At 55.6% G+C, this 57,671-nt stretch carries 45 protein-coding genes and 1 tRNA gene (1 of these 46 cut by a window edge); 31 read left to right on the forward strand and 15 right to left on the reverse strand.

The window, feature by feature from the left end; all coding sequences use genetic code 11:
• From BM205_RS24280 to BM205_RS11565, 3 genes are all read left to right on the forward strand, one after another.
• The coding region (locus BM205_RS24280; RefSeq protein ID WP_175511244.1) for a YadA family autotransporter adhesin at positions 1-1,385 on the forward strand (1,385 nt) is incomplete at its 5' end.
• A 76-nt stretch (positions 1,386-1,461) separates the two neighbouring features.
• Positions 1,462-1,893, forward strand: a complete 432-nt coding sequence (locus BM205_RS11560) for an outer membrane protein assembly factor BamE (RefSeq protein ID WP_092414647.1) — start codon at positions 1,462-1,464, stop codon at positions 1,891-1,893.
• 203 nt (positions 1,894-2,096) lie between these two features.
• The gene (locus BM205_RS11565) at positions 2,097-2,573 is read left to right on the forward strand and encodes a DUF4019 domain-containing protein (protein ID WP_175511245.1); all 477 of its coding nucleotides are present in this window, start codon (positions 2,097-2,099) and stop codon (positions 2,571-2,573) included.
• A 491-nt stretch (positions 2,574-3,064) separates the two neighbouring features.
• Here the strand turns inward: BM205_RS11565 and BM205_RS11570 are convergent, their stop codons facing one another.
• Both BM205_RS11570 and BM205_RS11575 read right to left on the reverse strand, forming a co-directional pair.
• A complete protein-coding gene (locus BM205_RS11570) occupies positions 3,065-3,523 on the reverse strand; it encodes a DUF2147 domain-containing protein (RefSeq protein ID WP_092414649.1) in 459 nt (152 codons plus the stop codon).
• Positions 3,524-3,799: 276 nt separating this feature from the next.
• Positions 3,800-4,804 (reverse strand): AraC family transcriptional regulator, encoded by a 1,005-nt coding sequence (locus BM205_RS11575; RefSeq protein ID WP_092414650.1) that lies wholly within the window; start codon positions 4,802-4,804, stop codon positions 3,800-3,802.
• Positions 4,805-4,949: 145 nt separating this feature from the next.
• Between BM205_RS11575 and BM205_RS11580 the strand changes: the two genes are divergently transcribed.
• The 11 genes from BM205_RS11580 to BM205_RS11630 all read left to right on the forward strand — a co-directional run bounded on the left by BM205_RS11580 (position 4,950) and on the right by BM205_RS11630 (position 16,122).
• The gene (locus BM205_RS11580) at positions 4,950-6,509 is read left to right on the forward strand and encodes a long-chain-fatty-acid--CoA ligase (protein ID WP_092414651.1); all 1,560 of its coding nucleotides are present in this window, start codon (positions 4,950-4,952) and stop codon (positions 6,507-6,509) included.
• Between the two features lie 86 nt (positions 6,510-6,595).
• Positions 6,596-7,783 (forward strand): lipid-transfer protein, encoded by a 1,188-nt coding sequence (locus BM205_RS11585; protein ID WP_092414652.1) that lies wholly within the window; start codon positions 6,596-6,598, stop codon positions 7,781-7,783.
• 11 nt (positions 7,784-7,794) lie between these two features.
• The gene (locus tag BM205_RS11590; protein WP_092414653.1) at positions 7,795-8,256 is read left to right on the forward strand and encodes a MaoC family dehydratase N-terminal domain-containing protein; all 462 of its coding nucleotides are present in this window, start codon (positions 7,795-7,797) and stop codon (positions 8,254-8,256) included.
• Entirely contained in the window at positions 8,253-8,672 is a 420-nt protein-coding gene (locus BM205_RS11595) for a MaoC family dehydratase (RefSeq protein ID WP_092414654.1), read from the forward strand. The genes BM205_RS11590 and BM205_RS11595 overlap by 4 nt, the downstream gene beginning before the upstream one ends.
• A 45-nt stretch (positions 8,673-8,717) precedes the next feature.
• Complete coding sequence (locus BM205_RS11600; protein ID WP_092414655.1) at positions 8,718-9,551, forward strand: SDR family NAD(P)-dependent oxidoreductase; 834 nt, start codon at positions 8,718-8,720, stop codon at positions 9,549-9,551.
• Positions 9,552-9,590: 39 nt separating this feature from the next.
• Positions 9,591-10,709, forward strand: a complete 1,119-nt coding sequence (locus BM205_RS11605) for an acyl-CoA dehydrogenase family protein (RefSeq protein WP_092414656.1) — start codon at positions 9,591-9,593, stop codon at positions 10,707-10,709.
• A gap of 7 nt (positions 10,710-10,716) precedes the next feature.
• Complete coding sequence (locus BM205_RS11610; protein ID WP_092414657.1) at positions 10,717-10,914, forward strand: hypothetical protein; 198 nt, start codon at positions 10,717-10,719, stop codon at positions 10,912-10,914.
• Positions 10,915-10,985: 71 nt separating this feature from the next.
• Positions 10,986-12,116, forward strand: coding sequence for a CaiB/BaiF CoA transferase family protein (locus BM205_RS11615; protein ID WP_092414658.1), 1,131 nt, complete (start codon positions 10,986-10,988; stop codon positions 12,114-12,116).
• Positions 12,117-12,187: 71 nt separating this feature from the next.
• Positions 12,188-12,922, forward strand: a complete 735-nt coding sequence (locus BM205_RS11620; protein ID WP_092414659.1) for an OmpW/AlkL family protein — start codon at positions 12,188-12,190, stop codon at positions 12,920-12,922.
• Between the two features lie 90 nt (positions 12,923-13,012).
• Positions 13,013-14,608, forward strand: a complete 1,596-nt coding sequence (locus BM205_RS11625; RefSeq protein ID WP_092414660.1) for a GMC family oxidoreductase — start codon at positions 13,013-13,015, stop codon at positions 14,606-14,608.
• A gap of 71 nt (positions 14,609-14,679) precedes the next feature.
• Positions 14,680-16,122: an aldehyde dehydrogenase family protein gene (locus BM205_RS11630; RefSeq protein ID WP_092414661.1), complete on the forward strand. Its 1,443-nt coding sequence runs from the start codon at positions 14,680-14,682 to the stop codon at positions 16,120-16,122.
• A gap of 72 nt (positions 16,123-16,194) precedes the next feature.
• On the opposite strand, the gene BM205_RS11635 is transcribed toward BM205_RS11630, so the two are convergent.
• Complete coding sequence (locus BM205_RS11635; RefSeq protein ID WP_092414662.1) at positions 16,195-18,894, reverse strand: winged helix-turn-helix domain-containing protein; 2,700 nt, start codon at positions 18,892-18,894, stop codon at positions 16,195-16,197.
• A gap of 281 nt (positions 18,895-19,175) precedes the next feature.
• Here BM205_RS11635 and BM205_RS11640 point away from each other — a divergent pair, with 281 nt between their 5' ends.
• Positions 19,176-20,282, forward strand: a complete 1,107-nt coding sequence (locus BM205_RS11640; protein WP_092414663.1) for an acyl-CoA dehydrogenase family protein — start codon at positions 19,176-19,178, stop codon at positions 20,280-20,282.
• A gap of 5 nt (positions 20,283-20,287) precedes the next feature.
• Here BM205_RS11640 and BM205_RS11645 read toward each other — a convergent pair whose 3' ends face one another.
• Complete coding sequence (locus BM205_RS11645) at positions 20,288-20,908, reverse strand: chalcone isomerase family protein (protein ID WP_092414664.1); 621 nt, start codon at positions 20,906-20,908, stop codon at positions 20,288-20,290.
• A gap of 191 nt (positions 20,909-21,099) precedes the next feature.
• On the opposite strand from BM205_RS11645, the gene BM205_RS11650 reads away from it, so the two are divergent.
• Positions 21,100-21,819: a helix-turn-helix transcriptional regulator gene (locus BM205_RS11650; protein WP_092414665.1), complete on the forward strand. Its 720-nt coding sequence runs from the start codon at positions 21,100-21,102 to the stop codon at positions 21,817-21,819.
• A 69-nt stretch (positions 21,820-21,888) separates the two neighbouring features.
• A complete protein-coding gene (locus tag BM205_RS11655) occupies positions 21,889-22,629 on the forward strand; it encodes an OmpW/AlkL family protein (protein ID WP_371326480.1) in 741 nt (246 codons plus the stop codon).
• A gap of 113 nt (positions 22,630-22,742) precedes the next feature.
• On the opposite strand, the gene BM205_RS11660 is transcribed toward BM205_RS11655, so the two are convergent.
• A complete protein-coding gene (locus tag BM205_RS11660) occupies positions 22,743-23,330 on the reverse strand; it encodes a DUF2889 domain-containing protein (protein ID WP_217646039.1) in 588 nt (195 codons plus the stop codon).
• Between the two features lie 254 nt (positions 23,331-23,584).
• Here BM205_RS11660 and BM205_RS11665 point away from each other — a divergent pair, with 254 nt between their 5' ends.
• The 7 genes from BM205_RS11665 to BM205_RS11690 all read left to right on the forward strand — a co-directional run bounded on the left by BM205_RS11665 (position 23,585) and on the right by BM205_RS11690 (position 35,447).
• Entirely contained in the window at positions 23,585-24,724 is a 1,140-nt protein-coding gene (locus tag BM205_RS11665; protein WP_092414666.1) for an acyl-CoA dehydrogenase family protein, read from the forward strand.
• Positions 24,725-24,764: 40 nt separating this feature from the next.
• Complete coding sequence (locus BM205_RS11670) at positions 24,765-27,791, forward strand: SDR family NAD(P)-dependent oxidoreductase (protein ID WP_092414667.1); 3,027 nt, start codon at positions 24,765-24,767, stop codon at positions 27,789-27,791.
• A 65-nt stretch (positions 27,792-27,856) separates the two neighbouring features.
• A complete protein-coding gene (locus tag BM205_RS11675) occupies positions 27,857-29,038 on the forward strand; it encodes a lipid-transfer protein (RefSeq protein ID WP_092414668.1) in 1,182 nt (393 codons plus the stop codon).
• Between the two features lie 63 nt (positions 29,039-29,101).
• Positions 29,102-32,578 carry a pyruvate carboxylase gene (locus BM205_RS11680; protein ID WP_092414669.1) on the forward strand — a complete coding sequence of 1,159 codons (3,477 nt, stop codon included), beginning with the start codon at positions 29,102-29,104 and terminating at the stop codon, positions 32,576-32,578.
• A 240-nt stretch (positions 32,579-32,818) separates the two neighbouring features.
• The gene (locus BM205_RS24285) at positions 32,819-32,965 is read left to right on the forward strand and encodes a hypothetical protein (protein WP_175511246.1); all 147 of its coding nucleotides are present in this window, start codon (positions 32,819-32,821) and stop codon (positions 32,963-32,965) included.
• Between the two features lie 99 nt (positions 32,966-33,064).
• Positions 33,065-34,654, forward strand: a complete 1,590-nt coding sequence (locus BM205_RS11685; RefSeq protein ID WP_092414670.1) for an alpha/beta hydrolase family protein — start codon at positions 33,065-33,067, stop codon at positions 34,652-34,654.
• A 115-nt stretch (positions 34,655-34,769) separates the two neighbouring features.
• Positions 34,770-35,447: a nitroreductase gene (locus BM205_RS11690; RefSeq protein WP_092414671.1), complete on the forward strand. Its 678-nt coding sequence runs from the start codon at positions 34,770-34,772 to the stop codon at positions 35,445-35,447.
• Between the two features lie 241 nt (positions 35,448-35,688).
• Here BM205_RS11690 and BM205_RS11700 read toward each other — a convergent pair.
• From BM205_RS11700 to trxA, 6 genes are all read right to left on the reverse strand, one after another.
• Positions 35,689-35,775, reverse strand: a tRNA-Leu gene (locus BM205_RS11700).
• A 123-nt stretch (positions 35,776-35,898) separates the two neighbouring features.
• Positions 35,899-37,617 (reverse strand): ArnT family glycosyltransferase, encoded by a 1,719-nt coding sequence (locus BM205_RS11705; RefSeq protein WP_092414672.1) that lies wholly within the window; start codon positions 37,615-37,617, stop codon positions 35,899-35,901.
• Positions 37,618-37,852: 235 nt separating this feature from the next.
• A complete protein-coding gene (locus tag BM205_RS11710) occupies positions 37,853-38,122 on the reverse strand; it encodes a type B 50S ribosomal protein L31 (RefSeq protein ID WP_061532390.1) in 270 nt (89 codons plus the stop codon).
• 244 nt (positions 38,123-38,366) lie between these two features.
• Entirely contained in the window at positions 38,367-39,653 is a 1,287-nt protein-coding gene (locus BM205_RS11715; protein WP_092414673.1) for an MFS transporter, read from the reverse strand.
• Between the two features lie 279 nt (positions 39,654-39,932).
• The gene (gene rho, locus BM205_RS11720; RefSeq protein WP_014004861.1) at positions 39,933-41,195 is read right to left on the reverse strand and encodes a transcription termination factor Rho; all 1,263 of its coding nucleotides are present in this window, start codon (positions 41,193-41,195) and stop codon (positions 39,933-39,935) included.
• A gap of 105 nt (positions 41,196-41,300) precedes the next feature.
• A complete protein-coding gene (trxA, locus tag BM205_RS11725; RefSeq protein ID WP_092414674.1) occupies positions 41,301-41,627 on the reverse strand; it encodes a thioredoxin TrxA in 327 nt (108 codons plus the stop codon).
• A 325-nt stretch (positions 41,628-41,952) separates the two neighbouring features.
• Here trxA and BM205_RS11730 point away from each other — a divergent pair, with 325 nt between their 5' ends.
• Both BM205_RS11730 and BM205_RS11735 read left to right on the forward strand, forming a co-directional pair.
• Positions 41,953-44,688, forward strand: coding sequence for a PD-(D/E)XK nuclease family protein (locus BM205_RS11730; protein WP_092414675.1), 2,736 nt, complete (start codon positions 41,953-41,955; stop codon positions 44,686-44,688).
• Positions 44,685-47,993 (forward strand): UvrD-helicase domain-containing protein, encoded by a 3,309-nt coding sequence (locus BM205_RS11735; protein ID WP_092414676.1) that lies wholly within the window; start codon positions 44,685-44,687, stop codon positions 47,991-47,993. Before BM205_RS11730 ends, BM205_RS11735 begins: the two co-directional genes overlap by 4 nt.
• 86 nt (positions 47,994-48,079) lie before the next feature.
• Here BM205_RS11735 and BM205_RS11740 read toward each other — a convergent pair whose 3' ends face one another.
• The 4 genes from BM205_RS11740 to BM205_RS11755 all read right to left on the reverse strand — a co-directional run bounded on the left by BM205_RS11740 (position 48,080) and on the right by BM205_RS11755 (position 51,417).
• On the reverse strand, positions 48,080-48,823 hold the full coding sequence (locus tag BM205_RS11740; protein ID WP_092414677.1) for an amino acid ABC transporter permease: 744 nt from the start codon (positions 48,821-48,823) through the stop codon (positions 48,080-48,082).
• Between the two features lie 174 nt (positions 48,824-48,997).
• Positions 48,998-49,792 (reverse strand): basic amino acid ABC transporter substrate-binding protein, encoded by a 795-nt coding sequence (locus BM205_RS11745; protein ID WP_092414678.1) that lies wholly within the window; start codon positions 49,790-49,792, stop codon positions 48,998-49,000.
• 38 nt (positions 49,793-49,830) lie between these two features.
• Complete coding sequence (locus BM205_RS11750; protein WP_092414679.1) at positions 49,831-50,622, reverse strand: basic amino acid ABC transporter substrate-binding protein; 792 nt, start codon at positions 50,620-50,622, stop codon at positions 49,831-49,833.
• A gap of 15 nt (positions 50,623-50,637) precedes the next feature.
• Positions 50,638-51,417, reverse strand: coding sequence for a basic amino acid ABC transporter substrate-binding protein (locus BM205_RS11755; protein WP_092414680.1), 780 nt, complete (start codon positions 51,415-51,417; stop codon positions 50,638-50,640).
• Between the two features lie 393 nt (positions 51,418-51,810).
• On the opposite strand from BM205_RS11755, the gene BM205_RS11760 reads away from it, so the two are divergent.
• The 5 genes from BM205_RS11760 to BM205_RS11780 form a co-directional block, all read left to right on the forward strand.
• Entirely contained in the window at positions 51,811-52,581 is a 771-nt protein-coding gene (locus BM205_RS11760) for an enoyl-CoA hydratase/isomerase family protein (protein ID WP_092414681.1), read from the forward strand.
• Between the two features lie 76 nt (positions 52,582-52,657).
• Positions 52,658-53,719: an ABC transporter substrate-binding protein gene (locus BM205_RS11765; RefSeq protein WP_092414682.1), complete on the forward strand. Its 1,062-nt coding sequence runs from the start codon at positions 52,658-52,660 to the stop codon at positions 53,717-53,719.
• A 12-nt stretch (positions 53,720-53,731) separates the two neighbouring features.
• Positions 53,732-54,796, forward strand: coding sequence for an ABC transporter ATP-binding protein (locus BM205_RS11770; RefSeq protein WP_092414683.1), 1,065 nt, complete (start codon positions 53,732-53,734; stop codon positions 54,794-54,796).
• Between the two features lie 14 nt (positions 54,797-54,810).
• The gene (locus BM205_RS11775) at positions 54,811-56,535 is read left to right on the forward strand and encodes an ABC transporter permease subunit (RefSeq protein WP_092414684.1); all 1,725 of its coding nucleotides are present in this window, start codon (positions 54,811-54,813) and stop codon (positions 56,533-56,535) included.
• Between the two features lie 59 nt (positions 56,536-56,594).
• Positions 56,595-57,671, forward strand: partial view of an AMP-binding protein gene (locus BM205_RS11780; protein WP_092414706.1) — the 5' portion only. Its footprint extends 465 nt past the window's final position; the window shows 1,077 of its 1,542 coding nt (coding positions 1-1,077); the start codon lies at positions 56,595-56,597; its stop codon lies off the right edge, out of view.

Genomic DNA, 57,671 nt, shown 5'->3' on the forward strand with positions numbered 1-57,671 from the left:
GCGGCGGCATCAAGTATTTCCACGCCAATTCCATATTGCCGGACTCGCAGGCAACCGGTACCGATAGTGTGGCGATTGGACCGAATGCCGTATCCACTAATGCCAACAGCGTGGCGCTCGGGGCAAATTCGACAACGTCGGTTGGCGCACAAACGAGTTACGCAGCTTATGGACTCACCGCATTGCAGAATTCGGCGGGAGAGGTATCGGTCGGCTCTGCCGGCAATGCGCGCAAAATTACCAATGTTGCTGCGGGTAGCGCCGGCACTGATGCGGTGAATGTCGGTCAGTTGCAGGCGGTGGATAGCAAATTGAACAATGTCGCTGCTGATGCTTTGTCTTGGGATCCTACGGCAAACGGTGGCGCTGGAGCTTTTAATGCGAAGCATAACGGTGCCGGTCCAAATAAAATCACCAGTGTCGCGGCCGGTGATGTAAATGCCACCAGCACCGACGCCGTCAATGGCAGCCAGTTGTTTTCCCTGGTCGGAAATGCCAGCACCTCCTACACCACCACTAACGGCACCGGTGTCAGATATGCGCGTACTAACGACACAGGCCTGACGCCTGACGATGCATACGCACAGGGCGCGGGATCGACTGCATTGGGATATCAGGCTACTGCCTCTGCTGTCAATTCCTTAGCACTCGGTAACGGCGCCAAAGCGAATTTTTCCAATAGCATCGCATTAGGTGCGGGATCGGTCGACATAGTAGGGGCGCTTAATAATTACGTTGCTTATGGACTAGCTTCACCGTCTTCGTCATCGGGGGAGCTCAATATCGGTAATCGGCAGATTACCGGATTGGCGCCCGGGAAGAACGATACGGATGCAGTAAACGTCGAACAGCTTAAGGCTGCTTTGGCGAATAATAACTCCGGCAGCAGTGGTGGCGGTGGCAGTGGCAACGGTGGCGGTACGTCTACCGGGAAAAATCCCGTCACTTACGACGATGCCGGCAAGACCAGCATAACGGCCAATCCCGGCGGTGCTCCGGCGCAATTGCATAACGTCGCTAATGGTGTCGCGAATAATGACGCCGTCAACGTCGGTCAGTTAAACACAGGTATCAGTAGTGCGGTATCGCAAGCGAACAGCTACACCGATGGCAAACTGCAAAATATGCAAGGCAATATTGACAAAAACCAGCATGACGCCGATGGCGGTACAGCTGCAGCAATGGCAGTTGCGGGCTTGCCCCAACCATCAGCGCCTGGTAAGAGCATGGTTTCTCTGGCGGGTAGTACCTATCAAGGGCAGAGTGGCATGGCCTTGGGCATCTCGACAATTTCTGAAGGCGGAAGTTGGATCTACAAGGTTGCTGCGACGTCAAGCACCCGTGGTAAATCGGGCGCCGTAGTAGGAGCCGGTTTCCAGTGGTAACGAAAAAGATCATGACTTGTGTCATTGATCGGATGGGGTATGAATCGTAATCAACGTATATCCAGAGGGATAAAATATGAAGCAGCAATTGGCGGGACCGCGGAGCGTGTGGGGGCTGGCGTTCGGGGGATTATTGCTAGTAATCGCCAACGGTGTGTCGGCACAGGGAAAACCTGAAGAGTTTCCTGATAAAAGCAAGGCCACTCTCAAAGACGGTACTTTTGTGTCGATTGAAAATTTGCGCAATGTCGGCATTGGCTTAACCAAAGATCAGATGTACGCATTGTTAGGGCCGCCACATTTTCACGAAGGCGTTTTTGGTATCAAGACGTGGAATTACGTCTTCAATTTCCGCCAGGGCGATGCCGTTGTAACCTGCCAGTATCAAGTGCAATATGATGAAAAAAAATTGGTCCGCGGTACTTACTGGAATAAATCAGGTTGTGCCGATTTTCTAAAAGAAAAAATAGCGGCGGTACCTGTACCCGAAAAATTGGCGTTGCCGTGATTGCATGTTTGCAACCCAATCGACGTGTGGCCTTGAATGTCGGTGGTGAGCGGGGTTAGGGGGAAATATCGGTCAGAGCGCTTTGCGATTGAATGCGTAGAATCCCTGATTGATGTTCTGTGATTTTCTGGCTAACTTCCGTATTCATTGCCGGTAGGAGTCAGCCGAATAAGCACGCAATGTTTTATCTATTTAGAGAAATCATGCCATTATCATTTAGGAATTTTAAGTATGTTGGTGTGTTTGCCATTGGCCTGATGTTAAGCAGCAGCTATGCTCTTGCTCAAACATCAGCAACTTCATTGGATGCGGCGGTGAGAGCAGCGACGCAATGGGCGACATTGGCAGATCCAAGTCAAGCCGTTCGTATGTGGACCTCGAGCGAATCTGTTATGAAAAAAAGTATTAGCAAAGAGGACTGGGCTAAATACTTGAATTCTGTGCAGAGTCAACTAGGAAGCATCAATACTCGCGAATGGGTGCAAATTGCGCGCCTGACGAACCCAATAAATTTCCCGCCTGGAGAATACGTCAACATCGCATTTTTTTCCCATTTTTCTAAAGCGTCGGCGGTGGAAAAAATTTCGCTGGTACAAACTCCAGCCGGCTGGGTCCCCGTGGGCTACGTTGTCACAAAAGTTGAATTGCCTCCCGCCCCTGCGGCCGTACCTGGGAAATAAGGTAGGGCTGTTCTTGAGGCATTCGAAATTCGGGATATTAAATAAATACTTATGGGACCTGCGGACTAACAGCTCGTCGCTCTACCTAATTGAGCTATCGTGGAATTGGGAAATAATTTTTTTGCGGAAAAAATACCAGATTGCGGAAACAATGAAAAAAGGCCCTCAAGTCTGAGAGCCTTATATTCATTGGTGCCGAGAGCCGAAATCGAACCGGCACGCTGTCTCCAGCGGGGGATTTTGAGTCCCGGGTAATATTCTTTAAAATCATGTACATAGCTTTGAAATCGTTCCGCAATTTGTAAACTTCAGTAGTCTGCAAAGTCAATGTTTGCGAGATCCCCATATTTTTTGCGGAACGAATTTTTGTCATTTTGTGGGCCCCACGAGCTTGCCACGTCGGTGCCGGACATAGTGCGAAGTTATGACCAGCGATGGATGGCCTGGCTGGCTTTGGGCCGCTCCCATGCCGCTGTTTTCTACTTTACCTATTATTCTTCGCGCAACCAGGTTTGTGAACGACCAAGCAAGGGTATTCCGATATAGCCGCGCACGTTCAGTTTCTTGCCATTGTCGATGAGAGTCATCTTACCTTTGTAGGTATTGCCGCTATCCGGATCGAACAGCCGGCCGTCAACGTATTCGTTGCTGTTTCCTTCGTGCTTCATCCCGGTCATCACCGTCATGCCAAGGATGGGTTGGTCTTTCAGTGCGCCTTCGCATTTACCGCATTTGGGATGTTGATCTTCACCAGGCTCGCGCAGCAGCTTTTCGACCTTACCCAGAAATTCGCCGTTCGATTCGGTGACGCGCATTAGCGATCTTGGTTTACCGCTGTGATCGTCGATGGTTTTCCAAAGGCCGATCGGTGAGCTGACGGTGTCCTGAGCAGAACCTCCAAAAGCTAACAACGCGCTGCTTGCAATTGCCGCCATCAAAATTTTTTTCATGACTTGTCTCCTGTATTTATTGCGCCAACTGCATTGTTGCAAGCAGGCGTGATTTTATGAATCGGGCTTTCCCGTTGTCATGCATAGTCAAGTGAGGAAGTACGAAGCGATACTAAGAGATCAGCCACTCTTGCAATATGGCTGAATATCTCAAATTCATTGCAAAAAGCGTCAACCCGTTGTGCGTTGCCGCAACTGCAAGGCAAGCCGCAAGAACAGCTGACGGAATAAGCGCCGTCGCGCTTTCAATTAAGAAGAAAGTGGTTTGAAAGCGAACTACCGGCGCTGCCGATAGGTTCCAGGTGCACTACCGGTCCAGGTCTTGAATGCGCGTTGAAATACAGCCTGATCGGAAAATCCGAGTTCCGCAGCGAGCGTCGCCAGTTGTACCGTTGATGTATTCAGGCGCATGATGGCCAAGTCCCGCCGCAGCTGATCCTTGACCATCTGGAAGGAGCTGCCTTCGTCGGCCAGATGCCGTTGCAGTGTGCTGACCGACATGTGCAAGGCGTCGGCCGTCGCCGGCAAGTCGGGCCACTGTGGCCGAATCTTCTGCAGGTAAGTCCGTATCCGTTCGCTTGTTGCATCGTCATTGCGTTGCGGTATCACTACATTGCGTGGTGACTGCAACAGGAAGTCGCGTAGCGCCGCCTCGTCACGGCGCATTGCCGTCAGCAAGTTTGCAGTAGGGAACCACATAGCCGATTGCGGCTGGTCGAAGCGGACTCTTCCAACGAACAGCTTGTAATATTCGTTCGCTTGCGGCGGACTGGGGTAGGCAAAATCGAAACCGAATGGCCGGATCCGGCCTCCATGCAGCCATACCACCAGGCGAGAAATTATCCGCAACAGCAACTCATGCACGAAGATCCGATCTGGATAATATGCCGTCGGCACGATAATGCGCAGTCCCGTCAACTGGTCTTCCCGAACGACGTCGAATTGCACGTCGTCCTGCAGCAACTGAAATCCAGAACATAGCCGGCGTATCGCCGTCTCTACCGTTGTCGCGCCCAGTGTGCTGCGCATCACGAATGCAAGGCTGCCATGTCGTAGCGGTCGTGAAAAAAATCCCAGCCCTTCGTCATCGTGTTGTTTCATTAATACTTCAAATAAGGCTACATACTGTTCTGCTGTGACACGTCCTTCTGGTTCGTCGAGCAGCGCCAGCGGAATACCTGCCTGCAGCAGGCATTCTTCGGACGATGCGCCGCCGGCGCAGATGCCGGAGAGCATGCCGCGCACAAACGCTACCGAGATTGTTACCGGGGGATTTAGCATGAAGTCAGTTGTATCTTAATAACTTGAGGTATTTTGCAATACAAACTATGTGAAGCGCAATAGCGTTGCCACAAGGACGGTCCTATGATTTGTTCATATAAGAACAGCGCCACATTTGGAGCGCCATTTAATTCAGGAGACAGACATGTACATCACCCAGGGATTGCATCGTGCGCTGCAGCAAAAGCCGGATGCGATAGCTGTCCGCTATGCCGGCAATGAGCGCAGCTACAAAGAATTCGTCGAACGCGTAGCCAGGCTGGCCGGCGCGCTGCAAGCGTTAGGCATGGCGCCTGGCGATCGCGTGGCGATGCTGGCGCTTAATTCCGACCTCTATCTGGAATATCAGTTTGGCGTGCCATGGGGGGGCGGTGCGCTGAATCCTTGCAATATCCGCTGGAGCGCGGCGGAGATCATCTATTCCTTGCAGGATTCCGAATCGTCCATCTTGATTGTTGACGATGCCTTCAAAGCAATGGCCGGGCAGATCGTCAAAGACGCAAAAAGTGTGAAGCACGTAATTTATGCGGGACAAGGCGAAGTTCCGACTGGCATGCTGCGCTACGAAGCCTTGCTTAGCGCTAGCGAGCCGATCGAGGATGTATGTCGCCGCGGCGACGATCTTGCCGGTATATTTTATACAGGCGGGACCACCGGCTTCCCCAAAGGCGTGATGCTCAGCCATCGCAACCTGTGCACATCCGCCATGATAGGCATGGCCGAAGGTCTGGCGCAGGTCGGCCGCACCTACCTGCACGCAGCGCCGATGTTTCACCTGGCCGATTTTGGCATATCACTGATGCACTGGGCCTGCGGCAATACGCATGCCGTCATACCGATGTTTACGCCCGAAGCCGTACTCGCCAGCATTAGCCGCGACCGCGTGACCGACGCGCTGCTGGTGCCTACCATGATCCAGATGCTGGTGGACCATCCGGCGATGAAGAATGCCGCCGATCTAAGCAGCCTGAAACGCATCAGCTATGGTGCTTCGGCGATTTCGGAAGCGGTTCTCGACCGTGCCATGCTGGTGCTGCCGGGAGTCGACTTTGTCCAGGCTTACGGCATGACCGAGTTATCGCCAATCGCCACAATCAACCATGCCTGGCATCACACGGTAGAAGGCCGCAAGGAAGGCAAGTTGCGCTCGGCCGGCCGGGCATCGTTTGGCACGGAAGTGAAGATAGTCGATGCCGACGGCGTCGAAGTACCGCGCGGCACGGTCGGTGAAGTGGCCGTCCGCGGCGGCAATGTCATGCTGGGCTACTGGAAAAGCCCTGAGCAAACCGCTGAAGTCATCGTTAATGGCTGGATGCATACCGGCGACGGCGCATATATGGACGAGGATGGCTTCATCTTCGTCGTCGATCGCCTGAAGGACATGATCATCAGCGGTGGCGAAAACATTTTCTCTGCCGAGGTCGAGAATGCGATCGCCCAGCATAGTGCGGTGGTGGCCTGTGCGGTGATCGGTATCCCCGACCCGGCATGGGGCGAGACCGTGCATGCGGTTATCACGATCAAGCCGGGAAGTACGATAACGACTGAAGACGTTATCGCCCACTGCAAATCGCTGATTGCCGGCTACAAATGCCCGCGTAGCGTCGCGTTCGTGGATGCGCTACCGCTGTCGGGGGCGGGCAAGATACTCAAGACCAAGCTGCGGGAACCGTTCTGGGAAGGCCGGAGCCGTAAGGTCGGCTAAGAAAACAATTCTGTGTAGAAAAATTTTACGACGGGGCGGTGTGATGCCGACTCCCCGGTGTGATGTTTCGTTTAAAGGAAAATATTATGACACAACAAATTCTAGTGGCCGGCGTCGGCATGGTCCCGTTCATGAAGCCTGGCGCCAGCGGTTCGTATATTGACATGGGTGCACAAGCCATCCGCCTGGCCTTGGCGGACGCAGGCATTCCATATGAGAAAGTGCAGCAAGCCTACGCCGGCTACGTCTACGGCGATTCCACTTGCGGTCAGCGAGTACTTTATGAAGTCGGCATGACGGGTATTCCTGTCATCAACGTCAATAACAATTGTTCCACCGGATCTACTGCTTTGTTCCTGGCGCGGCAAGCTATTGCCAGCGGTGTGGCCGATTGCGTGCTAGCGGTTGGCTTCGAGCAAATGCAACCTGGTGCACTTGTCGCACACTGGACTGACCGGCCCAATACTTTCGCCAGTTTCGACGCCATGACTGACGAATTATCTCCAGAGAGCAAAGACTTACCGCTGGCGCTGCGCTACTTCGGCGGCGCAGGTCACGAGCATATGAAGAAATACGGCACCCGGCTGGAAACCTTTGCCAAGATCCGGGCCAAGGCCAGCCGCCATGCGGCGAATAACCCATTGGCGCTGCTGCGGAAAATACTGACCGAAGACGACGTCATGCAGGCTCCTGCTCTGTGGCCTGGCGTCCTGACACGCCTGATGGCCTGCCCGCCGACTTGTGGTGGCGCAGCAGCTCTGCTGGTTTCAAAATCCTTCGCCGACAAGCACGGCTTGTCACCCAAGGTGCAGATCCTGGCGCAGGCAATGACGACCGACTATGCGAGTACCTTTGAGAGTAAGTCGATGATTGATCTGGTGGGTTTCCAGATGACGGCTGCTGCAGTCAAAAAGGTTTATGAGGATGCAGGGGTCGGACCCGACGAAGTAGATGTCTGCGAGCTGCATGACTGCTTTGCCCAGAATGAATTACTCACCTACGAAGGCCTGGGTTTCTGCGCGGTAGGTGAGGCGGAACGCTTTGTCGAAAACGGTGACAACACCTACGGCGGCAAAGTCGTCACTAACCCATCCGGTGGCTTGCTGTCGAAGGGGCATCCGCTGGGCGCAACCGGGCTGGCGCAATGTTATGAGTTGACGCGTCAGTTGCGCGGTACCGCTGAAGCAACCCAGGTGCAGGGCGCGAAGATCGCGCTGCAACACAATCTGGGCCTGGGCGGGGCTGCCGTCGTGACCATGTACGGTCAGGTTTAAGGAAGAATGAGATGTTAGATAAAGCACACATCGGCAAAACCTTCGGGCGCCTCACCACCGAGGTGGAAAAGGGACGCCTGCGCTTCTTTGCCAAGGCGATTGGCGAGACCAACCCGGTGTACACCGACGAGGCCGCCGCGCAACGGGCGGACTACCGTTCGTTACCTGTGCCGCCGACTTACTTTGTCTGCCTGCAAATGCTCGACGATCCTGATCCAACGTCCTGGATCAGCGATATTGGCGTCAATTTGCAGCATATCTTGCATGGCGAACAAAGCTTCGAGTATCTGGAAATGGCATTCGCCGGGGACAGCCTGACCTTCGAATCCACCATCACGGACATTTACGATAAAAAGGGCGGCGCCCTCGAATTTGTTGTATCGCAGACCACGGTGGTCAACCAGTTCAACAAGCTCGTGGCCAGATTGAAATCTTCCTTGGTCGTGCGCAATCCAGGAGGCAGCAGCAAATGAATAATCCAAAATTCAAGGATGTGGAAGTAGGCACCCAATTGCCAGAGCTGGCATTGCGCCCCTTGTCGCGCACGACGTTGGCTTTGTATGCCGGCGGCTCGGGCGACCATGTGCCGCTGCACATTGACACCGACTATGCGCGCAAGGCGGGCATGCCGGATGTATTCGGCCACGGCATGCTGACGGCTGCCTGGCTTGGCCGTATGCTGACCGGCTGGGTCAGTCAGGACCGCGTTCGCAAGCTGGATGTGCGCTTTGTCGGTATCACGCATCTGTACAACCAGGTGTCTTGCACCGGCCAGGTGGTTGAAAAACTGGAGCAAAACGGCGAGCAGTGCGTACGGGTCGCCATTCAGGCGACCAACCAATACGGCGACAAGAAAGTGGTCGGCGAAGCACTGGTCGCGCTGGCCTGAGACTTCCGCAACATACCTATTCAATCAAAAATACAGAGGCAGATAATGAGCAAGAAATTAGAAGGAAAAGTCGCACTGGTTACGGGTTCCGGCCGAGGGATTGGGCGAGCAGTGGCGTTAAAACTGGCTGGCGAAGGCGCGCGTGTAGTGGTGAACGATCTGGATAAAGACGTCGCCTACTCAGTAGTTGAAGAAATCAAAAAAGCTGGTGGTGAAGCCGCGGCCTGCGAAGGTAGCGTCACTGCGCCGGACTTTGCCGAACGCTTCATCAAGACCGCAGTGGATAATTACAAAGGCATTGACATCATCGTCAACAACGCCGGCTACACCTGGGACAACGTGATCCAGAAGATGACCGACGAGCAGTGGTACGCCATGATGGACGTCCACCTGACGGCGCCGTTTCGCATTCTGCGCGCCGCCCAGCCGGTGATCCGGGCACTGAGCAAGGCTGAGCAGGAAGCGGGTAAGGAAGTGTTTCGCAAGGTTGTCAATATTTCTTCAGTGGCGGGCACCGGCGGCAACGCTGGACAGGTGGGCTACTCGTCGGCCAAAGCTGGCATCACAGGCATGACCAAGACGCTATCGAAGGAGTGGGGTCGCCTCAAGGTCAACGTCAACTGTGTCGCCTACGGCTTCGTCACGACGCGTCTGACTGAGGCCACGGCGGGCGGTAACGCGACGGTGAATATCGAGGGTCGCGACATCAAGGTCGGCGTCAGCCCTGAAGTGCTGGCGATGGCGAAAGCAGGGATTCCGCTGGGGCGTCCCGGCACAACGGAAGAAGCTGCCGGAGCAGTGTACTTGTTCTGTATTCCGGAATCGGACTACGTATCGGGCCAGGTACTGATTTGCGGTGGCGGCCTGAACGGTCTATAAGGAGTAGGCAACGTGCTTAAACCATACAAGCCTGCCTGGATGACTGAGGATCTGGTGCAGTTTAACGACTCAGTCCGGCGTTTTTCCAAGGAATATCTTGAGCCCAACGACATCAAGTGGCGTCAGGAAAAGATGGCTTCCCGCGATGCATGGCGCAAGGCTGGCGAGTTGGGCATCATCTTGCCTGACGTCCCGGACACTTACGGCGGCTCGGGTGGAACACCAGCCCATGCTGCCGTGGTGTTCTGGGAGTTGGGGTATAGCGGTAACTCCGGACTGGCGCTCGGCCTGAACCATATCGTCGGCCACTATATTCTCAACTGCGGCACCGAAGAGCAGAAACAGCGCTGGCTGCCTGGCATCGCCTCCGGCGAGATCGTCGCCGCGATTGCGATGACCGAGCCTGGCACCGGCTCCGACCTGCAAGCGGTGCGTACGCGCGCCGAGCGGCGTGGCGACAGCTATGTCATCAATGGCGCCAAGACCTTCATTACCAACGGTCAGTTGTGCGACGTGGTGATTGTGGTTGCCAAGACCGATCCGGCGCTGGGCGCCAAAGGCATCTCGCTGATCATCGTCGATACCAATACGCCCGGTTTCCAACGTGGCAAGGTACTCGAAAAGCTCGGCATGGAAGGCCAGGATACGTCCGAAATGTTTTTCGATGACTGTACTGTACCGGCAGACTGCCTACTTGGCGGGCATGAAGGGCGCGGCTTCTATCAATTGATGGAACAACTGCCTTTTGAGCGTGCCCAGTTGGCGATCCAGGCATCGGGGGCAATGACACGCGCGCTCGACCTGACGGTCGACTATGTGAAGGAGCGGCACGCGTTTGGCAAGCCGCTCATCGATTTCCAGAATACCCGCTTTGTGCTGGCCGATGTCAAGGCGACAGTGACCGCTACGCGCGCCTTCACCGACATGGTCGTGCAACAGTGGATCGACGGCACGCTCGACCCGGTCACTGCCTCGATGGCTAAATTCTGGTGCACCGAGCGCCAGTGTGAAGTGATCGACCGTTGTCTGCAGTTGTTCGGCGGTTACGGCTACATGAAGGAATACCCGATCGCCAGGCTGTATGCCGATGCGCGGGTACAACGGATTTATGGCGGTGCCAATGAAATCCAACGCGAGCTGGTTGGCCGTCAGTTATGAGGGAAAGATGACAAACAGAATCAACAATATCGGCGCACTGCTGATGACACAGCGGGCAGGTGACGAGACACCAGCGGTGCTGCCACAGCACTCGCTGCTTCGGGCTGGCGTTTCAGGTCGATCGGCAGCATATCCTGCCGACGACGGCAAGGGCTGTGAAACGGACGATTTGTACAAAGACGTGGCTATCCTCGGCTACAACTGATAACCCTTGGGGCAGTCAACAAGAAGCGCAGCGGTGCCGTCTGCTATGCAGGCATCAAAGGAGAAACAGATATGGCAGGACCACTCAGTGGCTTCAAGGTCGTCGAGATAGCGGGTATCGGCCCCGGCCCATTCTGCGCGATGATGCTGGCCGACATGGGGGCAGAGGTGATCTGCATCGACCGTAAGACACCTGGCGCTTTGGGCGGTGGCGGCAGCATCATTGATCGGGGACGCCGCACCGTCGTGCTCGATCTCAAGAATCCCGCCTCGGCTGACGTAGTGCTGCGCTTGATCGATGGGGCAGATGCCTTGATCGAAGGTATGCGGCCCGGCGTCATGGAACGTCTGGGCCTGGGTCCGGAACCCTGCCTGCAACGCAATCCGCGTCTGGTCTATGGCCGCATGACAGGCTGGGGCCAGACCGGGCCGTTAGCCAACGCAGCCGGACATGACCTCAATTACATTGCGATTACCGGTGCGCTGAATGCGATGGGACATGCTGACCGGCCGCCCACACCACCATTGCATTTGGTGGGCGACATGGGTGGTGGCGCCATGATGCTGGCCTTCGGTATCGTCAGCGCATTGCTGGAGACCAGCCGTTCCGGACAGGGGCAGGTGGTGGATGCCGCTATTTGCGACGGCGTGTCCACTTTGTCCAGCATGTACCACGCGATGCTCGGCAGCGGTCAATGGCGACTTCAACGCGCGTCCAACCTGCTGGATGGCGGTGCGCATTTCTACGGCTGCTACAGCTGCGCTGACGATAAATTCATATCGATCGGCTCGATTGAACCGCAGTTCTACGCTTTACTGTTGCAGCTGTGCTGTATCGATGACCCGGATTTCAAGGCGCAATGGGATGGTGCCGCCTGGCCTGCTTTGCGAACCAAGCTGGCAGAGTTGTTCAAAACCCGCAGTAGAGACCAGTGGTGCGGGTTACTCGAAGGAACCGATGTGTGCTTCGCACCGGTGTTGGATTTTGCCGAAGCCCCGCAGCATCCGCACAATCAGGCGCGCGGCAGCTTTGTTGAAACGGACGGCATTACGCATCCGGCGCCGGCGCCGCGCTTCAGCCGCACGCCTGGTGTGGCTGGTTCCATTCCCAAAGTCGGACAACATACGCTGGAAGTTCTTACTGAGCTCGGGTTCTCGGCGCAGGAAGTCGCGGCGCTGCGTGAGAGGGGCGTCATTGTTTAGATTTGCAAGGTGATAACAGGTTAGTGAGCATAAAAATTGGGTTTAAAACTAAAAATACTAAGGGAGACAAAATGCAACTGATGAGCAAGCGCTTAGGTGCGACGGCGGTAGGATTGGCGATGTTGGGCGCAGCCGGCATGGCACAGGCGCAAACCGCCGGCAGCAATGTGATCAGCCTGGGCTGGTTGCATGCCACGCCGCATAACGAATCGACACCGCTGACCGCCACCAGCATCAACGGCATGCCGGTCAACATAGTGCAACCCGGCAGCGGCTTTGCGGCGTTGAGTGCGACTACCGTTGGCCTGACCTTCGCGCATTATTTCACCGACAATATTTCGGCGGAATTTATTGGCGGCTTTCCGACCAAACTCAAATTCGTAGGAACGGGCACGCTACAGCAAGCCGGCGTCATCGGCGAGGCCATGCCATTGTCTCCGACTGTCTTCGTGCGCTATCATTTTTACGATGCGCAATCCAAGTTTCGTCCCTATGTTGGTCTGGGCGTCAATTACACCAAGTTCACCCAAGGTAAAATCACCAACTCGGATTTCGTCCACGGTCTTCTGGGGCCGGGTTCAACAGCCACTGTCAGTGCGAGCAGTTCATGGAACCCGGCATTCGTGGTCGGTGCAAGTTATGCGATTGATGAGCACTGGTCGTATGGCGTGTCGGTTTCATACGTCCCGATCAAAACCAATGCAACACTAACGGGAACCACTGCCGGCGGCACGGTCATTGTCAGCCATGCGTCGGACAAGCTGCGGCCAGTAGCGACATTCCTGAACATCGGCTATCGCTTCTAATTACCAGGCGGCGCAGGCTTGCTGCAAGCCTGCGCCTTACCGACTCATGAGCGGTCCGTTAGGTGATGTTAAAAAAAGAAAAGGTACAACATGCAGCAGGCTTATGATTATGTGATCGTCGGTGGCGGCTCAAGCGGTTGTGTTTTGGCTGGGCGTCTGAGCGAAGATCCGAATGTGTCAGTTGCCTTGCTGGAGGCCGGCGGCAGCGGCGACAACTGGGTCGTCAATACGCCCGCAGCTATCGTATTGATGATACCCCGGAAGCTTAACAACTGGGCCTTTGAAACCGTGCCTCAGCCCGGACTCGACGGTCGCAAAGGGTATCAGCCGCGCGGCAAGGCGCTGGGAGGTTCATCTGCCATCAATGGCATGGTCTATATCCGAGGTCATCACAGCGACTACGATCACTGGGCTGCATTAGGAAATCATGGATGGTCTTTCAAGGACGTGCTGCCCTATTTCAAGAAGGCAGAGAATAATCACGAATTCATGGATGAATGGCATGGCCAGGGCGGGCCGCTCCACGTCAGCAAACTACGTACCGACAATCCGTTCCAGCAACATTATCTGCGTGCAGCCGAGCAGGTGGGCTATCCCGTTAGTCCGGATTTCAACGGTGCTCAACAGGAGGGTGTCGGCTTCTACCAGGTCACGCAACATAACGGTGAACGCTGTAGTTCCTTTCATGCCTATGTGCTGCCGCATCTTGATACGCGCCCCAATCTGACTGTGGAATCCGGCGCTTTTACGCAGCGCATTCTGTTTGAAGGCAAGCGCGCCGTCGGCATCGAGTACAAACAGGACGGCCAGCTTCGAACCATACGAGCGCGGCGAGAGCTGATTCTCTGCGCCGGTGTGTTCCAGTCCCCGCAATTGCTCATGCTCTCCGGTGTGGGCGATGCTGCAGAACTGCAGAAGCTGGGTATTCCCTTGATACACCATCTGCCGGGTGTCGGGAAGAACCTGCAAGATCACCTGGATTTCACTTTGAGCTACAAGGCCAAAGACATCAACCTGCTGGGGCTTTCAGTCAAGGGCGGGGTACATCTTGTGAAAGAGATCATGCGTTACCGCCGTGAGCGCCGCGGCATGATCTCATCCAATTTTATCGAAGGTGGGGGTTTCCTGAAAACCCGGCCGGAACTCGCGGCAGCTGACATCCAGTTGCATTTCGTGATTGGGCGGGTCGAAGATCATGCGCGCACGCTGCACGTGGGTCATGGCATGTCTTGTCATGTCTGCTTGCTGCGCCCGAAGAGCATCGGCACCGTCAGCTTGCGTGACGCGAATGCTCAAACGCCGCCGGTCATTGATCCGAAATTCTTTGAACACCCGGAAGATCTGGAAAACATGGTGAACGCCTACAAGATGACCGAGCGTCTGATGATGGCACCGGCCCTTGCGCAGTTCATGACAGATGACCCCGTTGCAGCCCAGCTCAAGAGCGACGATGAGATACGTGCCATTCTACGTGCCCGCGCCGACACCGTGTATCACGCGGTCGGCACATGCAAGATGGGTATTGACGAGATGGCCGTGGTGGATTCCGGTCTGAAAGTGCATGGACTGTTGGGACTGCGCGTGGTGGATGCCTCCATCATGCCCACGATCATTGGTGGCAACACCAATGCGACATCCATCATGATTGCAGAAAAGGCCGCGGATATGATGCGGCTGGAACAGTAAGTACCTCATTGCATCGCCGGTAGCCGATGAATTTGGCTACCGGACATAAACGCTATCTTCAGAGGCAAACCATGAATACGATGATGACCCGGATCGATACGGATTTTGAGCTGGCCAAGAACGAGATTCAGCGAATATTCGATGCACAGGGCGTTACGGCTTTGCGTCTACGGCAATCGAGCAAGGGCGAACGTGTAGCAAAAATAAAAAAACTGAAAGCGACATTGCTGACGTATCGCGAAGCCGTGATTGCGGCTGGCTTCGCTGATTTCGGCAAGCCCGCCATCGAAGTTGAGATGAGCGAGATTTTGTCGTTGATCGCCGAGGCTAACGACGCCATCCGCAAGCTGGGGCGTTGGATGAGACCGAAGAAAGTCTGGCCATCGCGCATGATGATCGGCACTTCCGGTTATACGCAGTACGAACCCAAGGGACGGGTGCTGATCGTGGCGCCGTGGAATTATCCGGTGAATCTGAGTCTGGGACCGCTGATTTCAGCATTGGCGGCAGGTAATGCGGTGATCATCAAGCCGTCGGAAATGACGCCGCATGCATCCGCCGTGATCGGCCAGATCATCCGCTCGGTGTTTGCCGAGGACGAAGTTGCGCTGATCGATGGCGACGCGCCGGTTGCCCAGGCATTGCTAGAACTGCCTTTCGATCACATTTTCTTTACCGGTTCGCCAGCTGTCGGAAAAATTGTCATGGCTGCAGCGGCCAAACATCTGACCAGCGTTACGCTGGAACTCGGCGGAAAATCACCTACTATCGTAGACGAAACCGCTGATCTACGAGCCGCGGCACAAAATATCCTGTGGGCCAAGTTCCTTAACAATGGCCAGACCTGCATCGCGCCTGATCACATCTATGTCCACTCCAGCGTCAAGGACGTTTTTCTCGAGCACTGCGTGACGGTGCTGGAGAACGCCTATGGCGAAGGGGCGCAGCAAGTTGACAGTCCGTGTCTGGCGCGAATAGTCAATCAGCGTCACACCGCTCGCGTCAAAAGCCTGTTGGACGACGCCACCGCGCGCGGTGCGCGGGTGGTGACCGGTGGCGCGGTCGATGAAGCCCGGCGCTACATCGCGCCAACGCTGTTGGATGGTGTTCCGGACGAAGCCAAAATCATGCACGAAGAAATCTTCGGGCCGCTGCTACCGATTATCAGCTATGAGCAGTTAGATACTGTGATCGCCCGCATCAACACAGAACACAAGCCTTTGGCCCTGTACGTCTGGAGCCGCAAGCAGGCAAATATCAACAAGGTAATGCAGCAGACCACATCGGGAGGAGCTTGCATCAACCATTGCCTGGTGCAGGCCTTGCACGGCAATTTGCCCTTCGGTGGAGTCAACAACTCAGGGATAGGCAGCAGTCACGGCCACTATGGTTTTCTAGCGTTTTCGCATGAGAGGGCGGTGGTGCGCACCCGCTTCATGCTCGCAAAAATATTCTTTCCACCCTATACGAAACTGACGCGACGGTTGATCGCTTTGTGCACCAGAATTGCCTGACTGCCGATATTGACGCTACCGTCCTGGAGCATGCAGTTTCCTGAAATTTTGCACCACGATGGGATGGGCGCGCTAGGTAATATGTCCTTGCTTGCGCGCCCATGTCATCGCGTCATAGCGGCTCGATACGTCCAGTTTTACGAAGATGTTCTTCATATTCCATTTCACCGTTTCAAGCGAGATGTTGAGTGTCAGGGCGATCCGTTTGTTCGACATGGATTGCGCAATCAGACCCAGAATCTCAAGTTCACGCGGTGTCAATGACACCAGGGCGTTATTAGCGCTGGCAGTGCCCGAAGCGGTACCGCTCTGTTGCGGATGGCTGGCGTCGGTGAATCGCGCCAGGATGTTTTTCAAATACAGTGCTGTAGGTTCATCGAGTTCTACTTCCGTTGCAAGGCGCGTCAATTTTTCGCCGACAATCTTGCCTTCATCGACAAAGGTGCGGACCAGGCCGAAGCGACAGCCGGCTTGCAGTGCCAGAGTCAGGCATTGATTTGCTTCCTCATGCCGCTTTTGGTGGTCGAGCGTAATGGCGGCAAGCAGGTTTGCCAGCACCGATAACCTGCCGCGGCCGGACCGCTCGCCATATTGACGTACTACCGACAATGCAGCCAGAGCATCTTCCGGCTGGTAATTGACCTGAGACAGGCGCGCACGCGCCAATGCCGCGATGACAGAGATTTCCGCCAGAAAACCTTCCGAATCCCGATGTGTGGCGCCGAGTTCGTTCAATTTTTCTACCAATTCCGCTGCGCGCGCCCGGTCACCTTTGCCGAGCAGGATGCTGACCTGCTCGGCGAGCATGTAGGTTACGGCACGATCCAGGCCGAGACTGCGGAAATGGAGAGTCTGCCGCTCGAGGAATGTCACGGCCGCATCGGGGGATTCCTGCAATAAATCCAAGCGCGCACGGCACAACGTGGCGCGTATCATCACTTCCGGTGATGACGACTGGAGAATGCCGGTACGGTTGGCCAAGGCTTCACGCGCATCGTCTATCCGGTCAAGTTCGTAATAGGCATCGGCGAGAGTTACTTCTGTCAGGTTCGCACATACTGACTGGCGGCCGTATGCTGCTACAGCACGGGCCAGGATATCTGATCCGGTGCGCACGACTTCTTTGACCTTGCCTTCTATTAACAGAGATAATATTTGCGAGCTCTCGGCTACGAGCGCCATATCGATGTTGCGATTCTCCGTTGCGATTGGATTGCCGTCGAAGATGCGGCGGACATCGGCGTGCCGGCCTGCTGCAACGTAGGATGTGGAAAGAACCGCAAGGAATACGTAGCGGAGAAACGGATTCTCCAATGGGGTATTCTGGATGGGTTCGAGTAGATCAATGACATGCTTGGTGTCGTCACGCTGCAGTGCAACTGCAGCGTTCACCAGCGCGACCCAGGAAGTGACGCCAGGATTTTTTGCGGTGTCGGTATGTTGGAGTTGCTGAATCCATTTTTCAGCCTTGGCCGGACGTGCAGTCAAGGCAAAGGTCAGGCACCCCAGAAAGAACAGGCGCGGGTGGGCAAACAAGGTTTCCTGCGGCAGGCGATCAAGCAGTAGCAGTAATGGGCTGATGTAGCCGAGGCTCCAGGTGGCTGGCGCTGAACGCTCGATTACTTCGACCGCGAACTCGAGGTCGCCGCCGAGACTGGCGTGGCGGACAGCTTCAACCAGCAAATCGTTATCTGCGAACCAACGGCCGGCGCGCCGGTGAAGCTCACTGACAGCGCTCATGCCGCGGCGCTCTAGGCGGATTGCAAGAAATTCAGCGAACAGCGGATGGAAGCGGTACCAGGGAGAGCGGTCGTCCGAGTCGACTCGGAACATCAGCAGGTTTTCGTCTTCGATCTGTTTGAGCAAATCCGCGGCGAGCGGGTTTTCAGTGACAAATTCGGCCAGTCCGGCATTGAAGCGCCGGCAGATCGAGATTGCTTCCATGAATCCGGAGAGTTCGACCGGCAAATGGGCGACCACGTCTTCCGCGAGATAGGCTTGCAAGTCGCCTGATTTCCAGACGAGGTTATTCAATGTGGAGCGCGCCTCGGGGCGGCTTTTGAGCATGATCGCGATCAGTTGCAGACTGGCAGGCCAGCCATTGGTCAAATCGTGAATCAATCGCAGTTCGTCAGGGCTCAATTTTATAGAACTGAGGTTTTTCTCAATGAAGGCGCGTGTTTCGTCGAGATCGAAAGGCAGCTCGGCGCATTCAACCTCAGCTACCTGTCCCATCACGCGCAAACGCCCTATGCTTAGCGCTGGCGCCACACGAGAGGCGATGATGATATGCAGGTTGCCAGGACAATGGTCGAGCAGTTTCTGCATCAGTCTGTGCGCTAACTGATCGTCGACGTGATGGTAATCGTCGAGGATCAGGTAAAGCTCCTTGCTGAGGTTCGCCGCGCCGCTGACCAGCGCTGCAATCACGCCCTCCATCGACTCGCTGCCCCTGTCTTCCAGCAACATGTCATCGTCGACCGGAATTCCCAGGCGTTGCATTGCCGCGAACAGGTAAACGCAAAAACCTGGCAGCAGTTTGTCGTCATGGCTCAACGAGAGCCATGCTACTTCGGCGCCCGCTTTCATCAGGTCCTGACGCCATTGAGCGAGGAGGGTGGTCTTGCCAAAACCGGCGCTGCCGGTTACCAGCGTCAACGTACTGTGCCGGGTGCGCCGCAACTGGTCGAGTAATTGTTTGCGGAGAATGGTACGAGTGCCGATACGCGGTGGAGCAAATTTTGTCGAGACGAGCAGTTTGTCAAAATTCATTTATAAGCTTTTTATGTCGCGGAACCGATACTTGATGCTAGCACGGATGACAAGCTCCGGCGCCGGCAAACCGGGCTATGGATCCAATTTTGGTCGATGTTGTACGTTTGATAGCTCTCTGAATTCCCCCTCTCAATGAGGGGGGAGCTGCAAGATTGCAAGGCTTACCTTAGCAGCATCAATGTTTCTTTGCGAGGATTGGGAATGAGGTCGTCTCGTTTACTGAAGAATCCGATTGGCAGCCTGGTATCCGGTACACCGTCCACGGGGGGAACACCGTCGTGCGCAATCAAATCGTAAATCACGATCAAGATCTGGCAGTCACGAGCTTCAGGAAATTTCTTGAAGCGGAAATCCGTCCGATTGTGAAGGAATACCGCGATCGTTTTATTCCCAAAGAGAAGATGCGGGAAATTACGCAAAGCATAGCCGACTTCGGACTGCCCGGCGGCGCCGTACCGGTGGCGCATGGCGGCATGGGATTACCCTGGACCACGCAGGCGATGTTATTCGAAGAGCTAGCCACCGTCTCCTGCGACATCGCGCTGGTTGTGATGGTTAACCTGGGGGCTGTCGACATTCTGTTGCAAGGCAGCGATGAGATCGGGCAGCGTTACCTGCCAGCCTTGCTGGCGGGCCGCATCTTTGCTGGCATGGGCATCAATCAGCTTGGCGTCGACTCACATTTGATCGGGATCGATATTGTTGGCGAACGCAGTGGCGATTGCCTTATTCTCAATGGTGAAAAGAAATGGATTACGAACGGTGTTTACTCGGATTTCCTGATCTGCCCGACGCATACCAGACAGCAAGCGCTGTCGTACATTTTGGTCGATCGAAGTGACCATGGCTATGAGGCGCGCAATATTGAGCAGATCGGCTTGGCTTCACAATCCACCGCGCAGATATTCATTAGTAATGCACGAGTGCCGCTTGGCAATATTATTGTCGATGAATACGTTTCATCGAAAAACCGGATCGCATTATTTAAATTGACATGCGCGTATATCGGTTTGCTATCGGTCGGATTGATGCGAGCAGCACTAGCCGACTCGATTGTCTTTGCAAGTGATGGCAGAAAGCAAGATAAGAGCATCGCCAGACATCAGCTGATTGCAGGGAAAATAGCCGATATGACGACACTGGCGGACGCGGCACGTCTGCTGTGTTTCCACGCGTTCGACCTGATAGATGCGGATGTCGACAGCGATGTTGAATTGTCGATGGCGCAATTGTTTTCCACCGAAACGGCGGTCAAGGTATGCCACGATACGGTTCAACTGCATGGTGAAAATGGCGTCGCCAGGGAATTCAATTTTGAACGCTACCTGCGCGACGCACTCATTATTCCTGTTTTAAGCGGACCGGCAGGAGCGCTCAAAAATTAATCGATTTAATGGGAGTTAATGCTGGTGACCGGCGGTTTGCCCAGCAAAGCCTGTTTTAACCTGGTGTCGGGAGGAGAGTCCCCCAGCCAAAGTTTCAATATCATGTTATTGAAAATCAGGCCCGATAAGGGCGCGCCGATTTGTTTGCCATTCACTTGCATGACGGTACCTGTGCCAGGGACATAGTCCAAGGTGAGAATGTCTCCTTTCTTAACCTCGTTAATCTGAGCAAAGTCTTCACCGAATGCCTGTAGCTGGCCGATGGCTTTGGTTCTTTCTTCCTTGCTGGAGTTTTTTCGCATCCCTGACATGAATGACTCGCTGAACTGCTCCATCTGGACGTCGCGCAGCATCACGATCTGAATCCGTCGCGGACCTGAGCCAGCCAGCAATTCCTCAGCTGTGGTTTTGTTGTTTTCAACATAGAGCGCCACGCCATATACCTTGAAAATCAACTTGTAACGTATCGCTGCGCCATTCAATGCCAGTTCCTTGCCTGCTACATGCGCAATATCGTCAAACTTGACGCCTTCGATTTCCAATGCCTGGCTGGATTGGCTTAGAAGCAGCGCGGATATCAAACAAGTTGACCGTGCCGCAGTCATGATTTTATTGAGTGTTTTCATATTTTTTAGACTCGAATCCTGGGAACTTCGGCTGAAGCTGGGTTGACCTGCGCGGAAAATGCGATCTCAAGCAGAGCAAGGGTAGGCGGACAGCGCTAGCGTTGCCCCCCTCTTATGGAGGGGGAGTCGCGACTAACGTATTCGCTTACCGTAGGTTTGCATGCCTGAAGCTTATGTCGAAGAGAGATCAGATGAAAATCGTCATACATGGCGGCGCCGGTCGGCGCGCGACCATCCGCCGCTTGTGTTTTCCATTCCCTATCGCAATCGAGGTTATTGAAGGTAGTGTCTGGTACATGGCAGGCGGTCATGCCAGACTGTTGCGCCAGCACCAACGCGTGCATTCCTTACCGTTTTCGTTGTGCGATATCGGAGTGAGCATCAATGGCTTTGTTTTGATCCAGTCAGATGTGACGTCAATCCAGAACGACAGTTGCGTAACCTGTGCCGGCCGCGAGACAAAAATCCTGACGCATCAGACGGCTCAGGATCTCTCTTCCACGGTCCCGCTGACTCACATCTTGGCGCTGCGCGTGTTTCGCGCTCCTCATGTCGAATGGACGCCGTCATTGCTTGCCAGCGTGGTCGCGATGCCCAAGCGAAAGATTTCCAGGCAATTTTTCTCCCAAGGCGAAAGTTTTCGGCAAATCGTCCATACACAACGCCTGACCAGGTTTTTCTGCGACCTTCACAAGATTGCGCATGTTGACGATAGCGTTGCCAGGAAATACGGCTTCGCTCATGTCGACCGCTTGGAGGATGCCGTCTATGAACAGTTCGACCTGACATTGGACTGCCTGCGGCACATGTTTGGCTGCAGGAATTTTCCAGCATCAGGCCAGGAATTTAACTCTGCCCCCCCATTTATAGGGGTAAGGAACAACGGCAGTACACCCCATTATCGTGACTAGTGATGACCTCTCCGGATCGAGGGCGGCAAAACAATTTTTATAACTGTAAAAACACCCAAGGAGACAAAAATGAAAATGCAACTGGTGAGTAAGCGCGTAGGTGTGATGACGGCGGGATTGGTACTGCTGGGAGCAGCCGGCATGGCGCAGGCGCAAACCGCCGGCAGTAATGTGATCAGCCTGGGCTGGTTGCATGCCACGCCGCATAACGAATCGACACCGTTGACAGCCACCAGCATCAACGGCACGCCGGTCAACATAGTGCAACCCGGCACCGGCTTTGCGGCGCTGAGTGCGACTACCGTTGGCCTGACCTTCGCGCATTATTTTACCGACAATATTTCGGCGGAATTTATTGGCGGATTTCCGACCAAACTCAAATTCGTAGGAACGGGTACGTTAGAAAAAGCCGGCGTCATCGGCGAGGCAATGCCATTGTCGCCGACGGTTTTTGTGCGTTATCATTTTTACGATGCGGAATCCAAATTTCGCCCCTATGTTGGTCTAGGCGTCAACTACACCAAATTCGTCCAGGGTAAGATCACCAACCCGGATTTCGTGCACGGTCTGCTAGGCCCGGGTTCAACTGCAACTGTCAGTGCGAGCAGTTCATGGAACCCGGCATTCGTGGTCGGTGCAAGTTATGCGATTGATGAGCACTGGTCGTATGGCGTGTCGGTTTCATACGTCCCGATCAAAACCAATGCAACATTGACGGGAACCACGGCCGGCGGCGTAGTCGTTGTCAGCCATGCATCGGACAAGCTGCGGCCGGTAACGACATTCGTTAACATCGGCTATCGCTTCTAATCGGCAGGCGGCGCAGGCTGCCGGCCAGATCGTGTCGTCGGCGGATGAGTACTGACGACACTATTGCCATCTTGGCCCGGTCACTGATTAAGTACCGGGTCTGCTTGAAAAAACTATTTGCATTCATCCGCGCTTCGGTAGAAATCGGGCATGACCGACCGTACCGCTTCGCCGTCGCTGCGATAAGCGTGGCAGGTGTCGATTATCCAGGGCTTAGCCATACGGTACGCCGGGTCGCTCACCACACGCTGCATTTCCTCTTCCATCCAGAGCGGCATCAACGCCTGCATCGCCGTGGTTGCCATCGGGCCAAGTAAATCACTCAGGTGCGTGCATCCCATCCGGCCGCCGACGCGGCTTTTCACCTGTTGTTTGAATCCGGGGCCGATCTTCAGTCCTTCCAATGCGCTATAGGCGGCATTGATGTCTGCGCAAAAAGGTGTGGGACCTGCATCCGTATGCGCCTCGATATGATGAATTGTCATCTTGTGATCGATAGTCATGATCATCCGCATCAGGTGCAAGGTATCGCCGGCATGCAATTGCTTGAATGGCGTTCGCATATCGCCGGCCTTGGTGTCCTGCATGCGGCCCTCAATGTCGACCATGCCGTCGCTGCGCTGATAAGCGGTGCAAGTCACCTGCCGGGTATGTAGCAGGCTACGTGCCGGTTGATTCGATGCGGTCATGCTGTTTTTCATCTCAATCTCCTTTAGTCACCTGGTCGCGTAGTCGCGCGAGAGTCATGGGTAGCTTAGCGATGAAACAGACGGAAGCACCCCCCCACTAAGAGGGGCACTGCAAGATCGTTGAATGTCCTATCTTTCAACTGTGTCCTATCGGACGATCGGGTGTCGAATTCCCATTCTGTCATTAACGGAAGTCGCCAGTCGCTTTCATTCTCTTTTCAAGGAGCACCAACTTGAGTAATACCATAGCCCAGCCGATGAATCCCATGTTGCCTCGTACGCTTTTCAATGCCGACCACCAGGCGTTTCGCGATACCTGCCGCCGCTTCTTTGAAACTGAATGCTTGCCGCATGACGAACGTTGGCAGGAGCAGGGGCATGTCGATCGCACAATCTGGAATCGTGCCGGCGAATTGGGCTTGCTTTGCGTCACTATGCCGGAGCAGTACGGCGGCCTTGGTGTTGACCGCCTGTACAGCGTCATCCTGCTGGAAGAGCAAGCGCGCATCGGCAACTCGTCGCTTGGTCTTGCTTTGCATTCCGATATCGTTGCTAACTATCTGAATAATTTCGGTAGCGAAGAACTCAAGTCAACATGGTTGCCGAAAATGGCTACAGGCGAAAGCGTCGGTGCGATTGCGATGACCGAGCCTGGGACCGGCTCAGACCTGCAGAGCATGATAACCAGCGCGGTCTCCGATGGCGATGACTATATCGTGAATGGCAGCAAGACATTTATCACCAACGGTGTCCTCAGCGATTTTGTCGTGGTGGCGGTGAAAACCGGCGATGGCGATAAAGGCGCGCAGAATATTTCGCTGTTGCTGATCGAAGCCGGCCGTGCTGGTTTCACCAAGAGCAAGACTCTGAAAAAGGTCGGCATGCGCGGCCAGGATACCTGTGAGCTTTTTTTCGACAATGTCCGTGTGCCGAAGAGCAATCTGGTCGGCAAGGAAGGTGTCGGCTTCATTGCATTGATGAAGGAACTGGCCTGGGAACGCATCATCATCAGCATCATGAGCATCAGCAGCGCCGAAAGCGCGCTGGCTATGACGCTGCAATACACCAATGACCGCAAGGTGTTCGGCAAGCCGGTCGCGTCTTTTCAGAACACGCGTTTCAAGCTCGCGGAGATGCGCTCCGAAGTTCAGATCGGCAGGGTCTACGTTGACCGTTGCCTGGAACTGGTACTCAAAGGGGAGTTGCAGCCAGATGCGGCTTCGGCAGCCAAATACTGGTGTTCCGATTTGCTGTCCAGAGTGGTTGACGAGTGCGTACAGCTGCACGGCGGATACGGCTTCATGCTCGAGTATCCGATTGCCAAGCTGTATATCGACAGTCGCGCCAACCGTATCTTCGGCGGCACCAACGAAATCATGAAAGAAATCATCTCTCGCACGATGTAAGCGGGCGGTTTGGAAAAATACTATTTCACAGGAATCTACTATGTCAAATCTTCGTTTTGATGGCCGTGTGGCCATTGTTACCGGCGCCGGCAACGGGCTCGGCCGCAACCACGCGCTACTGCTCGCTTCGCTGGGTGCGAAAGTGGTGGTCAATGACCTCGGCGGCGGCACTCGTGGCGAAAGTGGCGAATCGTCGCGCGCAGCAGATGTGGTGGTCAACGAGATCAAGGCCCTGGGCGGCGAGGCGGTGGCCGACTACAATTCAGTGGAACATGGCGACAAGATCGTCAAGACTGCGCTCGATGCCTTTGGCACGGTCGACATCGTTGTCAACAATGCCGGTATCCTGCGCGACGTCAGCTTCCAGAAAATGAGCGACGCTGACTGGGATCTGGTACTCAAGGTCCATCTGACAGGCTCGAAGAGCGTCACCCAGGCTGCGTGGCCGATCATGCGCGAGAAGGGTTATGGACGTGTCGTCATGACCACCTCGGCTGCTGGCATTTACGGTAATTTCGGCCAGGCCAACTACTGCTCTGCCAAGCTCGGCATAGCAGGCCTGGCCAACTGCCTGGCAGAAGAAGGCCGCAGCAAGGGTATCTTCGTCAACACCATCGCACCGATCGCCGCTTCGCGTCTGACCGAGGGCATCCTGCCGGAAGCATTGCTGGAAGCGCTTACGCCAGAAGCTGTGAGTCCGCTGGTAGCCTGGCTGTGCCATGAAGATTGCGAAGAGACTAAGGGATTGTTTGAAGTCGGTGCTGGCTACATCGCTAAATTGCGTTGGGAACGTACTCGCGGTCACAGTTTCCCGGTCGGAAAAGCCTTCAGCATCAATGACGTAGCCGGACGCTGGAGCAAGATCGGCGATTTCACGGATGCCGAACATCCGACCAATACCAACGACTCCATCGCGCCGATCCTGCACAATATCAGCAACCCTAGCCTGGGCGGCAACGAGTTCATCGATCTCGATGCTGCAGCTACGGCTTCGGTCACGCTGGAATCGTCTTACGATGCGAACGACCTGGCACTCTATGCGCTCGGCGTAGGCGCTGCACGGGATCCATTGGACGCAAGCGAACTGAATTACGTCTACGAGTTAAGCAATGACTTCCAGGCTCTGCCGACTTTCGGTGTCATGCCGCAGTCGGGCGCCATGCTGGCGGCCGCGAAGGAAGGTACGTTGAGTTTGCCAGCCTCGAATTTCGGCTTCGACCGCTTGCTGCATGGTGAGCAATATACTGAAATCAAGCGCCCGCTGCCGAGCAACGCCAAGCTGACCCACACTTTCAAGCTGAAGGCGGCTTATGATAAAGCGCCGAACGCGGTGGTGGTGTATTCGGTGTCGTCCAAGGACGAGAGCGGCGAGGAACTCATCTACAACGAGATGACCGCCTTCGTCAAAGGCGCCGGCGGCTGGGGCGGCGATCGTGGACCAAGCACGGCTGTCAATGTGCCGCCATCGCGCGAGCCGGATGCGGTAATCGAAGAAAAGACTGACGCTAACCAGACCCTGCTGTATCGTCTATCCGGCGATTGGAATCCTCTGCACGCCGATCCAGCCTTCGCTCAGGCTTTTGGTTTCGAAAAACCGATCCTGCACGGTCTGTGCACCTTTGGTTACTGCGGCCGTCACGTCATCAAGGCGTTCTGCAAAAACGACGGTCGCTACTTCAAGAGCATCAAGGTACGTTTCGCCAAGAGCGTGTTCCCGGGCGATACCCTGGTGACCAAGATGTGGAAGGAATCGGACACCAGGATCATCATTGAAACTTCAGTGAAAGAACGTAATGAAGTTGTGATCAGTAATGCCGCCGTCGAGCTGTATAGCGAAATCCCGTCGCCGAAGGCGAAAGTTAAGGCGGTGGCCGCTGCTGCCGGCCCGGCGTTGACTGAACCTGCGATCCTGCTGGCCGCCGACGTGTTCGGCGTGGTGGCTGCTCATATCGTGGCTAATCCGGATCTGGTCGAAAAGACCAAGACATCCTTCCAGTTCAATTTGAAGGCGCCAGAGGAAAGCTGGTTCATCGACCTCAAGAATGGCGTTGGCTCGGCGGGCAAAGGGACGTTGGAAAAACCCGATGTAACGATGGCGCTGGAGCAGAAGCACCTGGAGACGGTGATGACCGGCACGTTGGCTGAAGTCCAGAAGCTTTTCTTTGGCGGCGAGATGAAATTAACCGGCAACGTCATGGCTTCTAACAAGCTGATCGTAATGCAGGTTATCGATAAAAAACTGTATGAGGCTGCGCGCGATGCCCGCATCGGCGCAGGTGGCGGTATAGCTGCAGTGGCCGTTGCCGAAACCGTGCCGGTCGTCGACGAAGGGGCAACCATGGCTGACTTCTTTGCCGCCATCGGTGAATTTATTACTGCCAAGCCAGGCCTAGTTGGTCAGGTCAAGACCAGCTTCCAGTTCAAATACCACAATCCGGATTCGGACTGGTTCATTGATCTGAAAAGCGCCAATGGCGCGGCTGGCGCAGGTGTGATTGATAAGCCGGATGTCACTCTGGAAATGGATGAAGAGCACGCTGCCACGGTTTTCGGCGGCAAGACTGCAGACGTCCAGAAACTCTATTTCAGCGGCAAGATGAAAGTGCTTGGCAACGTCATGGCATCCAACAAACTGGCCGTGTTGCAGGAAATGGATCCAAAAATGGTTGAACAGGCTCGCAGCAAGCGTCTCGCTTCCGGTGCCGCTACCGCTCCGGTTACCGCTGCAGGCGGCAAGTCGCGCGAAGCTTCTGCGCAACTCATCTTCGGCAAACTGACCGAACAGATCGCCGGCGGCAAGCTGGCCTCCACGCTGAACCAGGTTATTCAATTCAACGTGCGAGAGCCAGACGCAAGCTGGGTGATCGACTTCACTGCCAAGCCGGTCAAAGTCAGCACTGGCGTTAGCGACAAAGCTGCCGCCGTGTTCGGTATCAGCGACGAAAACCTGAAAGCGCTGGCCCAAGGCAAGCGCGAAGTGCGCGAGTTGTATCAGAAGGGCGATCTGCGTGTTGACGGCGACGTACAGCTGGCGCACCAGTTGAGCTTTCTGAACAACCTGGCCTGAGCCTGATGCCGATGGCGAGCACAGGGTTCGCCATCGGTTTTTAACTAATTCGAAGGGAAAATATTATGAAACGTCGCGTCAATGTGATCGGTGTCGGCATGACCAAGTTCGTCAAGCCAGGCACTAGCCCCGAGTACTATGAAATGGCCCGCGAGGCCGGTACCCTGGCACTGAAGGACGCCGGTGTGCCGTACGCAGCTGTCGAACAGGCCTTCGCCGGATATGTCTATGGCGATTCCACTTGCGGTCAACGTGCGGTCTATGAACTTGGCCTCACCGGCATTCCGGTGGTTAACGTCAATAACAATTGTTCGACCGGTTCTAGCGCGCTGTTCCTGGCACGCCAGGCGATTGAGGGCGGTCTTGCCGAGTGCGTGATTGCCCTGGGTTTCGAGAAAATGGGGAAGGGCGCTCTCGGCAATAAATTCGATGACCGCGAAAGTCCTATGGGACAGCATTTCCAGGTCATGGTGGACGAACAGGGCTTTGGCAGTTCGCCGCCGGCTGCGCAGATGTTTGGCGGCGCCGGTCGTGAATATCGCTGGAAGTACGGCACGAAAAAAGAGACTTTCGGCATGATCTCCGTGAAAGCGCGCAAGCATGCCAGTAACAATCCGTACGCGTTGTTCGGCCAGGTATTGTCTCTGGAAGAGATCATGGCCTCGGACGAGGTGTTCGACCCGCTCACGCGTTTTCAATGCTGCCCGCCTACCTGCGGCGCCGGCGCTGCAATTCTTTGTTCGGATGAATTCGCTGCCAGGCACGGTATCAAGAACCCGGTCTATATTGCCGCCCAGAGCATGACTACGGATTTCGCCAGCAGTTTCGGCGAAAAATCGATGATCAAAATGATCGGCTACGATATGACTAAATCGGCCGCGGACCAAGTCTATGAAGCCGCCGGCATCGGTCCGGAAGATGTCGATGTAGTCGAACTGCACGATTGCTTCACCGCGAACGAGTTGCTGACCTATGAAGGCCTTGGACTTTGCCCGGAAGGTGGTGCGGAGAAATTTATCTGGGATGAAGACAACACCTATGGTGGAAAAGTCGTCACCAATCCTTCAGGCGGGCTGTTGTCCAAAGGACACCCGCTCGGCGCAACCGGCCTGGCGCAATGTACAGAGCTGGTCTGGCAGTTGCGCGGTACTGCGGATAAACGACAGGTCGAAGGTGCTCGCGTCGCGCTGCAGCACAATCTCGGTCTTGGCGGTGCGTGCGTCGTAACCTTGTATCGGCGTGACTGATGTATGACGATGGTCGGGCCGCCTTGAAGGCGAGCCCGCGTGTTCCTTAATTTTCAACTTAATATGACTCCCACAACTCAGCCCGCATTCACCGTACGCAAACTATTGGTAGCCAACCGCAGTGAAATCGCTATCCGGGTCATGCGTGGGGCCGCTGAGCTGGGCATTCGCACGGTCGCGATTTATACGGCAGAGGATCGTTTCGCGTTGCATCGTTTCAAGGCTGACGAGAGTTATCTGGTGGGAGAGGGCAAGAAGCCGATCGCCGCCTATCTGGATATCGACGATATCATCCGCATTGCCAAAAAAGCTGGTGTGGATGCGATTCATCCGGGGTATGGCTTTCTGTCTGAGAATCCAGAGTTTGCCGAAGCCTGCGCCGCCAATGGGATCGTTTTCATCGGCCCGTCGCCGCAGGTCATGCGGACACTCGGCAACAAGGTAGCCGCGCGCCATGCGGCGGTAGCGGCCAAGGTTCCCGTGATGCCGGCGACCGGCGCCTTGCCGTACGATATCGGGGAGGCGAAGAAACTGGCCGCCGAAGTCGGCTATCCGCTCATGCTCAAGGCGAGCTGGGGTGGCGGCGGGCGCGGCATGCGCGTTATCGAAACTGAGGCAGATCTTCCAGACCAGCTGGAAGTCGCGCGGCGCGAAGCCGCAGCAGCCTTTGGCAACGATGAAATGTATCTGGAAAAATTGGTGCGACGCGCGCGCCATGTCGAAGTGCAGATTCTCGGCGACAGCCACGGCAACCTGGTCCATTTGTTCGAGCGTGACTGCTCGGTGCAGCGGCGTAACCAGAAAGTGGTTGAGCGCGCACCGGCTCCTTATCTTGACGATGCCACGCGCACTGAATTATGCGAAGCCGCGCTACGTCTGGGCCGGGCAGTAGGCTATACCCATGCCGGCACGGTTGAATTCCTGATGGATGCCGATACCGAAAAATTTTATTTCATCGAAGTCAATCCACGGATTCAGGTCGAACACACTGTTACTGAAGCAGTCACCGGGATAGATATTGTAAAAGCGCAGATACGCGTTAGCGAAGGCGCGCAGATCGGCGGCGCCGGGATGCACTCAACGGGTGTCCCGATGCAGGAAGATATTCGTCTGAACGGCCATGCATTGCAATGCCGCGTCACCACTGAAGATCCGGAAAACAATTTCACGCCGGACTATGGCCGTCTGACTGCATATCGTAGCGCCGCCGGCTTCGGCGTGCGGCTCGATGGCGGTACTGCCTACTCGGGGGCCGTCATCACGCCATTCTATGACTCGTTGCTGGTGAAGGTAACGACCTGGGCGCCAACCGCGGATGAAGCGATTTGCCGTATGGGGCGATCCTTGCGCGAATTCCGCATCCGTGGCGTATCGACTAACCTGCAATTTTTAGAAAACGTGATCAATCATCCGCAGTTCAAGTCTGGTGAATGCATCACACGGTTCATCGACACTACGCCGGAACTGTTCAAATTCCCGAAACGGCGCGACCGCGCCACGCGCCTGCTGCGCTTCATCGGCGAGGTAGCCGTCAATGGCAATCCGGAAATGAAGGGGCGGGTCAAACCAGCCGGACTCTTGTCCGCGCCGATCCTGCCGGCGTCAAATCGCCTGGCGCCGATTATCCCCGGTAGCCGCGACAGACTGATCGAACTGGGTCCGGATAAGTTCGCGCAGTGGATGAAGGATCAACCCCAGGTTCTGCTGACAGACACCACGATGCGCGATGCGCATCAATCGCTGTTTGCCACCCGCATGCGTACTACGGACATGTTGGCGATTGCCCCCATCTATGCACAGACATTGCCGAATCTGTTCTCGCTTGAATGTTGGGGCGGGGCGACGTTCGACGTCGCGCTCCGCTTCCTGAAAGAAGACCCCTGGGATCGGCTGGCTCAATTGCGTCAGCTGGTGCCGAATATCCTTTTCCAGATGCTGCTGCGTGGTTCGAACGCAGTCGGCTACACCAACTATGCCGACAATGTGGTGAAGCACTTTATTGAACAAGCTGCCAAAGGCGGCATCGATCTGTTCCGTGTGTTCGATTCGCTCAACTCGGTCGACAACATGCGCGTGGCGATCGACGTGGTGCGTACCAGCGGCGCCTTGTGTGAAGGCGCGATTTGCTATACCGGCGATCTGCTGGATCCGAAGCGGACCAAGTACGACCTAAAGTATTACCTGTCCATGGCCAGGGAACTGAAAGACGCGGGCGTCAATATTCTGGCAATCAAGGACATGGCGGGCGTCTGCAAGCCACAGGCAGCACGGGCACTGGTCACAGCCTTGAAGGAAGAAATCGGCCTGCCCATACATTTCCACACGCACGACACCAGCGGTATCAGTGCTGCTAGCGTGCTGGCGGCAATCGAAGCAGGTTGCGATGCTGTCGACGGCGCCATGGACGCGATGAGCGGGCTCACCTCGCAACCCAATCTTGGCTCGATTGCGGCGGCGCTGGCTGGCACTGAACGTGATCCTAAGCTGGATACAGCGGCGTTATTCAATATTTCCCAATACTGGGAAGGTGCGCGGCGCGCCTATGCCCCATTCGAGGCCGACATCCGTTCCGGCACCTCAGATGTGTACCGTCACGAAATGCCTGGTGGTCAATATACCAACTTGCGCGAACAGGCGCGAGCGATGGGGTTGGCGCATCGCTGGACCGATGTATCGCAAGCCTACGCCGACGTCAACCAGCTGTTCGGCGATATCGTCAAGGTTACGCCCACCTCAAAGGTGGTCGGCGACATGGCATTGTTCATGGTGGCCAACGACCTTACCCCGGAAGACGTGCGCAATCCGGATCGGGAAGTTGCTTTTCCCGAATCGGTGATCTCGCTGTTCAAGGGCGAACTTGGCTTTCCCGCACACGGTTTTCCGGAGGAGCTGGAACACAAGGTACTCAAGGGCGCTAAGCCGTTCACCGGCCGCCACGGAGCACATCTGCCGTCGGTAGATTTCGAACAGGCGCGCAAAGAAGCGGAGAAAGCGGTGGAGCGCAGCATCAGTGAACAGGAACTGGCCTCATATCTGATGTACCCGAAAGTATTTCAGGATTACGCCGAGCACCGCCGTCATTTTGGCGATGTCAGCGTGCTGCCTACATCGGTGTTCTTTTATGGCTTGCAGGATGGGCAGGAAATTTCCATCGACATCGACCAGGGCAAGACGCTGGTAGTCCGTTTGCAGGGGCGCACGGAACTAGCCGACGAAGGCCAGAGCAAGCTGTTCTTCGAGCTGAACGGCCAGCCGCGTCTGATTCGCGTCGACCATGCCGGTGTGGCCAAAGCTGGCGCTCATCCGGTTGCACAGGACAACAATCCGCGCCAGGTCGGTGCACCCATGCCCGGAATGGTGGTAACGGTAGCGGTCAAGGCCGGACAGAAGGTCGCCAAAGGCGATCCGCTGGTTTCGATCGAGGCAATGAAGATGGAAATGATGATCCTTGCCGAACACGATGCTCTGATTCATCTGATCCATGTCAAACCAGGCGTAGTGGTAGGTGCGAAGGATTTACTGATTGAATTTGCAGGTTGACATATTTTGCAATGAACTTGAGATATTCAGCAATATTGCAAAGGACAGGGGATCCTTAGTATTAAGACTGTGAAGACTGTGTTTTTACGTATCCATATGTCTTCAAGTTTCGGAATGTTCAATCGCCACCTGGCAAGCCGAGGAGAACGAAGATGACATTCAAACTGAACATTCTGCTGGTACCCGGTGCCTGGGGCGATGCTTCGCATTCGCTGGTATCAGATTTCGGCGAACGACCGGATGATTTCGCCTGAAACCGAGCAATGGTTTGCCGATCCGAGGAAGCCTCAACAGACAATTACCTTGCAGGCGAGCCATGCGTCGATGGCTTCGCATCCTGATGAAATAGTTGTCTTGATTGAAGATGCGGCAAACGCTACAGCATAAACGCCATACGAGATTGGGTCTCATGCCCATAAGTTGAGCAACAGCTCAGGTAAATCAAATGCCCCTAGATGGGCATGTAGAAAAAATGAAGGAGACAAAATGAAATATCTCAAGATGGCGTTCGGTCTGCTAATCGTAATTTTGGGAAGTGGAAGTTCCACGGCCTACGCTCAGGCGCCTAACGCATACTGCGGCAATACCAGCATTTTTTACGTATTGCTACAACCGCTGTGCGAAACGCAGAATCTGGCGACCAGCCTGGAACGGCCTGCCGCATTTTTGCCTCTGAGCGCTCAAGCCTTGGCCGCCTTGGCAACTTATAATACAAATCGCCTTGCCGCGATAGCCGCCGATCCTGAACGCGCTCCGAACATCAACCCTTGTACCACCGGCCTGTGCGCAGTCGATCCGCGATTGCTCGCATGGGGTACCACGACAGACACCATCGTCAAGCCGGTGCTATATACCTCCCGTTCCGGCGGCACGATATCCGGCCACGTTTGGGCCACCGTCAGTGGTCCGGCGAAGCGTCCCGGGGTGGTCATCATCAACGGCTCGATTGTCGGCTATGAGCAAAACTATTGGCACGGAGCCCAAGATCTGGCAAAAGCAGGTTTTGTGGTGTTGAGCTTCGATGTACAAGGTGAGGGCATGTCCGATCAGTTTGGCGAGGTGCCCGATCAACTCGAAGACGCCTTTGCCGGCACGCCTGCACTCGGTTCGACGCCGGGGTCGCCGCCTGCATTCGGCGGGAACGGTTTGCCATTCTATGACGGCGGCAGCGATGCCTTGAATTTCCTTCTGTCCACGCCTAGCGCTCCTTACGTTCCGGTAGCTAGCCGCACTTCGGGGACCAGCCATGCCGCCAAGCAGTTGCGTCGTGTAACGGCCGGCTTGAACAGCAACTACAATCCACTATGGGCGATGCTGGACGAAACAAAAATCGGACTGATAGGACATTCTTACGGCGCGATCGCTGCCAGCTGGCTGGCGCAAAAAGATTCACGCGTTTCGGCAGCGGTCGCCTGGGACAATATGTGCACCCCGGTTTCGCCATCACCCGACGAATTGACTGCCTTTCTTAACGACCCGGTAAATAATGTCGGGGGCATCTTTACGCTCTACGGACTTGGATCTCCTTGCTTCGGCGCACCTGCCGGCCCGGCACCAGCCATTACCAAACCGGTGCTGGGTATCACCGGCGACTACATTGTGCCGTTTCCTTACCTCTTGACACCCAACCCGGCCAATAAAACGCTAGGATCGCTTGCCTACTCGCAAGCCGGTGTGGATAACGCAGATATTGTGCTACGTGGCGGTACGCATACCGATTTCATGGACACACCAGTAGTTCCAGGATTACTGCGCAGTATAGATTTATCCACTTGGTATACCACCGCATGGTTCCAAAAATATCTGCTACTGGATCCGACCGCAGATGCAAAATTAATCAGCAAGCGGTGGCAAAACGATTCGTCAACAGGAAAAGTCGATCCGTCTGGCGACCCTAATATTTACTCCTGGCACTACCGTTCGCGTATGGATATCAAATTGTCAAACGGTAGTCGTTTCACCTGCGGGGATCTGCGTAGCGGTTGCGCCGGACAGGTAGCAGCTTCTCAGGATGGTGGTCCGACGCATTATTCATTCGCAACAAATGTCGGTATAACTCCACTGCCAAACGAGTGATGCAGGCTAGTGCAAATTAGCCGGTAGATTTTGAACCCGCTATTTGAGTCAAGTTCGCTACCTGCACGCTTGATTCAAATCGCGGGTTCTGCAAAGGTATTTTTTTGAGGTAGGTATGAATGTTTCTGATGCAGTCCGCAGTCGCAAGAGTGTACGTGCTTTTCTCAACAAGCCAGTGCCGCAAGCGTTGCTGCGCGAAGTCCTGAGCCTGGCGGCGCGTTCGCCTTCGGGCGGTAATGTCCAGCCCTGGCGTATTGATGTGCTGGTGGGCGAGCCGTTAGTCGCTTTCAAGGACAGGATCGAAGAACGCATGAACACGGATTTCTCGCCGGATCCTGCTGAATACCCCATCTATCCGACTAAACTGGGTGAGCCTTACCGTAGTTCACGCTTTAAGGTAGGGGAATCCATGTACGAACTGATCGACATTGCGCGTGACGATAAGATGGGGCGCCTCAGGTGGTTACAAAACAATTATCGTTTTTTTGGTGCGCCGGTTGGCCTGTTCTGCACAGTGGATCGTGATATGGGCGCGGCGCAATGGTCTGATCTCGGCATGTACCTGCAAACTTTAATGCTCTTGCTGCGCGAGCGCGGCGTCGATAGCTGTCCGCAAGAAGCCTGGTCGGTATATCATCAGACGGTACGTGAATTTCTGCAAACGCCGCCGGAGCGCATGCTTTTCTGTGGGATGGCTATTGGATATGCCGATCCTGCCGCCGCAGTGAATCGGCTGCAGTCCGAACGTGAGCCGCTTGAGCAGTTTGCCCGGCTCTGGGGGTTTGACGCCTGAATTAGTCTGATGGCATCGCTGTTGCAGGACCCTCACGAGGTGACAGACGATCCGATTGAACAAGTCATCCGGTGCGCAAAGGCGCCACATTTGCATGTGGCCCCTCGACCTGGACTCGAACCAGGGACCTGCGGATTAACGGGCCGTCGCTCTACCAATTGAGTTATCGGGGGATTGGGAAATATTTTTTTTTGCGGAAACAATGAAAAAAGGCCCTCAAGTCTGAGAGCCTTATATTCATTGGTGCCGAGAGCCGGAATCGAACCGGCACGCTGTCTCCAGCGCGGGATTTTGAGTCCCGTGCGTCTACCTATTCCGCCATCTCGGCAACGCGTCCGCTATTATGACTGATTTCTGCGGAGCGATCAATAGCCTTTCTGCATGAATCTATTTTTCTCCGGAGATATTAGCTACCGCCATTCCTCTTGCCAGATGGGACGGATAGATGAGATTACTTACCGACCCGCTGGTACAGGCGGAACCGCTCATCGCGATCCGACGGCCGGCGGCCGGTCCACAGCAGTTGCCAGTTACCCTTGAATTCGCGCCAGATCGCATCGTCGGATTTGACTGAGATGTTGTCTTGATACAGCAGGAAATCGCAATGCGGCTGGCCGTATTCGCCAAACGGGATGCCCCCGAAATAGGCAAACGATGCGCGTTGCGCCGGTCCGACGTTGGTATCCACGCATTGTTTGACCGCAGGCAGGTGCTGATCGATCTGCGCAGCCACTCCGGCGTAGCTCTTGCTGTAATTAATCCACGGCATCCACAAGGTGGTCAGCAACAGCCAGCAGAGAATCACGCCGCCAGACGACAGCACCACGGCGCGCCACAAGACCGCCGGTCGGCGCGACAGGCGCCAGTTCACCAGCAAAATCCAGAATATCGAGCCGAGCAGGGCGATCACCAGCGCGATCAGATTGAACTCAGGTTTAAAACCTGGCGCCAGTTTGTAGACATTCTTGGCAATCTGCGCCGGCCAGCCGCTTTCCTTGGCGATCCAGGCCAGCCAGATAAATGCGGCGCAAGCGGTCAGCGTCATCACCGAGAACCAGTCTACTGCGTTGATGGCGCCGCGTTTCATGGTCGGCAAGCCGAATGCGGCCAGAATAACCAGCGGCGGCAGCAAGGGCAGTAAAATGCCTTCTTCAGGATGCGGATTGAGCAACAGCACGATCGTCAGGCTGATGAAAAATGCCAGCGGCAATGCGATATGCAAGGTCGAGCGTTGCTGGCGCCAGGCATATACCGCCCAGCCGGCGAAAGGCCACGCCGGCCATGCAAACCAGATGCCGTATTTAAAGTAATACGATAGTGCGGTCCAGGTCGGCCAGCTCAGTTGCCGCAGATTGAAAATCTCCCAGGCGGCGAAGCGAACCATTGCACCCGGCAATAACGCGCAGCTGGCGACGAACCAGATGGCGGCAACCGCCAATGTGACTGGTAATGTCATCAGCAGCAAATCCCTGGCGATGGCTTTTTCCCTGATCAATGCCAGTGTCAGCAAGCCGCACAGCAATGCCATCGGGACTAGCCAGCCGCGGGTCAGGATCAGCAGGCCGAAGCTGAGGCCGAGCATGGCCGCACTACGCAAGCTGCGTGCATCAAACAGCCGCACCGCAATATAGATGGAAAAAGCCACCAGTGAAACTTGCAAATTTTTGGCGGTTGGCTCGTGACTTTGCAATAGCAAGCCGAGACTGCCGAGATAAATAAGGAATGCGCCGTCGGCCAGGGTACGGCCAAAATCGGTGGGTTCCGGCTGGCCGCCGAATGCCAGTCTGAGCGGTTGCGCTTCGCTACGTCGTCCCAGCAGATAAGTGGCGTACCAGACCGATAGCGAACCGACCAGGAAAAACCCGACTGCCGGCAACCGGCCTGCGAGCGGATCGCCCAGCAGCCAGCCGAATAACTTGATGCAGATTGCGCCTATCCAGTAAGTCAGCGGGCTTTCGCCGGGCATGGGCAGGCCGACGATGTTCGGCATCAGCCAGTCGGCGATGCCGCCATGGGACATGGTCCAGGCGATACCGAAGGCGGACGCGTCTTCATTTTTCCAAGGATCGCGTCCGATCAGGCCGGGCAAGATATAGAGCAATCCCAGCGCCCACAGGCCCCAGCGTGGCAGTGCGCTGGTGGCGGAGGCGGGAAGGCGGACGGGCTTCATCACAATGGCGTCTGATCAATGTTGAATTGCTGGGTATTGTGCCGGATAGCGGGTTACTTCGCTATTACTGAGCGTAATTTTTGTTCTTGATATTCTCAAGGAAATAAGCACTTTTTTACGATTTATCAAAGAGTTGGCTGCAATGCGTTGCAGCACGCGGAATTCCGCTCATGCTTACAAACTCTGACAAACAAAAAAAGGCAGCCGCAGCTGCCTTTTTAAACATGCGATCGAATTAAGTATTTGCGATCGAAGTCTTGGAACCGACAGTACCGAATTTCTTACGGAACTTGTCAACGCGACCGGCGGTGTCGACGATTTTGTGTTGACCGGTGTAGAACGGATGCGATTCCGACGAAACTTCAATCTTCACCAAAGGATATTCTTTACCTTCGTGAGTGATGTTTTCGCGAGTCTGGATAGTCGAACGGGTCACGAACTTGAAATCGTTCGAAACGTCGTGAAACAGAACTTCGCGGTAATTTGGGTGAATGCCGTCTTTCATAATTGCCTCTATTGAGTGGTAGCCAATCAATCACTTCGTCGGTCGTCTTGCTTCTTGACCCGATTGTCGATCACTTGCCGGGGGTGGAAAACCGCGAATTATACAATAAAACCCGGTAAATCCGGTTGCGAAATGGAAAAAACGAATGAAATCAGTGCCTTGGGGAATATCAGGACTGATTTCTATATTGTTTTTTTGATAGCGGCCTGGGCAAGTAGCGGATTCACCCGGGCTGGGGCTGGTTCTATGCAGGCACCATCTTTTGATTGCCGCTTTTGCGGTACAAATATAGTGTTGCAATTAAGCCACATATTGCTGCGGCAGTCATCCACATGCCAGGTGCGCCCTTATCGCCAGTGTACTCAATCAGGCCGGTTGCGATGGCCGGGGTAAAGCCGCCAAAAATGGCCGTTGCCAGGCTGTAGGCCAGGGAAAAGCCCGCAGTGCGCACTTCGACCGGCATGACCTCGGTCAGGGCCACCACCATGGCGCCGTTATAACTGGCGTACAGGAATGACAACCAGAGTTCGACCATCAGCATCTTCTGGAAGGTCGGGTCGGCCACCAGCCACGACAAGGCCGGATAAGAAGTCAGGATGGTGAGTATGGTAAATGTCAGCAGCAGCGGCTTGCGGCCGATGCGGTCGGACAGGGCGCCCATCACCGGCAGCCAGATGAAATTCGAAACGCCGACACAGAAGGTGACCACCAGCGCATCGATGGTGGTGAGTTTCAATACGCTCTTGCCGAAAGTCGGCGTGTAGACGGTGATCAGGTAGAACGACACGGTAGTCATCGATACCAGCATCATGCCGGCAACCACCAGGCCCCAGTTATCCACCATGGAGCGCAGGATTTCGCGCACTGCCGGTTTGTGCTTACGGGCCATGAACTCCTCGGTTTCCTGCAGGGAGCGGCGAATCATGAACAGCACCGGCACAATCATGCAGCCGACAAAGAACGGCACGCGCCAGCCCCAGTCAGCGATTTGCGCGGGCTGCAGCCACACTTGCAAGCCGAAACCGAGTGCCGCGGCGACGATGATGGCGACTTGCTGGCTGGCGGATTGCCAGCTGACGTAGAAGCCTTTGTTGCCCGGCGTTGCCATTTCTGACAAATAGACCGAGACGCCGCCCAGTTCAACCCCTGCCGAGAATCCTTGCAGCAAGCGGCCGATCAATACCAGCAGCGGCGCTGCATAGCCGATGGTGGCGTAACCCGGCACGAAGGCAATCAGCATGGTACCGACCGCCATCAGCGCCAGGGTGGTGATCAGGCCCTTGCGTCGGCCGACCCGGTCGACATAGGCGCCGAGGATGATGGCGCCAAGGGGACGCATCAGGAAGCCCGCACCGAAAGTCATGAACGTCAGCATCAGCGAAGCAAATTCATCGCCGGCCGGGAAAAACGTTTTTGAAATGTAGGTTGCGTAAAAGCCGAACAGGAAGAAATCGAACATTTCCATGAAGTTACCGCTGGTAACCCGCAGGACGGTGCTGAATTTCGATGGACTGGATTTAGTCGTCGCCATGGTGTGTTGTCGTGAAAATTTTAGGTTCGGAAGAATAGCATTTAACAGGTGAGCTTGTTCAGTCTATACCTTATCGGTCGGCCGTCAAATCCTGCTGTAAATCAGGGTTGTCTCCGGCCGGGTTTGCACTGCTGCAAAGGTGCTCATGCGTTTTTTGCCTATATGCCGCCGCAAATACCTGCAAAAAAAAAGTCTGACGTGCTTGCGCAGGTCAGACTTTTTTTGTTTTCGATCGAGGTAGATTTCAACCGAAACGGGCCAGGCCGGGGTCGAGGTCGATTAGCCGCCGCGTCGCATCATGTCGAAGAACTCGGCGTTATTCTTGGTCGATTTCATCTTGTCGAGGATGAACTCCATCGCTTCGATCTCATCCATGCTGTACAGCAGCTTGCGCAGCACCCAGATTTTTTGCAGCTGGTCAGGCTTGATCAGCAATTCTTCGCGGCGGGTGCCGGATTTGTTCAGGTTGATCGACGGATAAACGCGCTTCTCGGCGAGGCGGCGTTCCAGATGCACTTCCATGTTGCCGGTACCCTTGAATTCTTCGTAGATCACGTCATCCATGCGGCTGCCTGTTTCGATCAGGGCGGTAGCGATGATGGTCAGCGAACCGCCTTCTTCGATGTTACGGGCAGCGCCGAAGAAACGTTTCGGACGTTGCAGCGCGTTAGCGTCGACACCACCGGTCAGGACCTTGCCGGAAGCAGGGATCACGGTGTTATAGGCACGTGCCAGGCGGGTGATCGAATCCAGCAGGATCACTACGTCTTTTTTCATTTCGACCAGGCGCTTGGCTTTTTCCAGCACCATTTCGGCGACTTGCACGTGACGTGTGGCCGGTTCGTCGAAAGTGGATGCAACCACTTCGCCGCGCACCGAGCGCTGCATTTCTGTCACTTCTTCCGGACGTTCGTCAATCAGCAGGACGATCATCACGGTGTCGGGATGGTTAGTCGTGATGGCATGCGCAATGTGTTGCAGCATGACCGATTTACCCGACTTTGGCGATGCCACCAGCAGGCCGCGCTGGCCTTTGCCGATAGGCGCGATCATGTCGATGATACGGCCGGTGATGTTTTCTTCGCCGCGCATGTCGCGTTCCAGCGGCAGCGGTTTGTTCGGGTGCAGTGGCGTCAGGTTTTCAAACAGGATGCGGTGTTTCGACGCTTCCGGCGATTCGCCGTTGACCTTGTCGACCTTGACCAGTGCGAAATAGCGTTCGCCGTCTTTCGGCGTACGCACTTCACCTTCGATCGAATCGCCGGTGTGCAGGTTGAAACGGCGGATTTGCGAAGGTGAAATATAAATGTCGTCGGTAGACGCCATGTAGCTGGCGTCGGGCGAGCGCAGGAAGCCAAAGCCGTCAGGCAGGACTTCGAGGGCGCCATCGCCAAAAATCTGTTCTCCTGATTTCGCGCGCTTTTTCAGGATCGCGAACATCAGCTCTTGTTTGCGCAAACGCGCTGCGTTATCGATGTCCAGGCCGATTGCCATTTCTAGCAGGGCGGAGACGTGTAACGCCTTTAATTCAGATAAATGCATAGGTATGAGTGTCCCGGGATGGGAAGTATTGGGTGGGGGAGGGAACTGCGTGGTGTCGTTAGTAAAACACAAGCGGCGATGCGGGCGCACCGCCGCGGTTGTTATTTATAGGTTCGAATCAATGAATGCAGTGAGTTGGCCTTTGGCCAGCGCGCCGACTTTTTGTGCCGCAGGAACGCCGTTCTTGAACAGGATCAAGGTCGGAATGCCACGGATGCCATGCTTGGCAGGCACTGCCTGGTTGGCATCAACGTCCAGCTTGACGATTTGCAGCTTGTCGCCGTATTCCTTGGCGACTTCTTCCAGGATCGGGGCAATCATCTTGCAAGGACCGCACCACTCAGCCCAGAAATCGACCAGGACCGGTTTGTCTGATTTAAGTACATCTGCTTCAAAGGATGCGTCGGAAGTATGTTTAATGTGTTCGCTCATGGTTTCCTCAGTGTGAGGGAAAAAAGAATCAATGTGTGCCAAGACTACTTACCATTCCTGCTTGGTGGTTGCCATCGGCGTTCCCTATTCTATTTAATAAGTGGGGATGCCGTGCGCGAATTCAAGTTTTTGTGGGTGTGGTAAGAGGTGTTGCGGCGGGATATTCACTAAATAATAACCGATTTTGATAAAAAGTGTGGGCGATGTAATTATTTCGAGCTTATTTTTTCAAGGCCTCGCATAAAATGAGGGCTAATTGTTGCAAAAATGCGAGCGCCGTTGTTCTCGTAGCAGAGCGGCCGGTCCCGTCCATCCAGTGAGCCACATGCCCCTAGAATCCATAAAACTTGTGCCATCTGCCAACTTCTGGCCGGCTGCGGCACGTGCATTGCTGGCGGCCTGCCGCGAGGACAGCGGCGATAGCGGCCAGCGCGATTTCGCCCGCTGGCGTGTGGTGCTGCCGACTTTCGCACATGCGCAACCGTTGAAAGCGGCGATCGCTGCGGAATTAGGCGGGACTTTCGTGCCGCCGCAATTCTTTACGCTGTCAGGCTGGTTGATGACGCTACCCCCGCTGCCCAATGTACTGCCCGCCAGCGAACGGCTGATGCGTTTGTATGCCGAGTTGCGCCAGCACGGCTGGCTGAAAAAATTATTCACCGCGCGTCGCAATACCGATCTGCTGCCGCTGGCACAAACGCTGTTAGCGCTATCAGATGAGCTGACACAGGCTTTGTTGCCCGGATTGCACGCCGATGCTGCCAGCGATCCGGAGCAGCGCTGGCAGAACGCGCTGGAACAATTGTCACCGGATGCGCGCAAATTATTGTCGGACGAGACGCAGCTGGTGTGGTCGATCTGGAAAAGCCAGCTGGATGCCGACGATGCGATAGCGGCACGCTTCGCGCAAATGCTGCAAATAGCGGAAAGCGCCAGCCAGCCGCTGATCTGGATCAGTTCGGTGGCGCCGGAGCCGTTGGAGCAAACTTTTCTCGACGCCTATGCCATGCGTCAACGGGTGGTGACGATGACGCTGGACTGGCGTGCGCAGGCAATACTGCCGACTTACACAGTGGCGTGGCCGGAGATGGTGGAAGTCGCAACCAATGAAGAACGCGGCGCTATCGCAGCCAGCGATCACGCGTTGCCGGCCGAGTTGCAATTGTGTGCTGCCGCTAGCGTCGAAGACGAAGCAGTGCAAGGTGCGCAAATGGTGATCGACTGGCTGCAGTCAGGCAAAACCAGTCTGGCGATTGTGGCGCAGGACCGGGTAGTGGCCCGGCGGATTCGCGCCTTGCTGGAACGTGCGCAGATTCATGTGGCCGATGAAACCGGCTGGAAGTTGTCGACCACGCGCGCTGCTTCCGCCATTGCCGCCTGGTTCGACGTCGTCGCTGCGCGCGGCGAAACCACTGCCTTGCTGGATTTGCTGAAGTCGCCGTTTGTATTGAACGAAGCGCCCAGGGATTTGTTGCATGAGGCGCAGGACAGCGTCGCCAACAAGTCGGCGCTGGTGATGAAAATAGAATTGCTGCTGCGGCGCGCCAACGTGCTCGGTGAATGGCGCACGGTGATCAATGCGCTGAATGCGGCGCCAACGGAGCAAAAGACGGTAGCCTTGCTGGCGCAGCAGGCGGCATTGTTCAGCGGCCGCAAGAATTTGCGTGACTGGATTGCTACCACTACCTCGGCATTGGACAGCTTGGGCATCGCATCGGCTCTCAGCGCGGATTCGGCCGGCCAGCAGATCTTGCAGCTGTTGCAGAATATTGCGCCACCGGCGAATGATTTTTCTGCACTGTTCTCTTTTCCGGAATGGCGCGCACTGGTCAATCTGCAGCTCGACGACACCAGTTTCATCAGCGCCATCAATGACCGCCGGGTAGTGATGCTGCCGCTGAATGGCGCTCGCTTGCGCTCGTTCGATGCGGTGCTGATGGTTGGCGCCGACGCCGATCACCTGCCATCGCAACCGCAAGAGACGCTGTTCTTTGCCAATACCGTCAGGCGTGAGCTGGGCCTGGCGACACGCGAGAGTCGGCAGCGCCAGCAATTGCGCGACGTGGTCGAACTGCTGGCGATGAATCCGCAGGTAGTGTTGTCCTGGCAGGCGCATAAAGATGGCGAGCCGAATCCGGTCAGTCCCTGGATCCAGCGCCTGCAACTCACATTGGCGCGTAATGCCGCGCCCGCACTGACTGAAAAGCGGGCGGAGATTGCCGCGCAAAGCTTGCAGGCGACGCCGTCAATCATGCCCAGGCCTGCAGCGCCGCAGCTGACGCCAAGTCGTCTGTCTGCCAGTGCTTACAACAGTTTTATCCAGTGTCCGTATCAATTTTTTGCCCGGCGCATGTTGGGTCTGGCATCGCTGGATGAGCTGTCCGATCTGCCGGAAAAGCGTGACTACGGCGGCTGGCTGCATGAAATCCTGGAAACCTATCACGAAACCCTGCGTGATCAGCCATGTCCTGCAGATCGGCGCGAAGCGTTGCTGGTGGATATCTCAAAAAAATTATTCGACGAAGTCATCGCCAAAAATGCCGCAGCCCTGGGTTACTACTCGCGCTGGCAAAAAGTCATTTCGGCTTATGTCATCTGGGCCAATGAGCACGAAGCCAAAGGCTGGAGTTTTGTGTTTGGCGAACAGGCATATGAAAAGCCGATGCCGCTGGCAGACCGCGATTTGACCCTGCATGGCCGGATTGACCGGATCGACGAGAACGATGCCGGTGAACGCGCGGTACTGGATTACAAGACCAACAACCTGCTCGTGCTGAATAGGAAACTGAAAGACCATGAAGATCATCAACTGGCGTTCTACGGTTTGCTGTCGGACCGACCGGTTGCGGCGGCGCACTACGTCGCGCTGGAAACTACCAAAGACAAGGTCGGCGATGTGAGCGCACCTGATTATGACGAAGCGCAGCGCGCTTTGGCCGCACAGATTACGATCAATGTGGAAGCGATTGCGCACGGCGTCGGCCTGCCTGCCAATGGTGTCGCATCGGTATGCCAGTATTGCGATGTACGCGGCCTGTGTCGCAAGGGAGCGTGGGAATGACCGAGCCGGTGCACATCGCGCTACCGAGCGCTTATCGGATGAATGGCGAAGTGGTCGACGCCCAGAGCTTTACCAATGCCGCCTGCGATCCGCAACACTCTGTGGTGGTGGAGGCGTGCGCCGGCAGCGGTAAAACCTGGTTGCTGGTGGCGCGCATGCTGCGCCTGTTGCTGGCCGGCGCCGCACCGTCCGAACTGCTGGCGATTACCTTTACCCGCAAGGCCGCGCAGGAAATGCGCGAACGATTGTTGGAACTGTTGCATGATCTGGCCCTGCAGCCGGATGCCAAAGTGCGCAACTTGCTGTTGGAGCGCGGTATCGAGCCACAAGCCTTGACGCAGGTATTGCCTGCCGCACGCAATCTGTACGAGCGCGTGCTGGCTAGCCCGCAGAGTTTATCTATCGATACGTTCCATAGCTGGTTTGCACGCCTGCTGAAAATTGCGCCGCTGGCTTCGGGTGTGCCGCACGGCTACGTGTTGATAGAGAAAACTGGCGAGTTGCAGTCCGACGCCTATCTGCGTTTCATGCAATCGCTGAATGATGAAGAGAATAGCCAGGTCAAGCGGGATTTGCTGACGCTGTATCAGCTGGTCGGTGATTTCAGTACAAGAAAACTGTTGAACGCTTTCATCGATAAGCGCGCCGAATGGTGGGCGGTGATACAGCAGGGCGTGGATGCGCCGATGGAATGGCTGCGCGAGATGTGCGGTGAAGATGCGGAAGTCGACGCCCGTCTGTCCTTGTGGGACGACGAGAAATTATCATCTCAAATGAAGCAGATTGCCTGGTTACTTGGACAGGGTTCGGCGACCAACCAGAAACGTGCGACCGCTATTGAAATGGCGCTATCCGCGGGCGCGGCAGTAGTCAATTTCGATGCGCTCTGTAGTCAGTTCTTCGATGACGCAGGCAAGCCGCGGAGTAACGGCAAAACCAAGGATTTTCTGAAGGCGCTGGAAAACAGCTTGGGCGGCAACGCCCTCGACGCCTTCGAAGCTGAATTTTTTGCGACCGGAGAAGCGCTTAAGTTACTGCGCAAGCGCAGTTACGAACGTACCGTACTCAGTTTGAACCAGCATCTGTTCAGTGTCGGCAATGCCTATCTGGAATGCTATCAGGCGCTCAAGGCAGAGCAGCGTGTGTTCGATTTCGCCGACCTGGAATGGCAAGCCTACCGCTTGCTGACCAATCCGGAAAGTGCGGCCTATCTGCAAAGCCGACTCGACAGCCGCTACAAGCATATCCTGCTGGACGAGTTTCAAGATACCAATCCGCTGCAATGGAGCATCGTGCGCGCCTGGTTGAGCGCCTATGGTGAAGATGCCGGCCAGCCGAGCGTGTTTGTGGTCGGCGATCCGAAACAATCGATCTATCGTTTCCGCCGCGCCGAGCCACGCGTGTTCGAAGCCGCGCGTCAGTTATTACAAGAACAAGGCGCCACAGTGTTGCAAGCCAACCAGACCAGGCGCAACGCCAGCGCGATTGTCGACGTGTTGAACGCCAGCTTCCGCGCCAATCCCCTGTTCTCAGCACAAACCACGTTGGGCGAAGTCGGCGGCGATGTGTGGCGTTTGCCGTTGATCCGGCAAGCCGGCGATGAGGCAGAGGAAGCGCCGCAGGGCCTGCGTAATCCATTGACGATCGCACGCGAAGAATCGGAAGATGCGCGCCGCCGCGACGAGGGCAGGCAACTGACGCAAGCGTTATGGCGAGCCAGGCAAGAGCTGACAGTGCGTCAGGAACAGGGCAGCCGCACAATACAGTGGTCGGATGTGATGTTGCTGGTTAAGAAACGCAGTCATCTCGGCGCTTACGAAAGCGCGCTGCGCGAAGCCGGCATACCGTTCATGTCCGACAAACGCGGCGGCCTGCTGGAGTCGCTGGAAATCTCCGATCTGATTGCTCTGCTGACTTTCCTGATCACGCCTGACGATGCGCGGGCACTGGGCCACGTGTTGAAATCGCCGATCTTTGGCGCCAGCGATGATGATCTGATCGCCCTGGCGCAACGCACCGAACGTGGCTGGTGGGCGCGCCTGCGGGCTGCTGCGTCGGCGGACGACGCTACGCCGGCGTTGCAACGCGCCAGTGCTTTGCTGGAAGAATGGCTGCAGGCGGCGCCACGTTTGCCGGTGCACGATCTGCTCGATGTGATTCTGCATCGAGGCCAATTGCTGGCCCGCTATGCGCAAGCCGCAACGCCTTTGTCGCGTAGCCAGGCCATCGGCAACATCGAAACCTTCGTCGAACTTGCCTTGAACATGGACGCAGGCCGCTATCCCAGCTTGCCGAAATTTATCGATGCCTTGCGCAGCTTGCAAAATGCCGCCGGCGGCGATGCACCTGACGAAGCCAGTATCGATGCCGCCACCGACGCGGTACGGATCCTGACGGTGCACAGCGCCAAGGGCCTGGAAGCACCGATAGTGGTGCTGCTGGATGCCAACCACAGCAAACCTGCCCGCGACGACTATGGCATCCTGTGCGACTGGCCGCAAGACGCGGAAGCACCGCAGCACTTTTCCGCGTTCGGCAGCAGCGCCGAACGTGGCGCTGCGCGCGATCCTTTGTTTGCGGCGGAAGAAGGTTTCAAGACGCAGGAAGACTGGAACCTGTTGTACGTCGCCACTACCCGCGCCAAGCAGTTGCTGATCATTAGCGGCGTCGCCGGCAGAAGCGGCGGCGTGACGGATGACAGTTGGTATGCGCGGCTCGAACATGTGCCTGAAGCCAGTTTCGATGCAGTCGCAGAAGCTGCTGCAGTCGTTGATGGCGCACAAAGATTTGAGCAGGAAATATTCGATCCTCCGCAAATGCCGCCGCCGGTGGTAGCGGCCGCTGCAACATTTGATAACCAGGCGATAGCTGAAGGCATCGCGCTGCACGGTTTGCTGGAACGCGTCACCCAGCATGGCCAATGGCCGGTGGTGCTGCCGGATGCCGAGACGATTGCACGTTGGCTACCGTGCCCGCTGGTGCTGGCAAAGTTGATCAGGCACCAGGCCCAGACCATTCTGGGACAGGCTGATCTGGCGCATTTCTTTAATCCAGCCTTGCACCTGCACGCGCGCAATGAAATGGAAATCATTGCCGATAACGTCGTGCTGCGTTTCGACCGGGTGGTGATCTTTGACGATGAGGTATGGATCCTGGATTACAAACGCAACCTGCTCGACAACGAACGTGCGGCGTATACCACGCAGTTGCGCACTTACCGGCAAGCGGCGCAGGCAGTGTTTGGGGATAAACGCTTGCGTACGGCGTTGCTGACAGTGGATGGACGGTTGTCGGAAATCGACTAGGAAATCAGCCAGTTACTCGTTAAAAAGCCCTTATTTCCTGAATGAAAATAAGGGCTTTTCAGATTGTCGCTATAGCTAGCGTGCAATCAACGGTGATGCGGCGCCGCGTATTTCTTTTCCAGTCGGCCAACCAGCATCGCCAGGCACATGGTCATGGCGAAATAGACCACGGAAATCGTGATGTACGGCTCCCAATAACGCGAATAAGCGCCGGCTACGGTCCTTGCCGCATAAGCCAGCTCGGCCAGGCCGATGGCCGATACCAGCGATGAATCCTTGAGCAGGGTGATCGCTTCATTGCCAAGCGGCGGCAGCATGCGGCGAAACGCTTGCGGCAGCACCACATACCGCATGGTCAGTTTGTAACCCATGCCGAGACTGGATGCTGCATACGTTTGGCCGCGATCAATCGACTGGATACCCGCGCGGAAAATCTCGGAAATATACGCACCGGCATTCAACGACAAGGCCACCACACCTGAAATGAAGGCGCCGTAATCCTGTTTGATGGTGCGCGCCAGCTCGCCGGAGATCAGCAGGCCGTTGTCTTGATGGATCAGCACCGGCATCACTGCAAAGTGGATCAGCAGGATCTGTACGAACAGCGGGGTGCCGCGAAAGAAGGCGACATAGAAGCTGGCCAGCCCTTTCAACACGCGCAGCGGCCATTTCCACGGGCCGTGTTTGACATCCGCTAAACGTAGCATGCCCAGCAATAAGCCCAGGATGGTGCCGATGATGATACTGATCACGGCAACCTGTAGCGTCATGAAGAAGCCTTTGACGAATAGCGGCGCGTAGCCTTGTATGATGCTCCAGCGAAAATCCATAAGTATTGTTGAAAAGAAACGGTGCGACAGGCTGAGTGGACGCGCAACCCGGCTGGTTGGCGATCCGGGCTATGCAAGAAGATACTAAAAATTAGCGCGAAATTATATCGTAGTTGCCGCAGACAGCCAAAAACAGGCGGCCTGCGGAGGAATTTTCAACTATTTACTTACTGCTTATTTGCTGCCGCCAAAGTACTTTGCATTGATTTTGTCAAAGCTGCCGTCAGCTTTTACATCTGCCAGGCCTTGATTGATTTTGGCCAGCAGCTCGGTATTCCCCTTGCGTACCGCAATGCCATAGTACTCTTTCGGAAAGCCGGCGTCGCTCACTACGCGGAAGCTGGCGGACGGATTGTTGGTAATGTAGTTCCTCACCACCGGATCGTCAGCCACCACGGCATCGACGCCGCCGCTTTCCAGTTCCTTCAAGGCCAGCGTGGTGGAATCGAAGCGCTTGATGCTAGGGTTGTTCTTGCCCACCAGGTTTTGCACCACTTCATCGCCGGTGGTGGCGCTTTGCACGCCGATTTTCATATTCTTCAGGTCATTGAACTGTTTGACCGAGGTATTCCCTTGCGGGACAGCGATCAACTGGCTGGCTTCAAAATACGGTATCGAAAAATCCACGGTCTGCTTGCGCTCATCGGTAATCGTGATGGCCGAAATCAGCAAGTCGCGGTCGCCTTGAGCGAGGAAATTGAAGATACCTTCGAACGGCGTCGGGACGAATTTTACTTCGATGCCGCTTTTTGCCGCGATCGCTTTCATCAAATCGATATCGAATCCGACTACTTCCTTTTTTTCGTTTTCAGCGGAAAACGGCGCGTAAGCGGATTCAACCCCAACTACGTACAGGTTTTGTTTGGCAGCTGCCGCCGGTGCTTCTTCCTTTTTACTGCAGGCGCCCACTGCCAGCAGACTCATGCTCAGAGCGCATAGCGGCAGGTAACGGCGTAACATTTTTTTCATGGTGCTCTCGCAAAAATCAGTCGAATTTACAATCGAATTTATAACTTCTCGTCCGCGAAATACTTCTTGTATATCCGGTCCTGGGAGCCGTCCGCCTTGATCTGTTCCAGCCCGTGATTCAGCTTGGCCAGCAGGTCGGCATTACCCTTCTTGACCGCGATTCCGTAATATTCCTTAGGGAAAGCCGGATCGTTGACGATGCGGAAATTCTTGCCCGGATTGTTCTTCACGAAATTGGTGACGACGCCATTGTCGCCGATCACGGCATCGACGCCACCGCCTTCCAGCTCTTGAAACGCCAGCGGCATCGATTCGAAGCGCTTGACGCTAGGGCTGTTTTTGCCGACCAGGTTTTGTGCCGCTTCGTCAGCGGTGGTAGCGCTCTGGACGCCGATCTTCAAAGATTTCAGATCTTCGAATTTAGCTACTTTGGAATTCGACGGTAGCACGATCAACTGCTTCGCCACAAAGTAGGGTTCCGAAAAATCCATGGTCTGACGGCGCTGGTCGTTGATCGTGATGGTGGAAATCAGGATGTCGCGGTCGCCCTGGGCCAGTGCATTGAACAGGCCGTCGAACGGTGTATTGACGATCCTGATCTTGATGCCGGCCTTGTCGGCCACGGCTTTCATGATCTCGACATCGAAGCCGACCAGTTCTTTTTTCTCGTTCTCGGAAGCGAACGGCGCATAAGCACCGTCGGCGCCAACCACATATTCAGTGTTGCCTGCGGTCGCCGCAGAGTTGCTGTCCTTCTTGCCGCAACCTGCCAGCACAGCAAGTGAACACATCAAGGCCAGAGTCAGAGCCGGCAGATATCGTTGTTTCATATTTTCTCTCGATGCTTATTTGGACGATTCAGCAAAATACTTGGCGTAGATCTTGTCGTAAGTGCCGTCGGCCTTGATTGCCGCCAGTCCCTTGTTTACCTTGGCCAGCAACTCGGCGTTGCCCTTCTTGACCGCGATGCCGTAATACTCTTTAGGGAATGCCGCATCGGTGATGAAGCGGAAGCCTTCGGACGGGTTGTTCTTGATGTAGTTCTTGATCACGCCGTTGTCGGATACGACCGCTTCGACGCCGCCACCTTCCAGCTCTTTCATGACTAGGGTCGCCGATTCCAGGCGCTTGATGTTGGGATTACTCTTGCCCAATTCCTTTTGCACGATGTCATCGCCGGTGGTAGCGCTTTGCACGCCCACCTTCATGTTCTTCAAATCGGCAAACTTCGTGACTGTGGAATTTTTCGGCACAACGATCAATTGATTGGCTTCGAAGTAGGGTTCGGAGAAATCGACTGTCTGCTTGCGTTCATCGGTAATCGTGATTGCCGATGCCAGCAGATCGCGGTCGCCTTGCGCCAGGAAATTGAAAATGCCTTCGAACGGTGTGTTGACGAACTTGATCTTGAAACCACCCTTGTCGGCGATTGCATTCATTACATCGACATCAAAGCCGACGATTTCCTTTTGTTCGTTCTGGTACTCGAACGGCGCAAAAGTCGCTTCGGCGCCGACCAGGTAGACAGTCTGCCCAGGCGCTGCCGCCGTTTTCGGTTCCTGCTTGCCGCAAGCTGCCAACGACAGCGCGAGTACGCACAGGCCCAGATTGAAAATGCGTTTCATTGAATATCTCCAGTAAAAATGGGTAATGTGTTCCAGTTCACATCGACGACGAAAACCAGTTTTCAAGAGTAGCCGCCACGTCTGCCTTCTCATTGGAAAATAGTTGTTAAGTTATCAATGCTGTGTGGGATAAGCCGCTATTTTAGATTCATCTATGTAAATAACAATGATTTATATAGATGCGTTGCCAAACTCCAAAAGCTCTTCACCCGCATCTTGCATCAACCTCGCACCAAAACAGAATATCCACATGCTGCGGCGCACAGTTTTAGCGCGCTAATACGCCACTTTCCCCCATGTAAGAACCTCTTGTGCCATGCGCATAGACAGGCATGTATATTGCATTGATACTTTGTATCGCAATAAAACATTAGTTATTACATAGGAATAGTTATGACAAAACATATCATTTTGGAAACCAATGGAAACGTTGGCGTGGTCACCTTGAACCGCCCTGAAAAACTCAACGCCTGGAATACCGAGATGCGTAATGAGATCATCGCTGCGTTGAAGGATTTCAATGCCGATGCGGCCATTGGCGCCATCGTCATGACAGGCACCGGCGACCGCGCATTTTGTGCCGGACAGGATCTGGAAGAAGCGCATGGCTTCGACCCGGCACGCGTCAACGAGTGGATGAGTGAATGGGAAAACTACTATGCCGTGCTGCGCGGTTTGTCGAAGCCGTTGGTCGTTGCGCTTAACGGCACCGCTGCCGGCTCCGCATTCCAGGTCGCGCTGCTGGGCGACATCCGCGTCGGTCACGCCGGGTCGCGCATGGGCCAGCCCGAAATAAATGCCGGCATTCCGAGCGTGACCGGTCCGTGGATCATGAAGCAGATGCTGGGCTTGTCGCGCACGATAGAACTGACGCTGACCGGCCGCATGATGGAAGCGGAAGAGTGCCATCGGATCGGCTTGATCCATCATCTGGTCGCCGCCGATCAAGTCATGCCGAAAGCGATGGAGATTGCCCGTGATCTGGCAGCCAAGCCGCCGGTAGCGATGCGCCTGGACAAGCAGCGTTTCTGCGAAATGTCCGAATCCGGTTTTCACGAAGCCATCAGCGCCGGCCGCCGGATCCAGGTGGAGGCCTACAGTACGGGCGAGCCGGCACGCATGATGGAAGAGTTTTTCCGTAAACGCGGACGCAGCATCGCGTAATCAGCCTTCCGCAGAAGGTTGTCCCAATGAACGTCTTCGCGCTTTTATCTACGTTTCTATCGCATAGGGAGGTTGTATGAAAAACCGTTTCGATACCACACGCCGTGGCGTGCTGAAGCTTGCCGGAGGGCTGGCTGTCGCTGGCGCATTCCCGGCAACAGTGTTCGGCCAGAATAAACAGATCGTAGTCGCCGATCCCGGCGGTCCTTACACCGCAGCATATCGGAAGGCCTTTTACGACCCGTTTGAAAAAGCGACCGGTATCCGCGTCATCAATGTGGCGCGCGAGGCGCAACCGGTGGCGCAGTTGACGGCGATGGTGAAGACGAAGAATTTCGTGTGGGACGTCACAACCCTGACTGTGGCACAGGATATTCCTATCCTGGAAGAGGCAGGTTTGCTTGAACCGCTGGGATTGAAAGTTGGCGATTTTTCGAACATGCTGGCGGAATCGGTAGCACCTAATTTCATGGGTGTCGACGTTTATTCGACTGTGCTGGCGTATCGCACTGACAAGTACGGAAAAAATCCACCGTCCAGCTGGGCCGATTTCTGGAACGTCGAGAAATTTCCGGGGCGCCGCTCATTGCGCCGCAACGCTATCGACACGTTGGAGCAAGCCTTGATGGCCGATGGCGTCCCCATCGATAAACTCTATCCGCTGGATCTGGACCGGGCGTTCAAGAGTCTCGATCGCATCAAGCCGCACATTGCGGTGTGGTGGACCAGCGGCGCGCAGGCGATGCAGCTGATTCAATCCGGCGAGGTCGACATGATCTCGACCTGGAATGCGCGTGCGCAAACCGCCATTGAAGGTGGCGCACCAGTCGCCATCGTCTGGAACCAGGGTCTGTATTCTATCGAGGGCTGGGGCGTGCCGAAGGGAACGCCACGCGCCGAAGAAGCCAAGGCATTCGTCAAGTTCTGCGCCGATGCCGCGCGCCAGGCGGCCTTTACCGACACATTGGCATACGGCCCGACAAATCTCAATGCCTATCAAAACATTCCAGCCAAGCGCGCCGCGATTTTGCCGACTTCTGCAGCCAACCTGAAACTCATGCGCGCGCCCAGCGCGCAGTGGTGGCACAAGAACCGCAATCTGGCATCGGATCGATTCAACGCATGGTTACTTTCATAAGCGGGTAGGAAAATGGTCGCCAGATTAGAAACAATTGGACTTAGCAAGCGCTATCAGGACGTCACCGCGCTGTCGCCCACCGATTTGCAGGTTCAGGATGGAGAATTCCTGACCCTGCTCGGACCTTCAGGTTCCGGCAAGACCACGCTGCTGCAGATCATCGCAGGGCTGGTCGAGCCGAGCGACGGCAAGTTGCTGATCGATGGTAAGGATGCCACCCGCAAGGCTGCGGGTGAGCGGGGCATTGGCATGGTGTTTCAAAGCTATGCTTTGTTCCCTCACATGACTGTATGGGACAACGTCGCCTATCCTTTGCGCATGCGCAAAGAGGGACGGGCGGCGATGGATGCCGCTGTGAAGGATGCGTTGGAAATGGTGCAGATGGGCGCTTACGCGCATCGTCTTCCGCGTGAATTGTCCGGCGGCCAGCAACAGCGTATTGCGCTGGCGCGCTGCTTCGTGTACAAGCCATCGGTGATCCTGCTGGACGAACCGCTGGGCGCGCTGGACAAGAAATTACGCGAGCACATGCAATCCGAAATCCGTCGCCTGCACAAGGACTTGGGAGCTACCTTCATTTACGTCACCCATGATCAGGAGGAGGCGCTCAACCTGTCCGATCGCATCTGTTTGATGAATCAGTCGAAGATAGAGCAGATAGGCACGCCGCAAGCCATGTACGACCAGCCGGCCACCGTGTTTTCGGCACAATTCATCGGCTACTCGAACTTGCTGGAAGGAACGCTGGAGCAAGGCGCCACGGGACTCGATACCTTGCGCAACGGCCGTTTCTCATTACCTGTGATACCGCAAGATGCCAGCCAGACGGCCACCAGGACGCTGGTCGTGAGACCGGAAAATGCGCGTCTGGCGAACCCCGAATCAGCTTATCTGCGCGGTCGCGTCGACGAAGTCGTGTTTGCCGGATCCGATATCCGCGTACTCATCGACATCGGCGAAGCGGAGCCGTTCCTGCTGCGTTGCGGCCGCCGCGAAGCGCCCCTCGTTGGCGATATCGTTGGCGTCAGCTGGCAGCGCGAATTGAGCACCGTCTTGACCACAGCCGTTGCCGTCTGACAGGAGTCGCCATCATGTTCAATTCCTCAAGCCGCAAGCTGATCAAGGCCATGTTGCCGGCGCTGCCGTCTATCGTATTCCTGCTATGTTTTTTTTGCGTGCCGGTCTACGAGATCTTGCAAACCGGCGCCTACAACGCCGATGGCCACCTGAGTCTGGAGCAGTTCCGTCGTATCAGCGGCGATATTGTGTATGCGAAGGTATTGTGGACCACCTTCAAGATATCGCTGCTGACTGCGCTGTTTGCAGTCGGACTCGGTTTTCCGGTCGCCTATTTCCTGAGCCAGATCAGCGACCGCCGTCGCGGCAAATGGATGATCTGGCTGCTGATCCCGTTCTGGACCAGTTATCTGGTGAAGACTTTTGCCTGGATCCTGGTGTTGTCTAAAACCGGCGTGCTGGCCTCGATCGCCATGGGGCTTGGCCTGGTCGATGATCCGCAAGCCCTGGCGCCGTCCTTGAGCGGGGTGATGATAGGCATGGTGCATGCGATGCTGCCGCTGGCGGTGATGAACATGTTGCCAATCATGCGCGGCGTTAATGCGCAATTACTGCAGGCTGCGGAAACACTTGGCGCCAATCGCACAGTTGCCTTTTTTTCGGTGTTCCTGCCGCTGGCGGCGCCGGGCATGGCTGCCGCCGGCCTGCTGGTATTTATCACCAGCCTTGGGTTCTTTATTTTGCCGGCGTTGCTCGGCACGCCGCAGGAAACCATGATCGCGCAGCTGGTGATTTCGGCGATTAACGAATTATTCAATTTGCCGTTTGCCGCCGCCTTGTCGACGGTCTTGCTGGTTTGTGCGATTGCCGTATTTATCTTGTACGACAAGCTGGTTGGTTTGTCTTCGTTGAGCGGCGAGTCGCGGTCGGCGGTACGCAACAAGAATTTACCTGGCATGAACGGTTTCCTGATCGTCGCCGGCAGAACATTGGGACGCGCTCATGCCGCACTGGGACCGATAAGCGCCAGTGTTCGCGGCCTTAAAATATATACGGTGGTGCTGATCGCATTGTTGTCGCTGCCGATTCTGGTGGTACTGCCAATTGCGTTCACCGATTCTCCGTTCCTGGCCTTCCCGCCCAAGGGTTTCAGCTTGCGCTGGTTCTCGTCGTTCATGTTCTCTCCGGTATGGCAATCGGCATTGCTGCGATCGTTCGGCGTGGCCGTGGTAACTGCGGTTGCCGCCACCGCTCTGGGCCTGGGGGCTGCACTGTCGCTGACGCGCTTGCCGGCTACCTGGACCAAACCCATGTTCGCGGTTTTCCTGGCGCCGCTGATCGTGCCGCGCATCGTGATCGCGGTCGGCTTGTTCTATCTGTTCGCCCGTCTCGGGCTGGTCGGCACTAATCTCGGTCTGGCGATCGGCCATACCGTGTTGGCGATTCCTTATGTGGTCGTGACAATGGTGGCGGCGCTCAAGCGTTTCGACTGGCGTCTCGACGATGCCGGCCGCATCCTCGGGGCATCGGCATTTGCGCGGCTGCGCACGATACAGCTGCCCATGATGATAGGTAGCGTGGTGGCAGCATTGCAGATAGCTTTCATCATTTCGTTTGACGAATTGACGATTGCCATTTTTGTCAGCGGCGGCCTGACCAATACCTTGCCGAAGCAAATGTGGGATGACATGACTTTGCAAGTCAATCCGACGCTGGCCGCGGTATCACTGGTCATGGTGGTGGTGATTGCGGTGCTGGTGTTGATCCCGACCTTCTTCAAGCGCGCCGAGCAGGCGTGAAGTCCTGCGCCATTGCGATGCTAATCAAGACAAATCAAGACATCAATCAAGATACTAATATGCACAATTATTCCGATTATTTCCCTGTCCGTTCACCTCGCGACAATCTCGACGTCGTGCCGCTGCTGCACGATGGCCTGATGCAGAAGGGACCACGGACGCTGCTCGATTTTAATGGTACCCGGACATCGTTCGACGACATGGCAAAACGCGTCGGCACGATGCAAGTCTGGTTGGACGCCAAAGGTATCCAACGCGGCGATCGGGTGGCGTTGATGTTGGAAAACGGCCTCGATCATATCGCGTTGATCTATGCGTTGATGCTGAGCGGCGTGGTGTGGGTGCCGGTCAATACGCGTCTGAAAGGACCCGGTATCGAGTATCTGCTCGGCCATTGCAAACCAACGTTATTCATCGCGCAACGTGAGTTTTCCGAGGTCTTGTCCGTGTTGCCGGAATTGCTGCCCCTCCTGGTCTGGCTTGAGGAGGTGCAGCTGACGGTGCAACAGATGCCAGCCGCAGGCCGGCCGCTGCATGCGGCATCGGTCAAGGCCGACGATACCTTATGCCTGATCTATACCTCCGGCACTACCGGTGCGCCGAAGGGAGTGGTGTTCACCCATCGCATGATGCGGATTGCCAGCGAAGCGACCTTGATCGTTTCCGGCGCCGGCGCGGGCGACCGCATGTTCGTCTGGGAACCGCTGTGCCATATCGGTGGTGCGCAGATGATGCTGGTGCCGTTTCTGCAACAAGTGGAATTGCACATAGTCGAACGTTTTTCGGCGAGCCGCTTCTGGCAACAGATAGAAACCTCGCAGGCTACCCATTTGCACTATCTGGGCGGGATACTGGACATCCTGATGCAGCTGCCGCAGCAACCCGCCAGTCATACCCTGCGCGTGGCATGGGGCGCCGGCGTATCGGTAAAGGCATGGGATGCCGTGATCGCGCAGTTGCAACTGGATCTGCGCGAATGTTATGGCATGACTGAGGGATCCAGCTTCACCACCGTCAATACCAGCTGCAAGCCGGGTTCCATCGGCCGCACACTGCCCTGGCTTAAGGTGGAACTGCTGGACGACCATGATCAACCGGTAGCCAGCGGCGATATCGGGCAGATCGTGGTATCGAGC

The organism is Collimonas sp. OK307 (genome assembly GCF_900113705.1).
GTDB lineage: Bacteria > Pseudomonadota > Gammaproteobacteria > Burkholderiales > Burkholderiaceae_D > Collimonas.

Coding starts and splice junctions, on each gene's coding strand:
- BM205_RS11750 (WP_092414679.1), bottom strand. CDS start 50,622: ATGAAACAACGATATCTGCCGGCTCTGACTCTGGCCTTGATGTGTTCA.
- BM205_RS11710 (WP_061532390.1), bottom strand. CDS start 38,122: ATGAAAGACGGCATTCACCCAAATTACCGCGAAGTTCTGTTTCACGAC.
- BM205_RS11565 (WP_175511245.1), top strand. CDS start 2,097: ATGCCATTATCATTTAGGAATTTTAAGTATGTTGGTGTGTTTGCCATT.
- BM205_RS11730 (WP_092414675.1), top strand. CDS start 41,953: ATGCCCCTAGAATCCATAAAACTTGTGCCATCTGCCAACTTCTGGCCG.
- BM205_RS11610 (WP_092414657.1), top strand. CDS start 10,717: ATGACAAACAGAATCAACAATATCGGCGCACTGCTGATGACACAGCGG.
- BM205_RS11685 (WP_092414670.1), top strand. CDS start 33,065: ATGAAATATCTCAAGATGGCGTTCGGTCTGCTAATCGTAATTTTGGGA.
- BM205_RS11760 (WP_092414681.1), top strand. CDS start 51,811: ATGACAAAACATATCATTTTGGAAACCAATGGAAACGTTGGCGTGGTC.
- BM205_RS11740 (WP_092414677.1), bottom strand. CDS start 48,823: ATGGATTTTCGCTGGAGCATCATACAAGGCTACGCGCCGCTATTCGTC.
- BM205_RS11765 (WP_092414682.1), top strand. CDS start 52,658: ATGAAAAACCGTTTCGATACCACACGCCGTGGCGTGCTGAAGCTTGCC.
- BM205_RS11595 (WP_092414654.1), top strand. CDS start 8,253: ATGAATAATCCAAAATTCAAGGATGTGGAAGTAGGCACCCAATTGCCA.
- BM205_RS11770 (WP_092414683.1), top strand. CDS start 53,732: ATGGTCGCCAGATTAGAAACAATTGGACTTAGCAAGCGCTATCAGGAC.
- BM205_RS11590 (WP_092414653.1), top strand. CDS start 7,795: ATGTTAGATAAAGCACACATCGGCAAAACCTTCGGGCGCCTCACCACC.
- BM205_RS11605 (WP_092414656.1), top strand. CDS start 9,591: ATGACTGAGGATCTGGTGCAGTTTAACGACTCAGTCCGGCGTTTTTCC.
- BM205_RS11705 (WP_092414672.1), bottom strand. CDS start 37,617: ATGAAGCCCGTCCGCCTTCCCGCCTCCGCCACCAGCGCACTGCCACGC.
- BM205_RS11735 (WP_092414676.1), top strand. CDS start 44,685: ATGACCGAGCCGGTGCACATCGCGCTACCGAGCGCTTATCGGATGAAT.
- BM205_RS11755 (WP_092414680.1), bottom strand. CDS start 51,417: ATGAAACGCATTTTCAATCTGGGCCTGTGCGTACTCGCGCTGTCGTTG.
- BM205_RS11585 (WP_092414652.1), top strand. CDS start 6,596: ATGACACAACAAATTCTAGTGGCCGGCGTCGGCATGGTCCCGTTCATG.
- BM205_RS11715 (WP_092414673.1), bottom strand. CDS start 39,653: ATGGCGACGACTAAATCCAGTCCATCGAAATTCAGCACCGTCCTGCGG.
- BM205_RS11645 (WP_092414664.1), bottom strand. CDS start 20,908: ATGAAAACACTCAATAAAATCATGACTGCGGCACGGTCAACTTGTTTG.
- BM205_RS11600 (WP_092414655.1), top strand. CDS start 8,718: ATGAGCAAGAAATTAGAAGGAAAAGTCGCACTGGTTACGGGTTCCGGC.
- BM205_RS11665 (WP_092414666.1), top strand. CDS start 23,585: ATGTTGCCTCGTACGCTTTTCAATGCCGACCACCAGGCGTTTCGCGAT.
- BM205_RS11655 (WP_371326480.1), top strand. CDS start 21,889: ATGAAAATGCAACTGGTGAGTAAGCGCGTAGGTGTGATGACGGCGGGA.
- BM205_RS11650 (WP_092414665.1), top strand. CDS start 21,100: ATGAAAATCGTCATACATGGCGGCGCCGGTCGGCGCGCGACCATCCGC.
- BM205_RS11745 (WP_092414678.1), bottom strand. CDS start 49,792: ATGAAAAAAATGTTACGCCGTTACCTGCCGCTATGCGCTCTGAGCATG.
- BM205_RS24285 (WP_175511246.1), top strand. CDS start 32,819: ATGATTTCGCCTGAAACCGAGCAATGGTTTGCCGATCCGAGGAAGCCT.
- BM205_RS11635 (WP_092414662.1), bottom strand. CDS start 18,894: ATGAATTTTGACAAACTGCTCGTCTCGACAAAATTTGCTCCACCGCGT.
- BM205_RS11690 (WP_092414671.1), top strand. CDS start 34,770: ATGAATGTTTCTGATGCAGTCCGCAGTCGCAAGAGTGTACGTGCTTTT.
- BM205_RS11630 (WP_092414661.1), top strand. CDS start 14,680: ATGAATACGATGATGACCCGGATCGATACGGATTTTGAGCTGGCCAAG.
- trxA (WP_092414674.1), bottom strand. CDS start 41,627: ATGAGCGAACACATTAAACATACTTCCGACGCATCCTTTGAAGCAGAT.
- BM205_RS11620 (WP_092414659.1), top strand. CDS start 12,188: ATGCAACTGATGAGCAAGCGCTTAGGTGCGACGGCGGTAGGATTGGCG.
- rho (WP_014004861.1), bottom strand. CDS start 41,195: ATGCATTTATCTGAATTAAAGGCGTTACACGTCTCCGCCCTGCTAGAA.
- BM205_RS11560 (WP_092414647.1), top strand. CDS start 1,462: ATGAAGCAGCAATTGGCGGGACCGCGGAGCGTGTGGGGGCTGGCGTTC.
- BM205_RS11625 (WP_092414660.1), top strand. CDS start 13,013: ATGCAGCAGGCTTATGATTATGTGATCGTCGGTGGCGGCTCAAGCGGT.
- BM205_RS11575 (WP_092414650.1), bottom strand. CDS start 4,804: ATGCTAAATCCCCCGGTAACAATCTCGGTAGCGTTTGTGCGCGGCATG.
- BM205_RS11580 (WP_092414651.1), top strand. CDS start 4,950: ATGTACATCACCCAGGGATTGCATCGTGCGCTGCAGCAAAAGCCGGAT.
- BM205_RS11670 (WP_092414667.1), top strand. CDS start 24,765: ATGTCAAATCTTCGTTTTGATGGCCGTGTGGCCATTGTTACCGGCGCC.
- BM205_RS11675 (WP_092414668.1), top strand. CDS start 27,857: ATGAAACGTCGCGTCAATGTGATCGGTGTCGGCATGACCAAGTTCGTC.
- BM205_RS11570 (WP_092414649.1), bottom strand. CDS start 3,523: ATGAAAAAAATTTTGATGGCGGCAATTGCAAGCAGCGCGTTGTTAGCT.
- BM205_RS11775 (WP_092414684.1), top strand. CDS start 54,811: ATGTTCAATTCCTCAAGCCGCAAGCTGATCAAGGCCATGTTGCCGGCG.
- BM205_RS11680 (WP_092414669.1), top strand. CDS start 29,102: ATGACTCCCACAACTCAGCCCGCATTCACCGTACGCAAACTATTGGTA.
- BM205_RS11615 (WP_092414658.1), top strand. CDS start 10,986: ATGGCAGGACCACTCAGTGGCTTCAAGGTCGTCGAGATAGCGGGTATC.
- BM205_RS11660 (WP_217646039.1), bottom strand. CDS start 23,330: ATGAAAAACAGCATGACCGCATCGAATCAACCGGCACGTAGCCTGCTA.